We start from the raw sequence: 57470 nt of genomic DNA on the forward strand, positions 1-57470 counted from the left end.
CGGACGCTTGCGACGGAAGATCCCATCGATCCTGCCGCTTCCTGTAAGCCATTTTCCAAAAACCGGACGGGAATGGTATTAGGCGAAGGGGCGGCCATTTTGGTGCTTGAAGAGTTGGACAGGGCGCTCAAACGCCAGGTGCCTGTTTATGGGGAGCTGATCGGCTATGGATTAAGCACCGATGCGCAGCATCTGACTCGTCCGAGCGTCGAAGGCCAGGCGCAGGCCATGCGTCTGGCGCTGGAGTCGTCTGGCTTGCCGGCTTCTTCAATCGATTATCTGAATGCCCACGGTACCGGTACTTTTGCCAATGACCGGGTTGAAACAGCCGCCATCAAAGCCGTGTTCGGCCCTCACGGGGCCAGACTGCCCATCAGTTCCACCAAGGCGATGCATGGCCATCTGCTTGGCGCGTCGGCCGCGCTGGAGTTTGCCATTGCCTTGCTTGCGATGGGCGCGAATATCATTCCACCGACCATCAACCTCGATGAACCCGACCCGGAATGCGACCTGGATTACGTTCCCGGCCGAGCCCGGACGGATTGCGATATCAATGCCGTCATGTCGAACTCATTTGCGTTTGGCGGAACCAATGCGGTGTTGATAGCTAGAAGGATGAACAATCTGCGGTAGGCCGGACTACAAGCACCATCGTCGGTATTTGTCGTAGCCGAATTCAGTTCCGACCAGCACGTTGTGCTTGATTGAGCCAGGATCGCCTAAGGGAAGGGTGCTTCCAGGCGTTTGCTGCTGATAGAGCATGGAATCCGCCGCCATCGTCGGTGCCTAGCGTGTTCGACGCGGTTTCCCTAGCGTTGGTATTGGTATGCACCGAATTGTATTGAGTCTGATTGCGCAGCGACACGCCATAATCGGGCATACCGATGTTGTGCTGAACCAGTATGGACGAGGTGATTTCGGTGGGTGTGCCAATACCCATTTTGTACGACGGTGCAAAGCCGAAATCCCGGAGGCTCATCTCATCGCAGGTCCCCGGCCGGCCATCTTGCGCCATGGCATTAAGCCGGAAAGCGGAGGTAGCGCAGGCGGCTCTTTGGGCGGTAACAGTCGGCAGGGTTGAAATAGGGGTCGGCGGCTGATTGGCGGATGGTTGCTGCGCCATGGCGATAGGTGACGCAAACAAGGCAAACAACGTGGTGCCGACAGGGGCGTAGCGATTCATGAGGGCAGCCCTCTCCAGGTAGCGTCAGGTTGTATCATGCGGCCAGTTTATTAAATACTAATGCAAATGATAATAGTTATTATTATAATAACCTATTTTTTCGATAGATTGCTACATCGGAACTGGGTTTTGTTATTGTTTTTCCACGAAGATGAGCGCAATTTGGCCAAGCCGAAGGCCTGGAAATCAACCGTTCGGAACGTTTTCAACGAGGCCGGGTAAAGCTCGTATGCGGAAGACACCACCAAAACACGCCGGCGGCTACGAAGCCGAACAGTCCGGTGACGACCACCGCGCTGGCCAGTGAAACTGCGGCGGTAATGGCTGAGAGCACGACCGGTGCGCCGCTGGCACCTATATCGGCAATCAGTCGCCAAATACCCAGAAATTCGGTGCGCCCAACGCGGGGCGACGCATCGGCGCCCAAGGTCATGATAAGCCCCGATCCAATACCGTTGCCCAAACCCATCAACATCGAAACGATCAGAAAACTGATCAAACCCGCCGTCAGTGGCATCAATACCAGGGAAGCCCCCATGATGACGACCGAGGGCAATGCCACCCAAAGCCTGCCGCGTTGATCCATTGCCTTGCCGGCGGGATAAAAGGCCAGCATATCGATAGCGGCCACCAGCCCATAAATAATCGACGTTGTTGTCGGGCTGATGGATAGATTATCCGCCCATAGCGGTATGACAATCTGGCGGGAAGATCGCAGCGCGCTAACCAGTAAAATACCGAAGCCCAAGGTTAGAAAAACCTTCAGGTGGCTGCGCGCGATGTGGATCAATTTGGGCGCCGTGTTGGGGCTCGTGCTTAATGGCTGGCGAGCTTCCAGTTCGGGTATCATAAATGAGAGCAGTCCGGTAGCAAGCATCGCTACCATCGCGACCCAATAGGCGCCAGGCAATCCCATGAAATGGATTAGCGCGGCGCCCAGAAATGGACCGATGAATACGCCAATGCGCATGGTGCCGCCCAGCGACGACATGGCTCGCGCACGCATGTAGACGGGTACCACCTCTATCAGGTAAGTTAGTCTGGCCAGCATGAACACGGACGACGACATACCGATCATCAGTACGCCCAGGGCCAGGAACCATATCTGGCCCGGTATCAGGCAAAGAATCAGTGCAAGCACACTGAACACCGCGGCGCCCACCATCGAGAGCCTTTCGCCATAGCGGCCGATAATCAACGCGGCCGGAATATTACTGCAAAGCGATCCGATGCCGATCAGGCCCACGATAAGTCCGGATAAGGCCATGGATGCATCGAGATCACGGGCACTCAGAGCGATAACCGGCAATATCGCTCCTTCGCCAATACCGAAAAGCAATGATGGACCAAAAGCCGGGATGGCTATTTTTTTAAAACTGAAGGGGGTATCGCTTGTTGGGACATCAGACACGTGAAAGCATGCTCTTAGTGTGTTGGCCAGGAAGGCCCCGATTCGAGAAGCCTGTTTGGAAGGGCTCTCATTTTGGCACTTGCGCGGATTTGTGGCAATCGCGCAAGTTAGAAGCCCAGCCTCTGGAAGTATCCGGTCAGTTCCAGATAGCCGCGCCCGACCCGGTTCGCACCATGCAGCGCGGTGACCGCGCCTTCCCAATAAATCGCACCGGTACTGGCCCGGCTGTCGAGTTCCTGATCGTCCATCAATGGAACAAGGTCGAGCGTGAGATCGCTCGCGTGTATGTGCATCGACACCGGATATTCAGTGCCGGTGCGAGGTGAACGCCAAAGACGACGTGGCGAGAAGTCCACCGCTGAAGCAGGCAGGGCGACCACGCTGCCATCGGCGCGCCGCAGGGTGCCGCCCGCCCAGAATTTGCCGCCGGCTTTATTGCGAATCTGGAAGGCCATCAGTGCGCCGCCATCATCGAAGTTGATGCCTATCCAATCCCAGCCGACTGCATGCTCGTCCAGCATGGCAGATGACCATTCGTGATCGAGCCACGCCGTCCCTTTGATGACTTCTCGTTTGCCATGGCGGGTGAGGGCGCCGCTCACCTTGAGTTGCGGTTGGCTGTAGTAATAGCTGGCTTGCGGCGCAAGAGGCCCCTTTCGGCTATAGCCCCGTTCGCCCTCCAATAACAGCGGTTGGGTGGGTACAAGCGTCAGTTCCAGCGTAAATTCGCGCGCTTGAACCACGCTGCGGTAAGTGCCGCCGGAGTCTCGTTGCAACGACCACGCGCCGATATGTACGTTGGTATCATTACCGGCCACCTCGGCCAGCCCAAAGCCGGCGCGCGCCGCGCGTTGCTCATCCTGCAGCTTGCCAAGCACTGGGTCGGACACCGCGGCATGGGCAAACAATAGTTCCTTCGGCGCGAAGCGGCTGGGGTTGGTTTGGTCCAGCGGCGGGCGTGAACGGAAAAAGGTCACCTGAAATCCAAGCGGCGTTCCATCCGCGGTTTGCAGCCATCCGGTGACATACCACCACTCCGTGCGGAAATCCGGGTGGGCGCCATGGTCGCTCGGAAAGTGCAGCGCTTGGCCGGGCACCACGGGTGGATAGTCGGGCAGGCGGCTCTGTGAGTAGGTCACGGCCGCCATGAAGGGTGCGCAAAACAACCACAGGATTGCCAGCCAGCGCATTGTCACCAGTCCTCCCTGACTGCACGCACCGCGCCGGCCGACATGGCTTGCCTTCCACTGGCCAGGGCAGCCAGCGACGCGCTCGCCACCAGTGCCGGCGCGACCGCGGCCAGGAGGATCCAGGGCATATGCAGACTCATTGTCCAATGGAACGATTGCGGGTTGACCACGTAGATCAGGATCAGCGCTATACCCAATCCGAGTACCAGGCCTGCCGCTACGCCAAGCAGCCCCAACCATGCGCCTTCGAGCGCCAGCATCGCGCCGATTTGCCGGCGCGTTGCGCCTAGGTACCGCAACACGCCAAATTCACGTGAGCGCGCCGACGCCTGCATGCTGAAGCTCGCGCCGACGCCAAACAGGCCAATGGCGATGGCAATGCCTTCCAACAGGTAGGTCACGGCAAAGCTGCGGTCAAAAACGCGCAAGGCGGTGCTGCGTATTTCGCCCGAGTCCTTGATCTCGATATGGCTGGGGCCGGGCAAGCGCTGACGCAGGCTTTGCACAAGCTGTGCGGTATGGACCTGCGGTGCGAGCCATAGCGCTGCATCGGTAATGCGGCGATCGTTGCTCAAGCGGCGGTAATCGTCGAGATCGATCGCAATCGCTCCGTATTGACGGGCGTAGTCGCGCCAGATGCCTGCGACCGTAAATGGAACCAAGTGCCCTGCAAGCGGCAAGCTGACATGTTGGCCGGGATGCATTCTATACAGATCCTTCATTGCTTCGCTCACCCATATCGGTGGCGGATCGTTCGCGCGCGGCGTAATGGAAGCGCCGACCAGTGCCAGACGCGCCTCGGGATGGCGCCTGTCGATGGGTTTGGCTATCCACGCCACCGGCGGCAGCCGCGGGTCGAGCAAGATCTGGTTGGTGCGCATGAATTCAGCCCGGGCGATGCCGGGTGTGGCGGCGATTATTTGCTGGTCGGCGTCGGAAAAATAACCCGTGTCTCCGCTGTCTGACGCGCGCACGTAAAGCTGCGCCGGCAATACCGTGTCCAGCCATTGTTCAAAAGAGACGCGAAAGCTTGTCACCATAATCGCCATGGCAGCCATCAGGCTGAAGCTCGCCAGGATGCCGGCTAGGCCCATAGCGGCGCGCCCAGGCGCACGGGCAAGTTGCGCGAGGGCGAGATGGGAGACGGCTCCGCGCCCCGGCGGCAAAACGCCCAAGGCCCAGTACGCGAGGCGCGGCATCCACAAAATGGCGCCGACCAGCAACAAACCGACCGCCGCGTAACCGAAGATCGGCAGGCCGGCCACCGGCCCGGCCTGGGTCAGTGCCATGCCAGCAGCCATGGCCGCCAACGCCGGCCAGGGGGAGCGCAAGCGTGCGAGAGGCGTTTCCTCGTCGCCCGCCTTGAGCGCTTGCGCCGGTTGCGCGCGCGAGGCTTCCCATGCAGGCACCACGCTGCCAAGCAGCGCGGCCACCACACCCAGCGAGGCGAAGGCCAGAGCGATTACGGCGTCGAAATGCACCGTCGGACGAATCCCGGGGAAATATCCGCCGCCCAGGTCGCCTCCCGCATAACGCAACAGCCCGGCCGCGATGACCCAACCCAGTGCGATACCAAGAAGAGCGCCTGCCAGGCCCTGTGCAACGCCTTCAGCGAGCACCAGGCGCAGCAGGCTGCCGCGGGTCATGCCCAGTGCCCGCAGCAGCGCCAGTTGCGCGCGCCTGCGGATAACCGACAGCGCCTGCGTGGAAAACACCAGGAAAGCGCCAGTGAGCAGTGCTACCAATGCCAACACATCCAGGTTGACGCGATAGGCCCGCGACAGGTTGGAGGTAATGCGCTGGCTGTCTTCGGGCGTTACCGCCACGACTCCGGCGGGCAACATCGACAGCAGTATTTGCCGAAATGCCTTCATATCGACGCCGGGCTGCAGTTTAAGGTTGATACTTTGCAGCAAACCAAGGCGTCCGAAACGCCATTGCGCCGCTGCAATATCCATGACGCCCAGCCGTAATGCTTCATGCGTCACAGGCAGCGTGCCGACGATTCGCAGGGCCAGCGTAGCCAGCCCGACTTGTACCGTGAGTGTGTCGCCGGGCTTGAGTTTGAGCCATGCCAACGCCGCCGGGGAGAGAAACACAGCGGAGGGATCCAGGTAGACCAGGTTGTCCCGCTGTCCCGGAGCCGGACGCCCGATCAGGCCGGGGTTGACCGCCGAGGCACGGAATGCGTCGATGCCAAGCAGCTTGAGCGCCTCATGGCGTGCGGGCAGATGCGCCTCGACCTCAACCACGGGGCTGGCCGCTGCCACTTGCGGCAAACGCGCCAGGCGAGGGTAAAGCGCTTCGTCAAAGCCGCTGCTCGGTCCGCGAATTTCCAGGTCGCCCTGGCCTGTGAGCGAGCGTGTCGCCTGCGAGAACTCGGTCAGAGCAGCCCGGTTGGTCAGGTATACGGCATATCCCATCGCCACACCGATGGCGACCGCCACAACGTTGACGAGCACACGGCCAACATGGGCGCGCAGTTCCCCCGCGAGCAACACCTGCAAGAGGGGGGGAAAGGTCCTCATCGTTCAAGCCTCGGCCTGAGGTATGGGAGTGGCGGCTGCAGGGTGGTACGGCGTCAACCCCTCGGCGGTAAGCAATAAAATGCGGTCGGCGGTTGTTGCCGCGAGCGCCGAGTGCGTAACCAGCAGCCCTGCCGCCGCCGCAGGGCTCGCCTTGACCCGCTCGCGTAGCAGGCGTAGGACCTGCAACGCGGTGTCGGCATCGAGATTGCCGGTTGGCTCGTCGGCCAACAGTAGCTTGGGCTTGTGCACCAAGGCCCGCGCGATAGCAACCCGCTGCATCTCGCCGCCCGACAATTCACGCGGCAGACTCTCGTCTCGCCCTGCTAGCCCGACCTCGGCAAGCATGGCGTGGGCGCCTGCCTGCGCCTCGCGCCGACCCGCGCCGTTGAGCAAAAGGGGGAGCGCAACATTCTGTACGACGCTTAAATGCGGCAGCACGTGGAAGGCCTGGAATACGAAGCCCATCGCACGCCGCCGCAGCCGCGTCGCCTGGTCATCGTTGAGCGCACCCAACTCCTGGCCGTCGAACACAACCCGGCCGCCGTCCGGTCGATCGAGACCGGCGATTAAATTCAGCAGCGTCGACTTGCCGACGCCCGACTCCCCCATGATGGCGACATACTCGCCGGGCTGGATCGTGAGGCTGATCGCGCGCAATACGACGTGTGGATGCGCGCCGCCAAAGGCTTTGGTAACCGAGTTGAGCGCCAGCACGTTTCTTCCAGAGAGTCGCAAGCGGCATTACGAACAATGTAGCCCAAATGGCATCGGCGAGCCAGTATTGCCCTGGGGCGGGTGTCAAAAATAAATGGATTTCCATTCGAACGAACCAAGAAAAATTAGTCGTCGCGTATTGCGTTTGATCTGTTTTAGGAGTTCACTCAAAGGCGTCGGGTAAGTTTAAGGGAGCGGGCGCCATGGAACTCATCGCTGTGAAAATCGACAAGCCGGAAACGATCAATTTCATTCTGGGCCAGACGCACTTCATCAAGTCCGTCGAAGACATCCACGAAGCGTTGGTGGCCACCGTGCCAGGCGTCAAGTTTGGGCTGGCCTTTTGCGAAGCCTCCGGCAAATGCCTGGTGCGATGGTCAGGCACCGATCCGGTGCTGATCGAACTTGCCCAGAAAAACGCCATGAGCATTGCGGCTGGCCATTGCTTCATTATTTTCCTGGGGGATGGCTATTACCCACTGAACGTGTTGAACACGGTCAAGATGGTGCCGGAGGTGTGCCGTATTTTCTGTGCCACCGCCAATCCGACCGAAGTCATTGTCACCCAGACGCAGCAGGGCCGAGGAATTCTGGGTGTGGTGGACGGCTATCCACCCAAGAGTATCGAAACCGAAGATGACATCCAGTGGCGCAAAGCGCTGCTGCGGACGATCGGCTACAAGCTCTGATGTAACAGGTTTTTTGCGCCCTCAGCGAGGCAAGGCATCGGCCCCTCAGGTCATGATAAGCCCCGACCCGATGCCGTTGCCAAAGCCCAGCCTCTACGACCAATGTAGCCCCTATGGCATCGGCGAACCAGAAACGATCAATTTCCGGCCAGGCGAATCCGGGTTATCTCCGAACGCGCGCCAAGACGCATTGGGGGGCCCCAGTAACCCGTACCCCGGCTCACGTATACAGCCATGCGACCGTGGCGATGCAGGCCATCCACAAAGGGCTGCTGCAGGGGGACCAAATATTTCCAAGGCCAGAATTGCCCGCCGTGGGTATGCCCCGATAGCTGCAGATCGAAGCCCGCAGCGGCGGCCGCCGGCGCGGTGCGCGGCTGGTGCGCCAACAATATCTTGACGGCCGCACCCGCTGGCGCGCCGGACAGGGCTGTCGCGGGGTCGCTGGCCTGCGAGGCGTCGAAGCCCCGGGCACCGAAATCCGTGACGCCCGCCACGACAAGCATGGCGCCCTGGTATGACAGGATCCGATGCTGATTCATGAGTACGTCGAGCCCAAGCCGCCGGAACTCGGCCACCCATTGCTCCGCTCCGGAATAGTATTCGTGATTACCTGTAACGGCATATATACCGTGCCGCGCCTTGAGCCTGGCTAGCGGGCTGATATCTTTGGCGAGGCGGGCTACGCCACCGTCCACCAGATCTCCGGTCAAGGCAATGATGTCGGGCGAAAGCCTGTTAACGGCATCGACTACCGCATCCACATAGCGCTGCTTGATAGTAGGGCCGATGTGCAGGTCCGACACCTGCACGATGGTAAATCCCTGCAAGGCCTCGGGAAGAGCGGGCAGGCGCACCTCGACATCCACAACCCGCGCCAACCGCCGGGCATTCAACAGGCCCAGAAAAACCGCCGTCAGGCTTAAAACCGGCACGGCCATGGCGCTGGTGGTGTGTATCAGGTGGAATAGGGGATCACTAATAACTTCACTGCGAACAGCTATTGCAATCGTCACCAGCAACAGCAGCACATCACGCAGAAAAGTTAAAACAAGCAGCCACGAAAACAGCCCAAGCGATAAAAAGCCTGCCCACGCAATCGCATCGCCGAGAGCGCTTCCTACCGATCGACGCGTAAAGAACCCGGCCAGAATCAGTAAATAGACCAGCAGCAATGCCGCGACAGTGATCCATCGGGCAGCCCCGGCAGGGGCAGCCGCCGCCAGCCGCAGCGCCGCATAGACATGCGCCAGGAATAAAATAATAGGCAGGCGGAGAAAAAAGGAAAAACGGCGCGTCATGGCTATTTTGTCGGTGGCAACATTGGCATTGTAGGCGCCAGGGGATGAGCAGCCGAGCGGAATGATCACGAATTGTTTAATTTTACGTAACGACTTCGCGACCACTATCGCAGTATGCTGAGGCCATCGTCGTCATGTGTTTTTCTGGAGAATACGATGGCTACAACACGACAATTTGGCCCTTTACGGATTGCTGCTGCGATACCTGGTGCCGTAGAGCCTGCCTTGGCTGTCCGCGATTTTGGCAGCCACAAGGGCTGCCGCTACAAAAACGTACCGGCCGCTCCTGTAGCGGCACCCCTTGTGGGTGCCACCGTGCTACGCACCCTAATAAAATTCGCCGCAATCGTCGCGGGCGCACTGGCCTTGCAATGCTCTGCCTATGCATTTGGCAACTCGGAAAATGCCGTCGTCATTCCACCCCCTGCCCAGGACGAACCGGCCGGCAACGCGCATACCGAAACTGCCGTCTTTGCCGGCGGCTGCTTCTGGGGCGTGCAGGGCGTATTTCAACATGTACAGGGCGTACAGAGCGCCGTATCGGGCTATGCCGGAGGCCTCGCAAGTACAGCCCACTATGACATCGTCAGCGGCGGCAATACAGGCCACGCCGAGTCCGTCCAGGTCATTTTCGACCCGACCAAGGTGTCCTATGGCGCGCTTTTGCAAATCTTCTTTTCGGTTGCGCACAACCCGACAGAGTTGAATCGCCAGGGCCCCGATACCGGCACGCAATATCGCTCGGCGATCTTTCCGACAAGCGCCGAGCAGCAAAAGGTCGCGCAGGCATATATCGGGCAGCTTGACGCTGAACATTCATTTCATCAACCGATTGCCACACGCATTGAGAAGTACGCAGGCTTTTATCCGGCCGAAAGCTATCACCAAAACTTTCTGACAGTGCATCCCAATTATCCGTATATCGTTATTAACGACCTGCCGAAGATTGCGCAACTCAAGCGCCTGTTTCCAGAGCGCTACCGCGATGATCCGGTGCTGGTGGCAACGTCGTAGCGAGATCGGAATAGAATGGAAGTTTTATAAGTCTATGTGCCGTGGCTACGAGTTCTGCCCGTCTCAGTAATGCGCCCGCCCGCGTTAATAAGCAGCGGTCGACACCTGCCTTTTTATTTCCTTCCGAAACACTGTGCCGCACCGTCCACATGGCCGATCGCTGCGCCTCGCTGGCCGCCAAGGCGGCAGCGATATCCGTAATCAGCCTTTCATGAGCGGCCATTTTCGCAACTCCAAACTTTCTGGTTCGACGTAAATCCTTAGCTTTTGCCAAAGCATATGCGAAACAAAATCGCATTGAAATTTGATTAATTGCACTTCAATTGAATCAAGGGTATTTACCGATGGATAGATAGATGTGAACGTCGACATTGCTTTAGCCTGTGTCGTGAAATTGTGCCAAATTCTGCAATGGCAAGCCGGAACGATTCCGTGAAACAGACTGGCCTGAATCTGCAATAGTTATTGCATTAATAAAAAACATATGATAATTTTGTTGCAGATCAATAGGAACGAATTCTCGCCGCTGCTCGATGCAACGCAGTGCTTATGTAACGCCGATATATGTGTAGCCAGGGCGTATAGCTCGATAGAAATCGGCTGTGTACAGGTTTACTCTCAAGGAGACAAGGATGAAAATCCGGCCTGGAGTCTTAAGAGCTTGGCTAGCTGTCGCATTGCTCACCTTTGCGCCGTACGTCGCAGCGCAAGGTTGGCCTTCCCAATCCATCCACCTGATTGTGCCTTTTGCGCCTGGCGGCGGCACCGATATCCTTGCACGTCTTATGGCGCCAAAGCTTTCGGCCTTGCTGGGTAAACAAATCATTGTCGAGGATAAGCCTGGCGCGTCCAGTATGATTGGCTCGCAGATGGTGGCACGGGCTACGCCTGATGGCTATACGCTCCTTATGGTTGATTCAACGTTTTTGATCAACCCAAGCTTGCGGTCCAACATGCCTTACGACACCGTGAAAGATTTCGAGCCCGTCATCCATTTGGCGGTAGGCCCCGTTATTCTTGTCGTCAACCCGTCGGTGCCGGCTAAAAATCTACGAGAATTGGTGGCAGAGGCAAAAGCGCACCCTGGCGGCCTATTTTTTGGTTCCGGGGGCAATGGTGCGTCGACCCATCTCGCAGGCGAACTGTTCAACCTGGCCGCGGGTGTGAAAATTACTCATGTCCCTTATAAGGGCACGGGTGAAGCCTTTGCGGCAGTCCTCGCGAACCAGGTGCCGATGACTTATACGGGAATCAGCTCGGCTCGGCCTGCAATAGAAAGTGAGAGGCTGCGAGCTTTGGCTGTAACTGGCGAGCATCGCAACGTTGCGATGCCCAACGTCCCTACTTTTGCTGAAGCGGGGGTGCCTGGCGTAGACAGCAGCACGCATTGGCAAATTCTGGCTCCAGCTGGCACTCCACGTAGCGTGGTGCTTCGCTTGAACAGCGACATAAATAAAGTATTGGCCGACCCTCAAATCAAAACGCGCGTTCGCGCCTTGGGATACGAGGTAGTGGGAGGAACCCCGGAGGCACTTGCCGCTCTTAATAAAGAGGAGATAGCAAAGTGGGCGAAAGTCATACACGCGGCCCACATCTCGATCCAATAAGCGGGCGTTTGCAGGGTAGGGCTGCCTTGATTACAGGCGGCGGATCTGGCATTGGACGAGCAGCGGCCGAACTATTTGCGCGGCAAGGTGCACAGGTTGCTGTGGCGGAAATCAGGCCTGAACTCGGCCGATCAGCCGTGGATGCAATTGAGGCGCAAGGTGGGACTGCATTTTTTGTGCAAACCGACGTGACGCAAGAGGCGAGCGTGCAAGAGGCCGTTAATGCAACGGTGAGCCGTTTTGGCAAACTCGACCTACTCTTTAATTGCGCAGGTGGATCGTCGCCCCAGGATGCCCTTGTGACCGATGTGTCCATGTCGGTATGGGACGCAACAATCAGTCTGGACTTAAAGGGCACCTTTTTGTGTTGTCGTTACGCTCTTCCTCATATGATCGAGGCGGGTGGAGGCGCAGTTGTCAATATGTCTTCGGGCGCTGCGTTGCGCGGATCCAGTCCGGCGCATGTTTATACCGCTGCCAAGGGAGCGATCGTATCGCTCACACGTGCGCTTGCCGGCGCTTACGCCAGACATAACATACGGGTCAATGCAATTTGCTCTGGACGTGTGAACACCGAGAGAGTAAGAACGAGTTACGGCATCCCTGGTCAAGCCGGGAACGTTCCGGATCCCATGAACGTCGACGAGCAGGTCAAGGCCTATCCGTTCTGGTTTGGCGAACCGGAAGATATGGCAAATATCGCTTTATTTCTTGCCTCGGACGACGCCCGCATGATCACGGGCGCGGCGATCCCGGCCGATGGTGGGCGCTCCTCCTATTAATAGGTAATGGTGGATGGGCTCGTGGTGTTTGGTGGTATTACTGAAAGGATAAACATGGAAACCCTGATAACCCGTGACGTAATGCGAGTTGCCTACTACGTGGATGATTTCACCGATCCGTGGTCACAGCCAGAAACGATTCTCTTATTGCATCCGGCCATGGGTAACTCTCAACGCTGGTTTCGATGGGTCCCCTCCCTTGCCAGGCAATATCGGATTGTGCGTATGGATCTGCGTGGGCACGGCGCCTCTCAGATCCCCAAGCCCGAACAAGAGTTTTCGCTTGACCAACTGGTCGACGATGTCGTGGAACTGCTGGATCACCTGGGGCTTGACGACGCGCACATCGTCGGAAACTCTGCGGGTGGCTATGTCGCGCAACAGTTGGCCATTCAGCATCCTTCCCGGGTGAAAACATTGGCATTGTTCGGCTCTACGCCGGGACTAAAGAATAGCCATGCGCCAGATTGGATTCCGAAGATCCAGGAGATTGGCCTTAAACAATTTCTGACCGATACGATTTACGAACGCTTCGATGCGAGCGCCGACCCCCGGCTGGTTAAGTGGTTCATCGAGCAGGCAGGTTCCAACGACCCCAATTTTATTGCGCGCTTCGTATTGCATATGTGTTCGCACTATTTCATGAACGAACTCTCCAAGATTCGGTGCCCGACCCTGATCGTCGCAGCAGGCAAAGAGTCGATTGGCCATGCAAGTGCGTACGAAGAAATGCACGAAATCATTACGGATTCACGGCTAGTTTATTACGATACCGCAGGCCACAATATCTGTGATGGTTATCCCGACCGTGGCGCCGGAGATTTGTTGAAGTTCCTTGCAGAAGCAACGATTCACGCGCGCACTTCCAGCCATGCTGTCTTGGATTCTCGAGTGGAATCAATATGTAGTTATCAGCACATCAGTCGCCTTTCTTCTCGATGAAAACGTCGAAGTGATTCCAGAGCTTCTCGCCGCGTTTGAGCAGCGCTTCAGTTTCTTTTTTGCGGCGCCAGGCAACCGCGGACACCAGAGCATTGCACAGGCTGAACGCGGCTGTGTAAGAATCAAAGGGAGAGGCGCTGGCAGTTTGGAAAAGGATGCGGTGATCTGACAAGCCGGCGATAGGGGCCAACGGGCTGTCGGTGATGCACATCACGCTGGCGCCCAATTGTTGGAAGTGTTGGGCTGTTTGTGTGATGACTTTTGAGTAGCGCCGTATCGTGATGGCGAGCAATATGTCATGGCTGGATACCCACAGCAAATTGTCGGCCAACAAGGTATCGTCGGCGCCCAACAGGTGCACATTAGGGATGCACATGTTCAAGTGCGTATGCAAATAATGGGCCACCGCATAGCTGTTCTTGGAGCCCACAATGTATACCCGGCCGACAATTGGCTTGCTAAGAATATCGACGATAGCCTGAAAATCGTGAATGTTGATGGCTTCGCGGGTGGCGTTGAGGTTTTCCTTGTCGAGGGTAAAGGCATTGTCAAGAACGGAATCCAGCGAATGGGCATTCTTGATGGTGAGGTTTGCGCGCTGTGAGGGCGATGCCAGCTTCGAGGAGATTTCCAGGCGGGCCTCCCGTTGGGCTTCGGCAAATGAGCCATAACCCAGTTTCGAGAAAAAACGGACAACCGTTGAAGGGCTGATATCAACGCTTTTTGCAATGGACGTTGCAGAATCAAGGATTCCCTGCGGGTAGCAGGAAATTATGTAATTGACTAACGCCGTTTCATTCTGAGTCAGCTTCCTGGGATTTTTAGCTATTCTGTCAAAAAATTTCATTGGTTTGGCCGTGTTCTTTGTGCATTATTTTACGCCGTGTGGGTATTGCAGGCTGGCATATCGATTCCGTGCTATGCGGGATTTACTGATTTATGCAACGCTTATTGCATAATTTATAAAATAATGGTTTTATATCGTCATTATAGATTGATAAGAATCGGCTGGCGAATGCCGGTTGGCGAGTTCGGCATCCGGCCAGTCTTGCCAAAATGCATGCTTGTGGCTCTCGCTTTCATTATCTTTCCGTGTTTGGGTGAGATCAGTGCAAAGGGACGGATGGCCGCTGGGGGAGGGGTATGGAACAACAGGCGGTTCGTGAGGCCATATTGGAATGGCTGCAGGCGCGTGAACAGGAAATGTTCGATCTGCTTGAAGAGGTCGTCAGCATTGAAAGCGGCAGCTACAACAAGAGAGGGGTTGACAAAGTAGGTGCCGTGTTCAGGGCCTGGTTCGAAACGGCCGGTATCGCGACGAAAGCATTTCCGTTATCTAGTCACGGAGATTGCTTACTCGCCAAGGTACCCGGCAGTGCGGGTGCGGATGCGCCTCATGTCTTGTTATTGGGCCATATGGACACGGTTTTCCCGGACGGCACTTTGGCCCAAAGGCCGTACCGCGTCGAGAATGGCATTGCCTATGGTCCGGGTGTTGCCGACATGAAAGCCGGGTTGGTCATGAACGCTTTCGTAGCGCGTGCATTTGCCGAGGTTGGAGGCAACAGGGCGCCGATTCACGTTTTCTTTACCGGTGATGAAGAGATCGCCTCTCCTGCATCGCGCGATCTGACGCTAAAAATTGCGAAGGGAGCTGCGACAGTCCTGAATGCCGAGCCAGGGCGGCCCAGCGGAAATGTCGTGGTCGAACGCAAGGGCGCGTTCTTTATCGATTTTGAAGTGGACGGTGTGGCAGCCCATGCAGGCGTGGCCCATGACAAAGGCGCTAGCGCGATCGAAGCCCTGGCCCGAAAAATCGTTGACCTCCATACCCTCACCGATAAAAGCACGGGCGTGACTGCCAATGTAGGCACCATTCGGGGTGGTGTTTCTGTGAATACCGTCGCGCCGCACGCAAAAGGCCAACTGGATGTGCGTTTTCCCAAAGGCGTGGATGAAAACCAGTTGCGCAGTCGGATCTTGCACATTATCGAAGGTCAATCACTAGCCTGTACCTGCGGCCGGGTGACGCACGAAGGCCGGTTCCTGCCCTTGTTCCAGACCGATGCCAGCCGGGATCTGATGGAGGATTACGCGCAGGCCGCGCAAGAGTTGGGCTTGTCTGTAGTGGGGGAGTCCACTGGAGGCTCGGCCGACAGCGGTTTCACAGCGGCGGCCGGTGCGCCTACGTTATGCGCCACAGGCCCTGTCGGCGGCCATGCTCATACGCCGCAGGAGTATTGCCGGCTGGACACAATAGTGCCCCGGGCGCAGACGGTGGCTCTGACGGTACTGGCGCGCGACCGGCTTTGAATCGGGGTACAGGCATAAACCAATTCAATGACCCTCGATTCCATTTCTAGCGAGAGGAATAGCATGAAACAACTAATGGCCTGTCTAACATTCGACTTCGACGCAATGTCGGGGCTGGTGGCGCGAGGCATGATGACGCCCACTCCGATATCTCGCGGAGAGTTCGGAGCTGTGGCCGTTCCCCGCATACTTCAGTTGCTCAAGCGTTACGACATCAAATCGTCGTTTTTTGTGCCGGGCGTTGTGATTGGAACGTATCCACAGTTGTGCGAGCGCATCGTGGCCGAGGGGCACGAACTGGGCAATCACGGCTGGACGCATGTGCCGCCGGCCAGTCTTTCACCCGAGCTGGAAGAAGAGGGCCTGGTTCGGGGCAACGAGGCGATTTTCAAGCTGACGGGCAGAAATCCGGCGGGCTATCGTTCGCCGTCGTGGGATCTGAGCAACCATACGGTGGATTTCCTTTTGCGTCATGACTTCCTGTACGAGAGCAGCATGATGGCGCATGACCATGAACCCTACCGGGTTCGTCAGGGCGACGTAGTGCACGCTGACGAACCCATGGAGTTCGGCAAAGAGACCTCGTTGGTGGAGATGCCCATCAGTTGGTCACTAGACGATTTCCCGCATTTCGAATTCCTGCGCACTTCCACTAGTCTGATGCCTGGCCTGATGAATGCCAGCGGTGTGCTGGAAAACTGGCTGAACGATTTCGAGTATATGCGGCGCAACTGTGATTGGGGTGTGCTGACCTACACCTGCCATCCCTATGTCATAGGGCGTGGTCACCGAATGCTTATGCTCGAACGTCTGATCGAGGGCCTGGTGGAGAAGGGGGCCCATTTTGTGACCCTGGAGGCGGCGGCACGCGCCTATCTCGAACGCGCTTGAGGCAACTGAAAATTGAGGTGTGCAAATGTTTTTGCTTTCAATTGAATGGAGAGGAAATGACTCGCTTGGATCCTGTTGACGAGAAGAAAAGCCCCGAATTTGCGGCCGTTCTAGCCGAGCTTACGCAAAGCCGCGGCAAGGCATCCAATGCCTTGCGTTCCATGGGGCATGCTCCAGAAGGTTTGCGTCGGTTGGCCGCGGTTGGGGATTACGCCCGCTACCATTCCTCACTTTCCGCACGAATCAGGGAGATCGTCATCGTCGTTACGGGACGCGAATCGTCATACGCCATGGGGCATCACGGGCCGCTCGCCATGCAGGCCGGAGTGACGCAGGATGAAGTCAGTGCCTTGTGTCAGGGTACGGTTCCCGTTTCATTCCAAGGTGTGGATGCGGCGGTGGCCCGTTACGTGCTGGAGTTCACTTCTAAAAACTCCGTCAGCGATGCCAGCTTTGAGGCGTTGAAAGCGCTGATGACACCTCGTGAAATTACAGACATTTCGATAACTTCCGCGTATTACGCCGCCTTTGCAATGATTGCCACGGCCATGGGAGTCCCGGGCGACTCCGAGGACTACGTCAAGGCAGAGCTGGATTGGCAGCGCAGGAAAGATCAGAGTTAGCAGAGCCTTTTAATACACCATTAAAGAGAAGCCATCATGAGAATCGTTCAATCTGCCTTTCATATTTGCCTTGGCCTTTCCGCATTATTTGCGAGCAACATCGTATCCGCAGCAGATGCTTACCCTTCGAAAGCCATCAAGATCATCGTGAGTTATCCTGCAGGTGGGGCAAACGACATTGTCGCGCGCAGCGTCGGTGCGGGCCTGTCTAAAGAACTGGGCCAATCTGTGATTATCGACAACATTACCGGGGCAGGCGGGTCCATAGGCGCGGGGTCGGCAGCCCGGGCGCGTCCCGACGGCTACACCTTGTTCATGGGGGCCGGAGCCCATGCGTTGGCCCCCAGCGTGCGCAAGAACCTTCCTTACGACATGGTCAAAAGTTTCGAACCCATCAGCTTGGCAGCAATAGGCACCTACGTGCTGGTCGTGAATCCCTCGGTCAAAGCCACGTCTGTTGCCGAGCTGGTCGCATTGGCCAGAGCCAATCCGGGCAAACTGGATTTCGCTTCCTCAGGAGTGGGCGCGCCTTTGTACCTGGCAGGCGTTATGTTTCAGGAAAAAACACATACCAAATTGACCCACATTCCCTATCGAGGCGATGCAGATGCCAACACCGCGGTGGTCGCCGGCCAAGTCGATATGATCTTTGGATCACTCGGCCCGTTATTTCCGCTTATACAGTCAGGAAAGGTTCGCGCCCTTGCCGTGACCAGCAATAAACGCAGCAAGGTGGTCCCAAATCTGCCCACATTGGATGAGGCCGGCCTAAAGGGCTACAACATCGGAACCTGGTGGGGACTACTGGCGCCGGCCGGTACGCCAAAACCTATCGTTGATCGCCTGGCTGCAGCGGTGGCCAAAGTAATTGCGGATCCGGCGCTAAAAGACCGTTTCGAAAAAATGGGGATTGAAGCCGCCAGCGATACCCCGAGCCAATTCCAGGCATTCATCGCAGACGAGCTGGCTCGTTATGCGAGCTTGACGAAGGCGGCTGGTATTGAGCCCCAGTAATCTTCCCCGGCGTATCGCTGTTGTCGGCGCCGGGGCCGTAGGCGGTTGGGTCGGAGGCCAATTGGCACGGGCAGGTTTTGATATGACCTTGATCGATGCGTGGCCCGAGCACGTCTTGGCAATGCAGGAGCGGGGGATTATTCTGACAGAGCCGGGGAGGGAGGCCCGAATTCCCTTACGCGCCTTGCATATCGGCCAGGTCCAGTCTTTGTACAAAGACCCGATTGACCTGGCATTCGTTTGTGTCAAGCTTTACGACACCGACTGGGCAACCGCCTTGATTGCACCGTACCTGTCACCTTCGGGCTATATCGTCACTTTGCAAAATGGTTTGGCCGAGGAACGCATTGCTGCCGTAGCGGGATGGGAACGCACTGTGGGTTGTGTAGGTGGGGGCATGTACGTGAAGCTGGACGGACCCGGATGTGTCACCAGGGCGCGGCACCCGGGAAGGAGCATCTCGAAAATTTTTTATGTCGGAGAGGTACATGGCTGTGTGACACCGCGTGTTAGGCAGCTAGCCGAGATGCTGGACCACGTGGATGCGACAGGATGCACCACTAATCTTTGGGGCTTGCGCTGGTCCAAGCTAGTGGCCAACACGATGACGTCCGCGCTGTGTGCGGCTGGCGGTTTGAGTCTTAAGAGGCTCTTTTCAGAGCCTGGAAGCCAGCAACTGATGTTGCGGCTGGCTGGCGAGGCGATTGGAGTGGGAACGGCTTTGGGCTATGCGGTCGAGCCGATATTTGGCGTAGAGGCGGGCCGTTGGATGGCTGCCGCTGCGGGAGATAGTCACTGTCTTGTCGATGTAGGAGCGGCCTTTCATGCCCAGTGCGAGGTATTGACCGAGGCGTCTCTGTCAGGCACAGCTCAGGATATTGCAAAGGGCCGTCGCACCGAAATCGACTATATGAATGGATATGTTGTTGCCCGTGCAACCGAGGCCGGGCTGAGTGCACCTCTGCATGCAGCGCTGACGGCGCTTATAAAGAAGATGGAGCTTGGGCAACTCAGTCCGGGCAGGGAATCCGTGAGCGCGCTTGCGACGGTGTAGAGAGCCAGGAGCAAGTCAGTGACCCGACGACTTTGTTGGCGAGCGATCGATGGCTTCCAGATTAAGCATTGCGCGCGAGCAGACCTATGCGATGGAAAATGGAACCATTGCCGAGGATATAAAGATCGAGCAAGCCAAGTTGGCCCGAACAGACTTGTTGATCCTTCAGTTTCTCATTTGGTGGTTTAGTCCTCCGGCCATTCTCAAAGGCTGGTTCGGCCGAGGCTTCGCCTATCACACGGGGCGGAAATACGATACAGGAATGTTCAAGGGCAAATTCGCCATGGTTGCAGCCACCACCGGAACGTCGGAGGACACCTATGCACCGGATGAAATAGATGGCAGCATACTGGCTGTTCTTTGGCCGGCTCACAATGGCCTGTTTCGCTACTCCGGGTTTGACGTATTGTCGCCATTCGTTGCTTATATGCCCGGCCGACAAGACGAGACGGGTAGAGCGCTGCAGCTCAATTCATACCGTCAAAGGCTTGAAACTCTCGAATCTACGCCGAAATTGTTTTTTCATCCGGCTGAGGATTACTGCCCTAATGAAAGATTAAAGCCATATGTAATCGCCAGGCGTCCGCGGATGTCAGATCATGAAGGGCGAAAGATGGGCAACGGATATTTTCGTACGGACTCAGGATCGTCCGCGAGTTCGACGTTCATGCCTGTATGTATATGTTCCGTTAGCACACGGGCCAGCATACTGGTTCCTTCTTCCAGCTTAATTTCTGCCAGTATCACAGGAACTTCATCGGTGAAGGATGGATGGTTGGGGCGATGAATCAAACTATAAGAAACGACAGTGCCGCGCCCACTGGCTTTGATCCAGGCCAGTGAGTCGCTCCAGCAATGGGGGCACATGGACCGAGGATAAAATATCACTTCTTTGCAGCTATTGCACTGTTGCAGCAACAGGCTGCCATGACGCCACCCTTCTAAGTATTCAGTGTTATCTGTATCTTCAACGGGTTGAGGATAAGATTTATGCTCGGTAACGCTCATTGTGTTTTCTCCAGAATGATGGAACTGCTGGATAAGCCGTGGCCGAAGCCAACCATGCCATAACCGGAAACTAGCCCGCACCGCGCCTTCGACACCTGGAAATCGCCCGCCTCATGACGCAATTGGCGTACAGCCTCTACCAACCCTATCATGCCCCCGGCTGCTCCGGCCTGGCCGCAAGACAGCTGCCCTCCGTTGGTGTTAAGCGGGAAGCTTCCATCAAACGAGAATTCATGTTCGGCTAAAAATGGACCGACCTCCCCTTTGGAGCAAAATCCCAGGTCTTCCAACTGAATGGCCACCATAATCGGATAGTCATCGTAGGCCTGAACAAAGTCCATCTGTGAATGATCCCGTCCAGCATCGTGAAAAAGCTTTTTCTGAAAGCACTCCCAACCACCACTCAACGGCGCGATTTCATCGACTGGATGATTATGCTGTTCATAGCCAGATAGAATGGCGACACGCCTGTGTGGCTCCACCCGGTCTAGCGCCGTCACAATGACAGCCTCGGCACCGGAGCAGGGCAAAACGCAGTCATAGAGGCGGATGGGGTCTGCTATAACGCGTGCTGTCATATAGTCGTCTAGGGTCAGTGGACCGCGTAGAAGCGCATTGACATTACGCTGTGCACTGCGTCGTTGGCCAACGGAGATACGGCCTAACTGTTCACGAGTTGTACCGTAAGTTTCCATATGTTTGCGCTGCACTATGCCAAAGAGTCCATTGGCTCCGCCAAAACCGTTCGGCGTTGCGTAGTTCCGCAGCGCAACGTGAAATTGATCCATCAGCTTGTAATGGCCTTCAATATCATAATTGTCGCCCGCTAGGCATAAAACAGTAGTTGCGTGTCCTGCTTCGATGGCCCGCACGGCATTTAGAACGGCGGCAATCGGTCCGGCCCCTCCGGCGGTGCCGTAATAGGCCCAGCTGACAGGAAGACCAAATTGTTCCGCCAGTGTTACCGCATTGTCGGGTGGGAGGACAAAGGAACAGACGGATATTCCATCGATATCTGATTTTTTCAGCCCTGAGCTTTTCAAGGCTGCTCGGGCAGAATCGGCCAATAACGAAATCAGTGTCCGATCCGTTTTTTTTCGGTAAACAGATTGGCCAAACCCGACAATTCCGATTTCACGCGAAGGCGCCGTAGGCATTGCTTGATCCTGCTTCATTATATGACTCCAATTTTTCTGAGATGTGTCAGATGATCTGGCTCCAGTCCCGCCAACTGGCTGAAGATTTCTTCGTTGTCGGCGCCCATTTTTTTTCCCGTCCAGCGTATGTCTCCCGGTGTGGCGCTTAACTTGGGAACAGGGGCTGGCATGCGCAACAAGCCGAGATCCGGATCCGGCACCGAGGAAATCGCCTGACGCGCAGCGTAATGTGCATTGTTGAAAATGGCCTCTATGTCCATGATTGGTCCCGCAACAACGCCATGTGTCTCAAAGGCCTGCAAGACGTCATTCAGAGTGCGCATTGCTATCCAATCGGCCACCTCTTTGTCTATTGCATCCCGATTTTTTACGCGTAGGGTCATGGTGGCATAACGGGGATCGTGTACCAGGTCTGGGCGGTTCATTGCCGCCAACAAATTCTCGAAGATACGCTGCGATCCGCAACTGACTGCGACATGAGACGAGTCCACCGTGCGATAGACATTTCGCGGCACGTCCTCTTCCATCTGATTACCTAATAGCGGCTTTTTCTGATTGGTTTGGTCATAGCGCAGTGCGACGGATTCGACAATACGGAAGAGCGGCTCAAAAAGGCTGACATCGACCACCTGGCCTTCGCCTGTGCGCGTGCGGTGATGAAAAGCGGCCAGCGCGCCAAAGGCGCCAAAAATACCGGCCAGATAATCCCCCAAGGGAAACGCAGAAACCGCAGGGCCCATCTGCGGAAATCCGGAGAAGGAGGCTAGACCGCTAAATCCTTCGGCGATAGTCGCGTAGCCTCCCTGCTGGGAAAGTGGTCCGGTCTGGCCGTAGCCGCTGACCCGCACCCAGATAATGTGTGGAAATTGCGCCGACAATTCGGTTGGCCCAAGGCCCCACCGCTCTAACGTTCCCGGTTTGAAATTTTCGATGACAATATCGGTGCTTGCCAGGAGCTTCAACACAATTTCTCTCCCCTCCGCACGCGAAATGTCTAGTGTGACCAGATTCTTGTTGCGTGCCATGCTTTTCCACCACAGAGGTATATCCTCTTTATGTGGGGGCCATTCGCGTAACGCGTCCGGTTTGCCAGGCTTTTCCAATTTGATCACGGTAGCGCCGAAATCGGCGAGCATAGTCCCGACAAACGGCCCGGCCAGCATCGATCCCAGTTCCAGGACCTTAATGTCCTTCAACGGGCCAGTAGCCTGTGCTGGAGTGGTGTTGCCTTGCATATCTGAGCTCCTTTCCTGTGAAAATAATTGGACGATATCCACCGTAGCGCGGCGATTTCGCGTGTTGATGAACCACTACCGGTATTGTTGGACGCACTCGTTCGAGCAACGTGAGCTTGTCGGTGCTGCTAGCCAGAATTGACTCTATCGATACCTATCACCCAGTCGATCACCAGCACTATCACAATCGCGACATAAATTGTCGAAGCGGACACTGCTGCGATCATCGGATCAATGGAGTATTGGACATAGTTGAAGAGTTTGACTGGAAGAGGAAGCAGTGCGGCGGTCGAGTTGAAGATACTGAGTTCCACATTAACCCAGGAGATAATCAGCCCAAAGAGTGCCCCGGCAATGACGCCTGATTTCACCAACGGAAAGGTCACCAGAAAGAACGTTTGAAAGCGGCTTGCTCCCAGATCCATGGCGGCCTGCTCAAGGCTGATATTAAAACCACTCAATGATGCGAGTGTGGTGCGTACGATATAAGGGATTACCAATATAGTGTGACCGATATACAGCGCAGTCCACGTTCGAGCAATACCAATCTGCGAAGTAAACTGAAGCAAAGACGCTCCAATTACGATGGTAGGCAGTACTAGCGGAGATAAAAACAAGCCGGCAATGACGCTATTAATTTTCGCGTTGGTGCGCGCAAGCACTAGGGCGACGGGAACGCCCAATACCAGCGCAGTAACTGTGGCACTTAAAGACAGGCCCGCGCTCAGCAAAATGGAGTCTATATATGAGGAATCGAGCAAAAACTGTTGATACCACCGAAAAGTAAAGCCTTGCGGCGGGAACGCCAGATATGCGGTAGTGCTAAACGAAACGGCCACGATGACGAACAACGGCATGATCAGAAAAATCGCTGCCAATATGCAGAACCCGTGAAGAAACCAGCGGCCCGGCGCGATTGTTATGTTCATGTCGCTATTCCTTGTTCCGGTTTGCGAGCGCATGGCTTGCCAGCCAGTCGGTACAAGGTGATCAACAACAACGTTGTAATCAGCAACGTGACAGACAGTGTGGCGCCGAAGCGGAAATCAAAAATTGAAGCGTACTGCTGAAAGATCAGCATCGACATCACCGTCTTTTTGCCGCCACTAAGAATACTAGGCGTCACATAAGCGCTCACGGTAAGGGTAAAGACAATGAGTGTGCCAGCCACGACGCCCGGAAGACTCAAAGGAAATGTGACTTTAGTGAAGGTCGTCAGCCAGTTCGCGCCCAGGTCGCGCGCTGCGACTTCCAGAGTCGTGTCGATATTTTGCAGGACTGCGGTGATAGTCAAGACCATGAATGGGGTCATGATGTAGGTCATACCGATGATAATGCTCAACTCATTGCTTAACAGTTGCAACGGCTGGTCTATCAGACCGGTTGCCAGAAGGGTGTCGTTGACCAGGCCGCGCCTGCCGAGCAATATCATCCAACCGAAAGAACGTACGATATTGCTGGTGAACAAGGGAGTAATGACAATAATGTATAGCAATCGACGCAGCCAGCGGCTTGTGACTATCCTGGTCATGTAGTAGGCGAGGGGATAGCCGATCAGAAAAGAAGCGACAGTGACCCACAGCGCAATCTTGAATGTGAACCACAAGGTTTCCAAATAAAACCAACTAGAGAACAGTTTTACATACTGGCTCATGCCCCAGGCACCGCCAGAGGTATGTAAACTTTCCAAGACAACTACGCCGAACGGCACGGCAAAAAAAGCCAAGATAAATAGCACCGGCGCGGCCAGTAGCATCAATGCCAAGCGACGGTCAATATTCATGGCTTTCTACGCCTTTTTCAAGCTGACTTGAAAGTCCAAAAGTGGCGCATGTTGTTGGCACCCGTACATATCGCTTTCGCCTATGCTGCCTTGCGCTCGTGGCCGACGTAGTGTCAGCTTGATCGCCTGCCCGCGCGGCACGGCAAAGATAGACGTGACAACATCTGGCGAAACGCCAAACAGGCTGGCAACCTTTTCACGCGTAAAGTCGCCGCCTTCCCACACTTGCCGATACGCTTCATAGGTGCTGAAAAGGACATCGAAAGTCAGTAAAAAAGGCCCCGCATTTTTGCTGCGTATCACCGTAGCAATGGACGACAGTTTGGTAGTTTCCATTAGCTCAGACCTCTTCGAAGTGAGTTTTGAAGTTCTCCGTCGCTGACTTGACCTTCATCAGGTGGTAGACGGAAAACGCATAGACCGGCCCGGCATCAATTTCAGACGGCGAATAGGGGAAGGCGAGATTTCCGGCCGTATTGAATTGGCCCGGAAAACTGCAATGCAGCAGGGTGCCGCTCAAGAAGTGGACGGCTGCGTGCGCGGCCTCCTGATTCTGATCCACGGCTTCAATCAAAAGGCCAAGTTCTTTGCCTAATGAAGCTGGCTCTGGCTCCAGCTCTCGCATGACGCCATCACGCCCGTAAACGTGAAACTCGATTTTCAATGTGGGAGAATCGAAATAACTCAGCGCCTGTGCTTTGGCATCAGCCAGTAAACTGTCGATGCAGGCAATCATGCTCGGGCAGCGGATCCCTGCAATGCATATGGAGCGATACCCTACGACAGACGCACCTTCCAGTTTCACCCAGTAATCATCTGTGCCAATAAACTTTGAGCCGCCAACACGTACTTCTCTTTCGGAAACTTGATCGAAGGTGCAATGCAAAAGGTCTAGCTCATGGCCTGGGCCAGCTTGACGAAACGGGTTTTCACGCTCATACAAAGTATGTGCCGCTACAGAGATCAGTGACGCGCGCCTTTGTTCGCTGCCGGGCTCGAGGACGAAACCCGACTCGTCGATCGTACCAAGCATTACGTCGGCCCCGTGGGGTTCGGCTGAAAATGCACCGCACTCCAGGATCTTGCCCATATGGATGGCGAGACCGGGGTCGGCCCCTTTCCAGATCGGGTATGCGGCGATAACGCAGTCGTCGCAAGAGCGCCCGGCGATAATCACATCGGCACCATGCGCTAGAGCGTCGACAATGGGTTCATGTCCCATTTGAGCCACAATGGCGGAACTATCCAGGGCAGAGGCGGCACTCAATTCAAATCCTGCTTCAAAGTCACGCACTTCGCCACGCTCGATAGCACCGCTGACTGTCTGGCCGGGGATGTCTGAATAAATCCAGGCTAATCGGAAACTCAGGTGACACTCTTGCGCGACCTCCCGAACTAACTCGACCGTAATGTCCACATGCCGGCGTGCGCCCGCACCGCCAGCACTACCTACAATAAGCGGGATGTCTGCCCCGCGGGCTGCCTGGATCAGTAGCTTCAATTCACGCTTGATCCCAAAATTTGAAACCAAAGTCTCACCGGAACCCAGATAGTGAGGGCCAGGATCGGTAGAGCCTGCGTCGACGGCAATAACATCCGGGCCCCAGTCCATGCCCCGCTTGAGTGCCTCGATGCCGAACCCATAGCCCAATGTGCAGGTAGGTGTCAGGACTTTGATTTGTGGCATTATTATTCCTTTACTAATGAGAAAGTATTCGCGCGTCTTCATGTCGCCAACATATGTTGACCCGCTCGCCAAGTGTCAGCGGCCGAACTAATTGGGAGGTATTCTGCGTGATGACAATCTCATCGTCGATATCACAGCAAAGATAAATCCGACTAATGGGGCCCGCATAGATAATTTCACGCACCTGGCCCGACGTAGTGACATAACCAGGTCTGGCCTCCTCGCTATTCAGGCAAAGGCATTCTGGGCGCAGCATCATGGTGGCCTTGGACGGACCCGAACTGGGCAACGAATACGGCAGCGATATGTCGGACTTCGCAGAACGCAAGTTTCCCTGAGCATCGACAAGACAATCGATCAAGTTAGCTTCACCAACGAAACCTGCCACGAATCGGCTGACAGGATTGGCGTAGATTTCTTCGCCCGTCCCGACTTGCTCGATACGACCGTTAGACATGACAGCAATCCGATTCGCCATAACCAATGCTTCTTCTTGGTCATGGGTGACGATGATGAAAGTAATGCCCAACCGCTCCTGTAGGCGCTTGAGCTCGATTTGCATGCGCTTGCGTAGCTTCAAATCCAACGCCGCCATAGGCTCGTCGAGCAGCAGAACTTTTGGCTCGTTGATAATGGCACGTGCCAGTGCGACACGTTGTTGTTGCCCACCCGACAGTTCAGACGGATAACGCTCAGCCATGGCTTCCATACCCACCAGGCTTAGCGACTCCTGCACCCTATTAGCGATTTCCTTCTTGACGGCGCCGTGGCGCCGTGGTCCAAAGGCGACGTTCTCGTGCACCGTTAGATGTGGGAATAGGGCGTAATTCTGAAACACGGTATTGACTGGTCGACGATTGGGCGGATCGTTTAATACGGATCGGCCATCTATCGTCAAGGAACCGTGGGTAGGCTGCAGAAAACCACCGATCGCTCCCAATAGAGATGTCTTTCCACAACCGCTCGGGCCCAACAAGGCAAGGAATTCACCTTCGTATACCGTGAGCGAAACCCTGTCCAAGACGGTCAGTTCACCGTAGCGCTTGACGATGTTATCAAGTTTGATCAGTTCGCGATTGACGGCCATGGCTTGGGTCTCGTTGTTGAACGTTGTTTATCTGGCCAGCGTCTTGTTCCATTGATCGTTAATGGCGCTGCGTTTGGCATTGACGTTCTGCCAGTCAGTGATCACCAAGTTCTTTATCGATCCGGACGCACCCCATGGCATGCGTTTTTGTGCTTCTACGCTCAGGCTAACTCCGGACGTCGCCGGTCCGATATACAAACGATTGCTCATGCAGGCCGCCTGTTTCGGCGCAATCGCAAAGTTTATGAAATCCTGGGCTGCCTTTAGATGCTTAGTGCCTTTGACGAGGTGTAATCGTATGTCTCCACCAAGTGCACCTTCTTTAGGCACCACATAGGCTATGGGTAAGCCCTTGTCCGTCATGGCCCACGCGGACGAGGCATAGTGCGCGCCAATAATGACTTCGCTTGCCTGAAAGCTGTTGGTAGCATTTCCAGCAGACGGGAAATAGCTAAAAACATTGAGCTTCTTCAGTTTGTCAAAACCTGGTTTAAAGTCGGCCGAAGTACCACCCTGCATTTTATTGACCGCATACAGGAGTGGAATTCCCATGGAATTGTCCGGGCTGGGGATGGTAACCAAGCCTGCATATTTTGGATTCCATAGATCTTCCCACGACGTTGGAGCTACCTGGACTGTCTTTGTGTTGTAAACCAAGCCTAGGGCATAGAAGCCAGTACTCACAGCATAGATGCTGCCATTGGGAAGCTTATATAGCCCTTCTGGAATTACTTTGCTCAGATTTGGGATCTGTGCCGGCTCCAGTGAATCGAGAACGCCGGCGGCGGCGGCCAACTCTGATACGCCACCATCTATCCAGGCTACGTCGATTGAGGGGCTACCAGCCTGTTGTTTGAGCTTTGCCAGCGTTACTCCGGCGACGCCGGGATCCGGAACGACTCCATTACCAGTCGCTTTGGTATAGGGCTGTGTAATGCAATCGCGTATAGCGTCCCCCCATTCACCACCATAAGTCGCTACGGTAATCGTAGCTGCATGGCTTAAAGTTGTTCCGCCTACAGTTAACGCGACAATGGATGCGCTAAAGGCAATGCGCTGCTTTATTTTCATGATGTCTCGCTCCTTTGAACTTCGTTTGTATGGGTAGGTTTTTTCGTCCCTACTTTTGTTGATTGAATTAAATCAGAACGCTCCCTATACTTCAATTGAGAATACTTTGGTCTTTCATTCTGTGAGGTTATGATGTGGCAAATTCGGCAGATTGAAGCATTTCAGGCTGTCATGCTAAACGGCAGCATCACGCGTGCCGCAACTACGCTGCATGTTTCCCAGCCAGCAATCAGCAAGCTGATCGCGGAATTGGAGCGTAAGTGCGGGTTCAAGCTATTTCAGCGCCAAGGAAATCGCTTGACGGTAACAGCAGAAGGGCAGTTGCTTTATAACGAAGTACAACGAATGATGGTCAGTTCCGAGAATATTCAGCTGAAAGTACGGGAAATACGTGAGCAGCGTTTTGGCACTTTAAATATAGCGGCGTTTCCTGCACTATCCACACGCCTATTGCCTGGAATCATCACTCGGTTCGTAAGCGAACGCCCGAATGTGCGTCCTTTGTTGACCAGCAGCAGTTCGCGGTTCTTGAACGAGTGGGTGGCTGCTCAGCGCAGTGACTTAGGCATTGGCTTGCTTGCCAAAGGTCGGCCCGATATACGGTTGGTGAAAATGATGCAGGTCGAAGGTGTTTGCGCTCTTCCGCCAGGCCATTTCCTGCAGGCGAAAGAAATAATTACGCCCAGCGACTTTGATGAGCAGCCATTTATTGCCTTGACCACAGAGGACCGCACACAGTTTTTAGTGGAAGAGTTTTTTCGCGGACGGGAACGCAACCGCACGATCGTGGCAGAGGCGCAAATGTCTGAGGCGGCTTGTCAGTTCGTCGTTGAGAGGGCAGGCATATCTATTGTCGATCCGTTTAGTGCCATGGGATTTTCTCCTGATGAGCTTATCACCAAGAAAATTGACCCTCCAGTGTTATTCGATATGTGGCTCATTTTCCCGACATTTCAACCAATATCACTGATGACTCGTTCGTTCACTGCGTTCTTTAACACTGAAATACAGCGAGAACTGACAAAGCGCCAAATGATCTTTATCCCTTATGACTACGACATTCCCGATTAGTCAAAGAACCGATCATAAGGATGAACAATACACCGTTTGGTGCATCTGCTGGCAGGAACGGACACGATGCGACAATTTTAGCGGGTTAATCTCGTGCAGCTCGCCGAACTAAATTGACGAATTTTACGATATAAAATAGATTATTTTCATTAAGTTATGGGTGAATATTAATGTTAATTATTAATTTATTTGCCAAATTTAATCCCATTTCCCATAGACAAATTCGGCCACTAGGGCGCCCCGCGAACGGTCAATGCGAACACGATCTGCCGTGCTCTTGAACCGGCGGGCATGGCACGGAACCGTAAGAGCAATACACACAGCAATCGCCGGGTTTTGGCCGTAGCACGGTGTGGCATTGCTCGCACTCGTATAGCCACTGGCAGGCGTCGGTCGGCATGGTTTCTGTTTTGGCATGCCCGCATTCAGGACAGGTCAGCGTTGACTGCGTAGAAATTTTTAATGGCATGGCGTAAGCTCATCTCGGTGCCTAAGTATAAAGTCCAGCAGTGGAGACAACATTAAATCGCCCCTCTATCTCGATTTAAAATACGCATAATGTGTATTATGTAAAGTTAATAAAACACCCGCACCTATGGCTATATCTGCGCCAGGCTTCGTCGCAGTGGGTGCCATCCCCGCCCTGTTCTTCCCGCCGCCGCCGGGGTGCGTCATTGATGCCATCGCCTGCCATGGCGACGAACTTAGTCGATGACGATAAAGGCTGCTGTTGTTTATGCTTGGAGCTACCGGCTGTACCGGGAAATATGCATTGTCAAACGCGGATCGCCGTGCAAAGCCGCTATACTGCAATCGATGGCTCCGCGATTTTCCCACGATTCACTACCTCGCCTGTTAGCATGCCCGTTGCGTCAACTGCACCCATTCAATTCGAGTATCGTTCAATGAGGGTATTGATTATTGAAGATGACTCGGACATCGCAACCAACCTCTACGACTACCTGGAAAGCGCAGGCTATGAGGTCGACGCGGCATCCAACGGCGTAATGGGCCTGCACCTGGCCACTACCCAACGCTGGGACGCGATCCTGCTGGATCTGTCGTTGCCGGGCATGGACGGTTTGACAATCTGCCGCAAGCTCCGAAGCGAGGCGCGCCAAGATACGCCCATCCTGATGCTGACCGCGAAAGACACTTTGGACGACAAGCTTGAAGGTTTTCTGCAAGGAGCCGACGATTACCTGGTCAAACCGTTTTCGCTCAAAGAGGTGGGAGCACGGCTCGGCGCACTCATCAAACGCTATAAAGGCAAGGTCGCACAAGCCGCTCTGTGCTGTGCCGATGTGCGCTTCGATCTGGCCGCGCTAAGTGTTGAGCGAGCCGGCCGCCCCATCAAACTGCCACCGAAATGCTTGCACCTCTTACGCGTTTTGATGCAGGCCCCCAATCGGGTGTTTGGCCGCGCGGAGCTTGAAACCGAGATATGGGGCGAGCATCTGCGCGACAGCGACACCCTGCGCTCGCATATTTATACGTTGCGCCACGCCCTGACCATCAACGGTGAAGATAATCTTATCGAAACCGTACACGGCCTGGGCTATCGATTTGTGACGAGCAGTGCGTCCTAACCACAGCCTGCGCTTCAAGGTAGCGCTCGTCTTTTCCGCATTGACGATACTATTGCTTGTCTCTCAAGCACTGGGTGTGAAGACGCTCGCCGAAGTGCAGGAAGAGAAGTTCATCACGGCGCTGATTGCCGATGATATGGCAACTCTGATCCAAAGCTACCGGATGGATCCGACGCTCGTACCCCCGCTCGATCAGCGGCTCGGCGGGCACGTATCGCAAGAAAGCCGAACGCACATTACTCTGCCCGATTCAGTTAAAGAGCTGCAAAACGGGATACACGAAATAAGAGTGGGCGGCCAGGAAATTCACGTCGCCATCGCCTCCTTCGACCAGGCGCGAGTGTATCGGATCTACGACTTCAGCGCTTACGAGAAGCATTTCAAAAAAACGATCAATGCGCTGATGGCTGGAACAGGCTTATTCGCACTGCTGACTATCTGGCTGGCGTTTGGGTTGTCCGGCATCCTGGTGCGCCAAGTCGCCGGACTCGCACGCCAGGTGAAGGCGGCCAGGCTGGGCGCGTCGACCCCACTGAATCCTGGAAAATACGATGAAGCCGAGGTGGCCGACCTGGTCGAGGCATTCAACGACTACCACCATCGAATGGGCCAAATGATCCAACGAGAGAAAGAATTCACAAGCAACGTCAGCCACGAATTTCGCACGCCGCTTACCGCGATCAAGACCAGTTGCGAGCTCCTCGCCCAGAATACGGCCATGGACACAAAGTCCGCGGCGCGCCTGCGGCAGATTGATCACGCGGCCGACAATATGATCGAGCTGATCAATGTCTTGCTTTTGCTTGCGCGGGAAGAGTCGTCGGCCAATGTCGAACCGACAAACCTCATGGGCGCGATCAAGGATGCGCTGGACCCTTTTGCCGACCGTCTGACCACCAGGGGTATCACGCTCTCAATCGACATCGATAGCGGCCTGCGCGTCGAGGTCAACCGCTCGGCGCTGGCTATCGTATTGTCCAATCTCATCGACAATGCGGTCAGGCACACCGAGCGCGGCCGCATCAGCTTCAGCTACGCAGACGGCTGGTTGCGGATCGCCGACACGGGCCGCGGCATACCACAGCACGACCTGGCGCATGTATTCGAGCGCTTCTACCAGGCAAGGCCTGCACAGGAAGCCGGCCGTACGTTCGGCATCGGCCTGGCGATTGTGAAGAAGATCAGCGACCGGTACAAATGGTCCATCAAGCTAGATAGCACGCCCGGCACAGGCACTTGCGTAGCCCTGCTCCTGCCTGCAGCGTCCAGTTAATCGTCATCATCATCCTCATGCCAATGCCCCTGGGGGGTAACCACAACATAAGGATTGTAGGAATACCCGTCACTGTAACCAGTATCGCCATACGGCACAGCGACGCATCCTGACAGGAGAGCTAAAACGGTTACAAGCAATGCGAGGAGCGCTGGTTTCATATTATGTGCTTGGCGGGATGATGGGCGATAATCCGCCTCCAGCAGGCTATTTTGCAAGACCAAGAGCCTTGTGCTTGCCGGAGTTTGCGGTGGCGCGCGAAGCTCGAGCATGCTGATGGCTACGGTCTCCGGCGCGTTGCAAACCCTTATCTCTGTCAAGTGAATGGACACTGTTGGTATTGGCTATCCCGTGGCTGCTCATGTGCGAACCGGACACACCCCCGGCTTCGCTACCTATGCCGCCATGACCACCGCCGTGACCGCCCCCAACACCGGCACCGCCGCCAACACCGCCGCCACCTCCACCACCCCCTCCACGCGCCTGCGCGCCAAGCGCAAAACACGACATGACAGCAACAGAAGCGACAATCAAACAGAATTTCGTTTTCAACATGGCAACTCCTTTCCGAGAGTATCAAACCGACATCGGGTGAGTGGGTATCGTTGATATTGGCGAAAGTCTACTGGTTAACCTGAGAAAACTGTGAAACTGCCGCGTGAGATTTGCAACTATTTATAATTTGCCACCCGGATTCAAACGCTATCCCGATAAAAACAAAAGATGGATATTCGTGCAGCAAGAAGCCGCGCAAAAGGCTCGATCGCCCAGACTTCACAAAAAATTGACATCCTCTTGACATAAGCTTCACGGACACCCGATTAGTATCCATGTCTGCCATCGCGTCAGTTTGGCGCGACGCCCAAAACACGCCCGAACAAGGCGCCCAGACACGAATGAATGCCTATCTGTTCCGATCGTTGATGCTCACCTGTGCCGTCCTGACGGGATGCGCCAGTTATCAGCCAAAGCCCATCACACCAACGCAGCTTGCCAAACACTTTGAACAACGCACGCTTGCCAACAACGCTTTGCGAGCCTATCTTGCGCGACGGCTCGGACACCCCATCAAGCCCTGGCCACTGCCGCGCTGGAACCGCGAAATGCTCACGCTCGCCGCCTACTATTACAGCCCGGCGCTGGATATTGCGCGGGCGCAGTGGGACACGTCCAGGGCGGGCATCGAGGTCGCGGGCGCCATCCCGAATCCTGTGCTGCAACTGCCCTTCCAATACTCCACGGTCAATCCAGGACCGGGCCGCCCCTACACTACCGGCCTGGGCCTCGACATCCCGATCGAGACCGCGCACAAACGCGGTTACCGCATCGATCAGGCATCGCACCTGTCCGAAGCGGCGCGCCTGAACATCAGGAACGAAGCGTGGAAGATATCCAGCGAGGTTCGCAATACCTTGCTTGATCTGTTTGCGGCACGCAAACAGATTGCATTTTTGACGCAGAAGATCGCAGCGCAGCAACAAATCGCCGACATGGCGAAAAAGCGAGAAGCAGTCGGAGATACGGCCGGGCCGGACGTCAACCTGGCCGTGCTGGCCCTGACACGGGCGCAGGCCGATCTCACCACCGCAAGAGGCGCATCGCAAGATGCGCGCGCCCGACTTGCAAGCGTCATGGGCCTTCCAATCGGCGCGCTCGAATCGGTTCAGCTCAATCTCGATGAGTTCGAATGCACCGGCGCGGCCCCGCCGCCCGCCGAGGCGCGCCGCGCGGCGATCTTCAATCGTGCCGATCTGCTGGGTTCGCTGGCCAAGTACGAAGCGGCCGAAGGCGCACTGCAACTGGAAATCGCCAAGCAATACCCGGATATCCATATCGGCCTGGGCTACACCTACGACACGGGAACCAACAAGATCGGGTTTGGGCTGGCCGGGATCACACTGCCGATTTTCGACCGGAACGAAGGCGGAATCGCCCAAGCGGAAGCGAAAAGATCTGAGGCAGCCGCCAATACGGCCGCATTGCAGGACAAGATCATCAATGATCTCGATCACGCGCTCGATCATTACCGGACAAGCCTCGATGTATTGCGTTTGTCCGCTTTGCGCCTGTCCACCGCGCACAAGCAATTAAGGAGCCAGGCCGCGAGCTTTGCCGCCGGCGCGATCGATCGCCCGGCGCTCGCCCAGGCGAAAGCAGATTACCAAACCAGCGCCATCGCCCACCTGAACGATGTCGTGGCGGCGCAGCGGGCGGCGGGCGCACTCGAAGACGCGATGCAGCGACCTCTATCGCCGAGCGTGCCGAACTGGACTATGACGCAAAAAGAGATACTACGATGAAACGCAAAACGGCCCTCTCGCTTATCGCTTCGGCTGTACTGGCGGCCGCCGGCGGCGGGTACATCTATTACACAATGAGCGCCGCGCCAACCGCCTCCACCCCACCCACTGTTGCGCAGGCGCCGCGCGTGCAAACTGTGAACGGAGAAACCGTGGTGCTGGCCTCTGTCGACGAGCAGCGCGCAAGCCATATTAGCGTGGCTCCTCTCGCGGCGTCGACGGTCCGGCCAGAAACCACCGCCTACACGACCGTAGTCGACTTGCAGCCGCTCTTCGATTTGCACAACCGCGTGGCGGCGGCGCGCTCCAATCGCCAAAGCGCGCATGCACAAGCCGATGCGTCGCGCACCCAGTACCAGCGCGATTACGTGCTGTTCAAGGACGATCGGAACGTTTCGCAAAAGAACCTGCAGGACGCCAGGGCAGTCATGCTCACGGATCAGGCCAAGCTGCAGGCGGCCGAGGCCGCGCAAAACGTTCTTGATGCAACCCTGAGGCAGCAATTTGGCGCAGCGCTGGCCGGTGCTGCGATGGCGCCGGCATCCGATCTCCTTCAACAATTGATGAGCGGCCACACCGAGGTGTTGCGTGTCACGCTGCCGGCGAAAGACGGCGCATCGGCACCCGCACAGATCTCCATCGACGGCCTGGATGGCCGGCTCATTGCCGCCCGCAAGCTGTCGGCTTCGCCGCAAATCGACCCATTGATCCAGGGCAGTCCCTATTTCTATGCGGCCGACAGCACCCTGCCTGCCGGCACACGCACCACGGCGCACATACCGCTGGAAGGCAAGAGCGCACAAGGCCTACTGATTCCCGAGAGCGCTGTCATATGGTACGGCGGACAACAATGGGCCTATGTAAAAACGGCTGCCGATCGATTTACCCGACGCTACATGCCATCGGGGCTGGCTGTCGATGGCGGATTCGTCGTGACGAGCGGGTTTCATGCCGGCGACGAAGTAGTCATCCGCGGCGCCCAACTGCTGCTATCTGAAGAACTGCGCCCGCAGGGCATTACAACCCAGTGCAAAGATCCGCCGGAATGCGATGGTTGACCAGAGTATTCATCCACGAGCGCGATAACTTCTCATGCTAAACCTCATCATCCGTTTTTCGCTGCGGTTTCGCGGCGTCATTTACGCACTCGCCGTCCTGGCGAGTGCCTATGGCCTGTATACCCTGACGCACGTGAAGCTGGGCGTCTTCCCCGAATTCGCGCCACCCATGACTGTGATCCAGACTGAGGCGCCGGGCCTATCGAGCGAACAGGTCGAGACGCTGGTGACCCATCCGATCGAAGCCGCATTGGGCGGGACGGTGGGCGTACAGTCCATGAGATCCAAGTCCTTGCAAGGCTTATCCGCCATCACCATGGTGTTTGGCGGCCATTCGAACGTCTTGCAAGCCCGGCAACTGGTGTCCGAGCGCATGAACGCTGTCGCCGCAACCTTGCCGGCCGGTGTGCTGCCGCCCAAGCTGCTCCCACTCACGACCGCGACGAGCGTCGTCCTGACCATCGGCCTGACATCGAAGACACAGTCCTTGATGGACCTGCATGATATTGCAGAATGGATGGTGAAGCCACAATTGTTGAGCGTGCCGGGCGTCGCCGATGCGATCGTATTCGGCGGCCATACACGGCAACTGCAGATTCAGGTCGATCCGGATAAACTGGCGCACTATGGCCTCTCGATCCAGGAGGTCATCGCTGCGGCGAGAACATCGACGGGCGTACGCGGCGCGGGTTTTATCGAGAATGCGAACCAGCGCATCACGATCAGTACCGACGGCCAGATCACGACACCCAAGGCGCTGGCCGGAGTCGTGCTGCGCTGGAGCCACGGCGCAGGCATCCGGCTGGGCGACGTCGCCACGGTGGCGTACGCGCCTGCGCCCGCGGCGGGTGCCGCATCCATCATGGGCAAACCCGGGGTCATGATCGTGCTGGAAAGCCAGTATGGAACCAACACGCTGACCGTCACGAACGGGCTGGAACGCACCCTTGCCACGCTCAAGCCCGTGCTCGCCAGGCAAGGCGTCGACCTGGAGCCGAACGTCTTTCGCCCGGCGAACTTCATCGTGGAAGCAACCAACCATTTACGCACGGCCCTGCTGATCGGCGGCCTACTCGTTATAGCAATCCTGTTTCTTTTCCTGCTCAATGTCAGGACCGCCGTCATTTCCGCCGTTGCCATTCCGCTTTCGCTGCTGGTTGCCGTGATTGTTCTCAATGCCTTTGGCGTCACGCTCAACACGATGACCCTTGGCGGTCTGGCGATCGCCTTGGGTGAAGTGGTTGACGACGCCATTATCGATGTCGAGAACATTTATCGGCGGCTGCGGGAAAACCGCAAATTACCCAAGCCCCTTCCCGCTTTCCGGGTCGTGTTGCGCGCCTCGCTGGAAGTGCGCAGCGCGGTCGTGTTTGCGACATTCATTGTCATCCTGATCTTCTTGCCGGTCTTGTCGCTCTCGGGTGTGGCCGGCAAACTGTTCGCACCGCTGGGCATCGCCTATATTCTTGCGGTGCTGGCCTCCCTTTCGGTGGCACTGACTCTCACCCCTGCGATGGCGCTCGCACTACTGGCCAAGAAACCACCTCCGCCCCACGAGCCGCGGTTGTTGGCGTGGCTGAAGACACACTACAGCGCCCTGTTGACAAAAGTGGAACGGCACGCTCGGGCCATCGTGATTCTTGTCGCCATCCTATGCCTCGCGTCGTTGTCGATACTGCCATTTTTGCGTGGCAACTTCATTCCGGAACTCCGGGAAGGACACTACATCGTTCATATGGGTCTTGCCCCGGGCTCATCGTTGGCCGAATCCATGCGCATCGGCGCCGGGATCTCACGAGCGCTGATGCAGATCCCGGGCGTGCGCCTGGTAGCGCAGCGTGCAGGCCGCGCCGACGAAGTGGTCGATCCGGTGGGCGTACAGCTCAGTGAATTCGAGGTCGATCTAAAACCGATGAATGCCAGCGAGCAAAGCGTCGCCCTGCAGCGCATCCGCGACGAACTTGCGAGCTTCCCGGGCATCTCCACCTCGGTCAATACTTTCCTCGTCGAACGCATCGACGAGACGATTTCCGGCTCGACCGCGCCCGTCGTGGTCAATGTCTTTGGCTACAATCTCGATGTCATCGATCGCAAGGCGCTGGAAATTGCACAGTTGATGGGCAAGATCGACGGGGCGGCGAGCGTTCGCGTCGAGTCCCCTCCCGGTATTCCGGAACTGGCCATCCGACTCAAACCGGATCAATTGAGCCGCTGGGGCTTCAGACCTGTCGATGTCCTCAACACGATCCAGGACGCCTATCGGGGGACGACCGTCGCACAGGCCTATCAGGGCAATCGCAGCTACGATATCGCTGTGGTCCTGTCGCCGGCGGCCCGCACGGACATCGGCCAGATCGGCTCGCTTATACTGCGCAATCCCGACGGCCTCGCCGTGCCGTTGCGGGACCTCGCGAACCTGCGCCAAGTATCGGGCCGCTACCAGATCACGCACGATGGAGGCCGGCGCATGCAGACGGTATCGGTCAGTGTCGGCGGACGCGCCGTGAGTGATTTCGTTCGCGAAGCGCAGGCGCGCGTGAACCGCGAAATCACCATGCCCAAGGGAACCTATGCGGTATTTGCGGGAGAAAGCGAAGCGCGCAGCCAATCGCTGCACGATTTGCTGGTCTATGGCGCCATGGCCGGCGTCGGCATCGTGCTGCTGCTCTTTCTGGCATTGAAAAACCGCCGCAGCGTCGCGCTGGTAATGGCCAACCTGCCGTTTGCGCTGGTGGGTGGAGTCTTGAGCGTAGCGCTGACCGGTGGCGACCTTTCGCTGGGTGGCATGGTGGGTTTTGTGACGCTGTTCGGTATTTCCCTGCGAAACTCGATCATGCTGATAAGCCACTATGAACACCTCGTGCACGTCGACCGGATGCCCTGGTGCATGCAGACGGCCGTGCGAGGCGCGGCCGAACGCCTGATACCCATTTTGATGACAGCGCTCGTGACCGCATTCGCGCTGCTGCCGCTGGCGCTTACGAGCGGTGCGGCCGGCAATGAAATCGAAGGGCCTATGGCCATTGTGATTCTCGGCGGGCTTGCCACCTCTACGCTGCTGAACCTGATCGTGCTGCCCATACTTGCGCTGCGTTATGGTCGTTTTGAACAGGACGCATTGGCTGAACCGAATCGGTATGTCGTCGAGTAGATCAGCCACGTATCAATGGCCTAGCTTCTACGATGGCGGCGTCATTTGTTGTTTTGAAAGCTGGTCGAACGCGCCAAGAATATCAACAGCAGCAGCGCCACAGTACCGCAGGTCACAAACCCCACCCGTACGCCGAAGAACTGAGTGATCAGGCCGACCAGGAGGGGGCCGGCCATGTCGCCGAATTCCTTGAATGATTGCGCAGCCCCCATGCTGGCTCCAAGCGCACGCTGATCCACCATGGTACTGATCAGCGTATCGGCATTGGTCCACACCGTGCCTACACCCACCCCCGCAATGACGATGACAAGTATCAGCAGAATGCCCGACGTAAAGGCCACGACGCTGATTGCCAGCGCAGCCATCAGCAAGCCGGCCAGCACAGTCTTGCGGATGGACACCTTGTCGGCGAGGTAGCCCGCCAGCGGTTGAACCAGCAAATAGCTGGCTGTCGCGACAGTGACCAGGATGCCGGACTGCAGCGGGGTATAACCGATCGAATACAAATAGACCGGCAGAAAGCCGAACAGGATGCCGACCATGAACATATTGATCACTATGACCGCGTAGACCGGCAACAGATGCGGCTCCTTGAAAATCAGAAAGAACTCTTTCAGAGACATGTCATCGTCATCATCCTCCAGGGCATCCGCCTTGGTCCGGTCTTTGGGTAAAAAAAGGCTGAGCAACAAGGCGACGATACCGACAGCCGCCGAGACGATAAAAATCATCGAGAAGCCGTAACCTTGAACGAGGAATCCGCCTAGCGCCGGTGCAATAACATAGCCGGCTCCCTTGATGGCGTTATAAATGCCAAATGCGGTGCCTCGGCCTGTCGCAAAATATTTAGCCACCAGCGTAATGGAGACCGTTGACAGGGCGGCAGCGCCAAGACCCTGTATGAACCGCACACCCAACAGAAATTTTGGGTCGATGACCAGAAATAGCAGCGAACCGGCAATGAACACCATGATGCCGGTCAGCAGCATCGCCTTCATGCCACGCCGGTCCGCGATGAAGCCAGCCGCCGGTTTGGCAAACAATTCCGCGAAGTCATAAACGGCAATGAGCAGGCCGATCATGAATGCGCCCACACCGACCACCTGGGCATAAGCGGGAAGATTGGTCACCACAATATGGGCGCCAAATGAGGTCACAAAGCCGCACAGGGCCAGGATGACAAGGTACCAATACCGTCGTGATGGCGGCACGGTGGTTTCCACCCTACTCGCGCGATTCATTTTTGCCCCATGAGAATGACACCGGGACTAACACCGATGTCCCCATATGAGCACCTCAAGTTTCTATATTGCAGCCACTGCGTTGCGCCAATTCCCCAATTTTCATGATGCACTCCTAAACTGCGCCTGACCCTGTAGTAGGTACAGGCCGTTAAATGATGACATACCATTGTGCTCGCGTTAAGCGCCAATGCGACCTTATGGATGGCCGTGCTAGCTTATTGGTGGTGTTCAACGGTTTGCGCTTGATCAGTCACTTCTCGAAGAGGATACCTTAATTGGCGGTCGCGACAGCCAACCCAAGCTTGTCCCGATTCAAATGTTTTTTTATTGACAATGCGAATTGTTCGTATTAGCATGCATTCCTTATTCAATTTCAGAAAACTCCAACTACTGGGTGATTCAATAATGCGCATACGATCTCTCCTAATTTCTTTTGCAAGTGCCCTGACCCTCGGCACCTTGGTGGCAACCGGCGCTTTTGCGGCCGAACCCGAAACCCTGCTGGTTATAAAAAATCATCGGTTTGAGCCTGCCGAGGTGAAAGTGCCTGCCGGTAAGCGCGTAAAACTGGTAGTACACAATCAGGACAGCACTGCAGAAGAGTTTGAAAGTCATGACCTGAATCGTGAAAAAATCGTGCCTCCGGGCGCAAAGGCCAGCATTTTTATCGGGCCGTTGAAGCCGGGACGCTACAACTTCGCCGGTGAGTACAACGAGGCCACAGCCAAAGGCGTTGTAATTGCAGAATGAGATGGTCTAAATAAACCTCACTACTGAATCCCCATCTATGTTTGCTACCGCCATCATCGTCTTTCGTGAAACCCTGGAAGCCGCTTTATTCGTCGGGATCATGGCCTCGGCCACTCGTGGTTTGGCCGGCCGTAACCGCTGGCTGATTGCGGGTGTGCTGGCCGGCTGCGCTGGAGCCCTGGCGCTTGCCGCAGGTGCAGAATACATCAGCGAACTGGCCAACGGCGTTGGGCAAGATCTGGTCAATGCCGGAATTTTGCTGGCGGCTTTCGCCATGCTGACATGGCATTGCGTCTGGATATCCAACCAGGGAGCACAGGCTGCCGCCGATGCGCGTGCATTGGGTAGCTCTTTCAGGCAAGGCCGGCGCACTCCATGGGCTCTCGTTATTGTGGTGGCGCTGTCGGTGCTGCGCGAAGGCGCCGAAATGGTGCTGTTCGTGGCGGGTTATGCCGCAGGGCCGGGAGGTGCCACCGGCACCTTGGTTGGCGCTCTTGCCGGGGTGCTGTGCGGCAGTGCCGTAGGGGGTGTTATTTACCTGGGTTTGTCGCGTGTGCCTGTACAGCGCATGTTTGCCGTCACCAATGCACTGATCCTGCTACTGGCGGCCTCCATTGCCAGTCAACTGGCCCGTGCATTGTCGCAAGCAGGCTTAATCAACTTGTGGGGGCAGCCTTTGTGGGACACGTCGTCTTTGCTGCGCATAGATTCCCCCGTCGGGACGCTGGCCCATGCCCTGGCGGGCTATGAAGCTCAACCAACAGGCATACAACTGGCTTTTTACATTATGGCTTTGTTGGTCATCATCGGCGGTAGCCGCTGGGTGCGGCGTTCTCAGGCACGCCGACGTGCCGCGATACCAATCGGCGTGCCTGCTGGCTGATAGTCGTCAACAGCAATACCGCTCGCAATACCTTTCGGCTCCAGGCTGAGTACGAGTTTTAAACAATACAACCCGGGTTCCAGGTTCAAGGCTTGTTAAATCTTTGCCTCATACCATCGTTGCGAGCGATGACACCCACTGTTTCTCGCCTACTCTGGTCCAGAGCCGAAAATTGCCTACCCCCCTTGGAGCGACGCAATCAGGGGGCAGGAAACATTGCCCTCGCGCGCATGGCAGGCATGCACAAGCCCGGACAGAACTGTTTCCATACGAGCCAGGTCGGCTATCTTTTCGCGTACGTCCTGAAGTTTGCTCTCGGCCAGGCGGCTGGCTTCGTCGCAATGGGCGCCGTCGTCCAATTTAAGTAGCTCGGCAATTTCATCCAGACTAAAGCCCAATCGCTGAGCCGATTTCACAAACCGCACCCGTGTCACATCCGCCGCGCCATACCGGCGGATACTGCCGTAAGGCTTGTCCGGCTCCGGCAACAAGCCCTTGCGTTGGTAAAACCGGATGGTCTCCACATTGACTCCGGAGGCCTTGGCGAAAGCGCCGATGGTCAGTTTTTCAAAACTGGTTTGCATACCGATTGACTCCGTACACAAGTACGGAGGTAAGGTTACGCCATTCACCCCGGAATCGAAAGGACAAACACATGTCGAACCCCAAAAATGGGCGTGGCGCCCTCTTCACTGGCGGGCTGGCTGCCCTCCTCGCCTCCACGTGCTGTTTAGGTCCTCTGGTTCTGGTCGCCCTGGGGTTCAGTGGGGCCTGGATCGGAAATTTAACCGTGCTGGAACCCTACCGCCCAATTTTCATTGGCGCGGCGCTAATAGCGATGTTTTTCGCCTGGCGACGCATTTTCCGGCCGGCGCGAACGTGCGAGCCAAGTGAGGTTTGCGCGATCCCGCAGGCCCGATCAGCTTACAAACTCATCTTCTGGATCGTGGTCGTGCTGATCATGGTCGCGGTCGGTTTTCCCTATGTCGTGCCATTTTTCTATTAATCAGGAGCTCATGATGAAAAAGCTGTTGACATTGTTCACATTGGCCACGCTCGTCGCCGCCCCGACCTGGGCGGCCACGAAGACCGTTACCCTGTCGGTGCCGGGCATGACCTGCGTCGCGTGCCCGCTCACCGTCAAGACGGCGCTCTCCAAAGTCGAAGGCGTGAGCAAGATCAACGTCATTTTCGACAAACGTGAAGCTGTCGTCACCTTCGATGATGCCATGACTAGCGTGCAGACGCTGACCAAGGCGACCGAGAACGCGGGCTATCCGTCCAGCGCCAAACAGTGAATCTCCAAACCAAGCCAAGGAACACTATCATGGGCGTTGCCGCACTTGCGCCACCGCGCGCCAAATCAGGCGGCGTTGAAGGCGAGCTGCATATCGCCGTCATCGGCACGGGAGGGGCAGCGATGGCGGCGGCGCTGAAGGCGGCTGAGCTCGGTGCCTACGTTACGGTCATCGAGCGGGGAACCATCGGCGGCACCTGCGTCAATACCGGCTGCGTACCGTCCAAGATCATGATTCGAGCCGCCCACATCGCCCATCTGCGCCGCAAAAGCCCGTTCGATGGAGGCATTGCGGCGACGACGCCTGCAATTAACCACGGCAAACTGCTGACCCAGCAGCAGGCCCGCGTCGACGAACTGCGCCACGCCAAGTATGAGGGCATTCTCGACACCAGTGCGAACATCCGGTTGCTGCGGGGCGAGGCCAGCTTCAAGAACGATCGCAGCCTGGCCGTACGCCTGGCCGAAGGCGGAGAGTGCGTGGTGACATTCGACCACTGCCTGATCGCCACAGGCGCCAGTCCATCGCTTCCGCCCATCGCCGGCTTGAAAGACACGCCCTACTGGACGTCGACCGAGGCGTTGGCGAGCGACACCATCCCCGAGCGCCTGGCTGTCATCGGCTCATCGGTGGTGGCGGTCGAGCTGGCGCAAGCGTTCGCCCGGCTGGGCAGCCGGGTCACGATCCTGGCGCGCAACACCCTGTTCTTCCGCGAAGACCCCGCCATCGGCGAGGCCATCACGGCAGCCTTCGGCATAGAGGGCATCGAAGTGCTGAATCAGACCCAGGCCAGCCAGGTCGTCTATGCAGACGGTGAATTTATCCTGACCACGTGCCACGGAGAAGTCCGCGCCGACAAGCTGCTGATCGCCACAGGCCGTGTGCCCAACACACGGGGCCTGGACCTCGAAGCGGCGCGTGTCGCCGCCAACGCGCGAGGGGCCATCGTCATAGACAAAGGCATGCGCACCAGCACCCCACGCATTTATGCCGCCGGCGACTGCACCGACCAGCCGCAATTCGTTTATGTGGCTGCGGCCGCCGGCACCCGCGCGGCGATCAACATGACCGGCGGCGACGCCACGCTCGATCTGACCGCAATGCCAGCGGTCGTATTCACTGACCCGCAGATTGCCACCGTAGGCGTCAGCGAGGCGCAAGCGCATCGCGACGGGATCGAGACCGACAGCCGCCTACTGACACTGGATAACGTCCCGCGCGCGCTCGCCAACTTCGACACTCGCGGCTTCATCAAGCTGGTCGTCGAGGCACGTTCAGGCCGCCTGATCGGGGTGCAGGCGGTAGCCCCGGAAGCGGGCGAACTGATCCAGACCGCGGTGCTCGCTATACGCAATCGCATGACGGTGCAGGAACTCGCCGACCAATTGTTCCCCTATTTGACGATGGTCGAGGGGCTAAAACTTGCGGCACAAACCTTTACCAAGAATGTGAAGCAGCTTTCGTGTTGCGCGGGATGAGGAAAAGTATTTTCGACAACATGTTTGACAACGCTTGACATTCCCGCCGTTGGATGGTTTAGAGTGCAGCATTCGACCCACGCTTAATGCACACAATCCGTTTCCGGCCAACCATGTATTTCTTGCGCCCCAGTGCCCATCGATCGTTGATTTTAGTGTTGCTCATAACACTCTTGTTTTCGCGCCTGGCGCTGGCAAGCTACGTCTGCCCATTGCCGCAATTACAGGCGGCAGCCTCGGCGCCAATGGAAGGCACCGACTGCGTTCAATCAAATGATCATTCGAAAATGATCGATGCCGCGCAGCCGAATCTTTGCGCACAACATTTTTCGGATCAACGGCAAGTCACCAACGCCGTGGCGCAATCGCTCGCGTCCGAACCCGTTCTTTTCTTTGCCTACGCCCTTCCTCCCCCTCCCCCCTCGCCCATGTGGCAACCGGCCGCTCCCGACTCTTCCCCAGACTCGGGCGGCAGCGACGACACGCTCTTTCTCTTGACGCTCAGACTGCGCATTTGACCTGACTCCGATTCCCGTTGCCAAGGTTGCGGCTACCGCCACGCCTTGTTTTCGTTCGATTATCCGGAGTGAATCATGTTTCAATCACTACGCGCGCTCGCATCGCAGCGCGCCCTGACGCGCACCCGTGTTCTATGCGTGTTATTAACGCTCGCCAGCGCAACCGCTTATGGCCAGGATGTTGGCCTGACGCTGGAGACGGCACTTTACCAGGCCACGAATCGCTCGGCCGCCCTACAAGCGAGTCAATCGTCGGTGCTGGCCAGCTCCAATGCCGCCGTCAAGGCGGATCAATTACCCGACCCTGTCCTTAAAGCCGGCATCGACAACCTGCCGATCAATGGGCCGCAGCGCTACTCACTCACCCAGGATTTCATGACCACGCGCTACGTTGGCATCGAACAGGAATGGGTGTCTTCGGACAAACGCGAGCGTCGATCCAACCTTGCAAGCCGTGTAGTCGACAAGGAGCGGGCGGCCTATTTGGTGCAAGTGGCGAACACGCGACAGCAGACGGCGATCGCGTGGCTCGATGCGGCGTATGCACAACGCGCGCTCAAGCTCTCGAAAGCCTTGGTGAACCACATGACCCATGAGCTTGCCGCGACCCGTGCCTCTTACCGTGGCGCGAGGGCCAGCGCGGGTGAAGTGACGCAAGCGCAAATCATGCGGTCTCAGGCTGAAGACCAGATGCTTAAGGCGCAGCAGACCTTGCACTCCGCGCTGATTGTGCTCGGCCGATGGGTCGCCTCGCCGGTGACCGACGTCGCCGGCGATATACCAGCGCTTGAATCCCATGTTTCATCCCTTTCGCTCGAAGAGCTCTACCAGGTTCAACCTGAGCTTATCGTCGCCAGGCGCGACATTTCCATGGCGGATGCGGACACGGCCGTGGCCAGCAGCAACCGAACGCCGAACTGGACGTGGGGAGTGACCTATCAGCAGCGGGGTAGCCAATACTCAAACATGGTGTCCATAGGGGTGAGCATTCCCCTGCCCATTTCCCGGGCCAATCGACAGGACCGGGATGTGGCTGAAAAAGCGGCCCTGGGCAACAAGGCGCGTTTTATGTACCGGGACGCCATACGCCAAATTCAGGCGAATATTCAAAACTTATCCACCTCGCTGGTCAATGGGCGAGAACGGATTGCTCAGTTCAAGCGCACCCTCTTGCCGGCAACCGACCAGCAAGTCCGGCTGGCTACCGCCGCCTACAAAGCAGGCACGGGCTCACTGAGCAATGTGTTTAATGCAAGGCGCACACAGCTCGATGCCCAACTTCAGATCGTAGATCTTGAACGCGACGTGGCACAGATTTGGGCCCGGCTTGAATACCAAGTCATCCCGAAAAATAGCCAGTTCGGCCAATAAGGAAAAGACATGCGACAAACTAACTGGATGCGCGCATTGGTCGCGCTCTTTGTGACGGCAGTGTTGGCCGGCGCCGGCTACGCGGTGGGGTCTCGACATACCCGTAGCGCCCTGCTGCAGGAGTCCGCAATGGCTGCCACCATTGATGGCAAGGAAGCCTCCAAAACGGATCGAAAAATTCTGTACTGGCACGACCCAATGGTTCCGAGCCAGCATTTCGACAAGCCCGGAAAATCGCCCTTCATGGATATGCCGCTCCAGCCCGTCTATGCGGACGAAGGCGGGGCCAGCGGCATCAAAGTCGATCCGTCGCTCCAGCAGAATTTGGGCATCCGTTACGCGACGGCAAAACGACAAGAAACGAAAGAAGGGTTCGATGCCGTGGGCACGACTCAGTTAGACGAGTCGCAAGCCGATGTGATCCAGTCCCGGGTAACGGGCTACATCGACCGCTTGTACGCTAACGCCCCGATGCAGCGGGTCGCCAAGGGCGCTCCGATTGCCTCCTTGTTTGTTCCCGACTGGCTTGCGCCGCAAGAGGAGTATCTCGCCCTCAAGCATGGCCACGCCGGCCAAGACTTGCTGTCGGCATCCCGCTCGCGCATGCGGGCCATGTCGATCCCCGAGGACATCATCAAAGCGCTCGATCGAACGAACAAGGCGCAAAGCCACCTTATTCTGCGCGCGCCGGAAACGGGCGTGCTCACCGAGCTCAATGTGCGCAACGGCGCCATGGTGACGCCGGGCCAGACGCTGGCCAAGGTAGCGGGTTTGAGCAAACTGTGGCTCGTGGTCGAAGTCCCCGAATCGATGGCTTTGCAGGTTCGCCCCGGCATGGGCGTCAATGCGGTATTTGCGGGCGACTCGACCCAGCACTTTACCGGACATATCCGCGAAATCCTGCCGGGAATCAGCGCGACCAGCCGCACGCTCCAGGCCCGCCTCGAAATCGACAATCCCGGCTTCAGAATGACACCGGGAATGCTGATGCGAGCCCATATCAGCGCGGAGAAAGCCGTTTCACGCCTGCTCGTCCCCTCCGAGGCAGTGATCACGACAGGCAAACGATCTGTGGTGATCGTCAAGAACAGCGATGGCCGGCTACAGCCCGTTCAGGTCACGATCGGCGACGATGTCGGTAACGGCACCGAAATATTGGGCGGATTGACAGAAGGACAGCAGGTCGTGGCCTCCGGCCAGTTCTTGATCGACTCGGAAGCCAGCCTGAAATCCGTCTTCCCCAAGCTGGAAGGCAATGCGCCTGGTGGTGTAAGCGCTCCAGCCGCCTCGCCTCCGGCAGCTTCGGCCCCAAGCTACCAGACAACCGGTATAGTGAAGCAAATCACACCGAATGACATGACCTTCTCGCATCGGCCCGTCCCCGCTCTGCACTGGCCCGCGATGACCATGACGTTCGGCAAGCCCTCCCCGGCTTCGTTCCCGGATGTGAAAGTTGGCCAGACGGTTCGCTTTATCTTTAAATCGTCGGGCAATGGATACCAACTGACCACCGTCGAGCCCATCGCGGGAGGCGCACAATGATTGCGCGCCTCATTCGCTGGTCTATCTATAACCGGTTCCTGGTGCTGTTGGCGACCGCCTTCATGGCCGCTTGGGGTGTCATCTCTCTTCTTCACACACCCGTCGACGCATTGCCGGATCTATCCGACACCCAAGTCATCATCAAGGCGTCCTACCCGGGCAGGGCCCCGCAAGTGGTCGAAGACCAGGTCACGTATCCCCTGACCACCACCTTGCTTGGCGTGCCCGGCGCCAAAACCATCCGGGCGTATTCCTCATTTGGAGACGCGTTCGTTTACGTCCTTTTCGACGACAATACCGACCAATACTGGGCTCGCTCCAGGGTGCTCGAGTACCTCAATCAAGTACAAAGCCGGCTTCCCCAGGGAGCCACAGTTTCTCTTGGGCCGGACGCCACCGGAGTAGGCTGGATCTACGAATACGCGCTCGTGGACCGCACGGGCAAACACGATCTGGGGCAGCTCAGGGCGCTTAACGACTGGTTCCTGAAGTTCGAGCTCAAAGCGGTGCCGGACGTCTCGGAGGTCGCTTCCATTGGCGGCATGGTGCGTCAGTACCAGGTAGTGGTGGATCCGGACAAGCTGCGCGCCTATGGGATCACCCTGGCGACCGTCCGTGAGGCGCTGGGCAAAGCCAACCAGGAATCCGGCGGCTCTGTGGTCGAATTGGCCGAGTCAGAGTATATGGTGCGCTCTTCGGGGTACCTGCATTCCCTGGAGGACTTCAGAAACGTCGTACTTCGTACGGACAAGACGGGAACACCCGTCTTGCTGGGCGATGTGGCCCGCATACAGATTGGGCCGGAGATGCGCCGGGGCGTGGCCGAGCTCAACGGCGAAGGCGAAGTCGCCGGCGGCGTGATTGTGATGCGTTCCGGAAAAAATGCGCTAACCACCATCAACGCGGTGAAAGCCAAGCTCGCCGACTTGAAAAAGTCCCTGCCTCCCGGCGTTGAAGTGGTCACGACCTACGACCGCTCGCAGTTGATCAAACGGGCGGTGAACAATCTCACGGACAAGCTGATCGAAGAATTCATTATTGTTGGGCTTATCTGCGCCCTATTTCTATTTCACCTGCGAAGCGCCCTGGTGGCCATTTTCTCGCTGCCGCTGGGAATATTGGCCGCGTTCATTGTAATGCGCTATCAAGGCATCAACGCCAACATCATGTCGCTGAGCGGGATTGCCATTGCAATTGGCGCGATGATAGACGCCGTCATCGTAATGATAGAAAACGCCCATAAACATCTGGAAGCGTATGAGCACGAGCACCCCGATGCGCCGATTACGGCGGCCCAACGATGGGAACTCATGGCCAAGTCAACGGCCGAGGTGGGGCCGGCTCTTTTCTTTTCGCTACTCATTATTGCGCTATCGTTCATCCCTGTATTTTCGCTCGAAGGGCAAGAAGGCAAGCTGTTCGCACCGCTCGCCTTCACGAAAACCTACTCGATTGCGGCCGCGGCGGGGATTTCAGTCACGCTCGTGCCCGTGCTCATGGGCTATTTCATTCGCGGCCATATTCCCAGCGAAATGTCCAACCCCATCAGCCGCGTACTGATCTGGCTATACCGGCCCTTGCTCGAGATCACGCTTCGGCGCCCCTGGGCGGTCATCGGGCTGGCGCTGGTCGCATTGATAGTGACTTTGGTTCCCGTATCGCGCCTGGGTAGTGAATTCATGCCCGCGATGGATGAAGGCGACCTTTTGTATATGCCCACGGCGCTGCCCGGGATCTCTGTACAAAAGGCCACCGAACTCTTGCAGCAGACAGACCGTCTAATCAAGACTGTCCCGGAAGTGGCAACCGTATTTGGCAAGTCCGGCCGTGCGGACACCGCGACGGACCCGGCGCCGCTCGAAATGTTCGAGACCACCATTCAGTTCAAGCCGCGCGACCAGTGGCGCCCCGGCATGACGCCCAAAAAGCTGATTGCCGAACTGGACCGAACCGTCAAAGTGCCAGGTTTGACGAACGTTTGGGTGCCTCCTATTCGGAACCGCCTGGACATGCTATCGACCGGGATTAAAACACCGGTCGGCGTCAAGATTTCTGGAGGCGATTTGACGCAAATCGATAAAATCGCGACACAAGTCGAGGCGGCGGTAAAACACGTGCCGGGCGTCACCTCGGCGTTGGCTGAACGCCTGAATGGCGGCCACTACATCGACGTCGACATCAACCGCCTTTCAGCGGCTCGCTACGGGCTGGCTATTACGGACATCCAATCGGTCGTGTCCTCCGCGGTGGGCGGCGAGAACGTGGGCGAGGTAATCGACGGCCGTGAACGCTTCCCCATCAACGTCCGATACCCGCGCGAAATACGAGACTCGCTGGAAAAGTTGCGCCAGATTCCCATTGTCACCGACAAAGGAGCCCAAATCCTGCTTGGCGACGTTGCGGATCTGAAGATTTCCGATGGCCCCCCCATGATACGCAGCGAAAATGCCCGACTGACCGGGTACGTTTACGTTGATATCCACAACACCGACCTCTCGACGGCGGTCAAAGCCATGCAGCAAGCCGTCGCCGAGAAAGTGGTATTGCCGGCTGGCTATTCGATTGCCTGGTCCGGCCAGTTCGAGTATTTGCAACGGGCCGAAGCGAAGCTGCGAACGGTCATTCCCATGACGCTCGGCCTCATCTTTGTCCTTCTGTTTCTGACCTTCAACTCGGCAGCCGATGCGCTGCTATTGATGCTCACCGTGCCGTTCGCGTTGGTCGGAGGCTTCTGGCTGATTTGGATTCTTGGCCAAGCCATCTCGGTGGCTACCGCAGTAGGGTTTATAGCGCTCGTGGGTGTTTCAGCCGAGTTCGGCGTCGTGATGCTGCTCTATCTGAAAAACGCACTAGACAGTCGGCTACAAGCTGGCAAACCATTCACCGAATCACTCCTTCTGGAAGCAATTCGTGAAGGAGCCGTGCTTCGCGTTCGCCCCAAAGCCATGACCGTGGCGGTCGTTCTGGGTGGGCTCTTTCCCATCATGTTAGGTCAAGGCACCGGATCCGAAGTCATGCAACGGATCGCCGCGCCCATGATAGGCGGCATGGTGACGGCACCCATCCTCTCGATGGTCGTGATTCCAGCCGCCTGGTATTTGTTGCAGCGACGGCGTATCGAACACCCTCGATCAATTCGTCAATAACACGACGCATCCCCGGCACGCAAATGCCGACACTTTTACTTTGGAGAAGCTTTATGAATAAATTGATGACTCTTTCAATCGCAGCAGGCCTGGCATTCGGACTAGGAACCGCGGCCTATGCGGCTGGCGGCATGAAGATGGATATGAGTGGGAATGCCGGCAACATGAGCATGGGCAAGGACATGAATATGGGTATGAATATGGGTTCAACAAAACCGGCCGGACCCACGGACGCCGCTCTGGCCGATGGGGTGGTCCAAAAGGTAGATCGACAAGCCGGGATGGTAACGATTCAGCATGGCGAGCTCAAAAACATCGGGATGCCGCCGATGACCATGGCCTACAAAGCCAAAGACGCCGCGATGGTCGATCGGGCCAAAGAGGGAGAAAAAATCAGGTTTCGGCTGGAAGACATCAATGGCACCTATACCATCACGAGGCTGGAAAAGCAGCCATAAACTCGGCCAGGGTTGTGTAAAACCCGTTCCAGGATGATACGGCCCCTTGGAACGCGTGACCACAAAGGGGCGGTTCATCGCGAGAAGCCGTGCCGTTCAGGGACAAGTCGCGAAAGAGCAGGTGTAAAGTGTAAGAATTCGGGGGCACGCAACGACAGAGACAGCAGCGTATCGAGTTATTCGAAAAAGAAATATAGCGAGGAAAATAGATGGGTAAAACATTAAAGCCGAATAATTCGGAACCCGATCCAAAAAACGCCTCGCTCCTGTCGGACGCCGAATTTCTGAAAAGCTTGCGCCGGCAAATGCTCAAATTCGCCGCCTTGCAATTTTCGGACAGTAATCTGGCCGAAGACGCTGTGCAGGAAGCACTGCTCGGAGCACTCAAAAATGCCGATTCATTTCGCGGACGAGCCGCACTGAAAACGTGGGTATTCGCGATCCTCAAAAACAAAATCGCCGACGCACTGCGGCAAAAGCAGCGCCTGGCCCACACCAGCAGCCTCTTGCTCGAAGACGACGGCGAAGATGGCCTTGCCGCACTATTTAACGCCAAAGGCTTCTGGCAAAGGAGTCAACGTCCCGCCGCCTGGACCAACCCCGAGGAATCGTTTCGAGAAAGCCAATTCTGGCGAGTCTTTGAAGCTTGCCTGGACCACTTGCCTGGCAATCAGGCACGCGTATTCATGATGCGCGAGTTTATTGAACTCGATTCACACGAGATCTGCGCAACGGTCGGCATTACGACGAGCAACCTGAATGTCATGTTGCACCGAGCTCGTTTGCGCCTGCGCGAGTGCCTGGAGAATCATTGGTTTATTGAGGGAGAACAATCATGCTGAATTGCCGCAAAGCGACGCGTCCGCTCTCGCAATCGCAAGAGCGTGCGCTATCATTAAAGGAAGGTATGTCGTTGAAAATCCATGTAACAATGTGCTCCGGATGCCGGAATTTCGGCCGGCAATTGGATGTACTTCGGCAGATAGCGCGCACTTACGCCAAAAGCGAAAAGTAAGGAAGATCGCGTGGGACATCAAGACCAGGACGATTCGCGTTGGGCGTTGCTGATGACGGCGGCCCAAAATGGCGATCAAAATAGCTATACGCGGCTATTGCGCGAGATTACGCCTTTGTTGCGCCGAGCGGCCCGGCGAGGCTGGCCATCGGGCAGTTCAGCAGATATAGAAGACATCGTCCAGGAAACGCTGCTGACGGTTCACGCCGTTCGACATACCTATGACCCGGGTCGCGCGTTCCACCCATGGCTGCTGACCTTGTTGCAGCGTCGAACCGTCGATGCCGTCAGGAGGCGCACTCGAACAAATCGCCGGGAAATTGCCATGGACACGCTGGATGTAACTTTCACCGCAGAAGCGACGAATAACCTATATGATTCGGCGGACCATGAGACTTTACATAAGGCAATCGCAATGCTCCCACCGGGCCAGCAGCAAGCGATTGAACTGCTCAAACAAAAGGAAATGTCGCTAAAGGAAGCGTCGGCGGCAACCGGGACAAGCATCGCAGCGCTCAAGGTCGCAACGCATCGAGCGCTGAAAACCTTGCGAGCGCGGTTAACCGCGGCAAAGTGATATGAACACTGAAGAACTTATCGAGACGATCACGTTGGACCTGAAACCGGTTCGACGTCTTTTGCCGCCGATTTGGCGTCTTGCCGGATGGCTCATGCTGTCGATCCCGACTGCGGCCCTCATCGTCGCCATGATGGGGGTCCGCCCTGATATCGGGACCAAAATGGCCGACCCCTTGTTCCTGAGGCAAGAACTGGCTTCCTTGGCGGTAGCGCTTGTCGCTGCCTGGGCCGCATTGGTGGCGGGCATTCCCGGCGAGCCGCGTTGGAAGCGCTGGGCGCCCATTGTCCCCGTATTGCTGTGGATATCAATGCTGGGACGTCAATGCTGGAGTGAATGGATGCATTCAGGCGCCAGCGGAATGGAATTTCGTGCGGATTGGATGTGTCTGCCAGGAATCGCAATGATTAGCGCAGTCCCTGCGCTGGCGATGGTGGTGGCAATTCGGCGAGGCGCCCGCTTGCACTCCTTTCAAGCACTCTTGTGGGGCAGCCTGGCAGCGGCCGCACTCGCCAATGCGGCCCTGCGGCTCTTTCACATGGAGGACGCCGCATTAATGGTTATTGTGTGGCAATTCGGCAGCGTGCTATTGCTTACGGCGATTTTGACAGTGTTTCGAAATGCTCTGATCCCTGCCCGAACTGCGCGCCCTTATCGCTGATTCTTCTTGAATCGCCCTGCGAAATACGCACCCTGTCGCGGTGTAACCTTTTGCGTTCGCCAGCGAATAGTTAATACCGGTCTCATCGAGAGGCCATATTACGTCAGGAGGCTTCACCATGAACAATCATATTCTCGCCAGCACCGCCCTTTCCGCCGCAATGGGGTTGGCGTCGTTTGCCTTATCGGGCACTACGGTAAGCGCCCAGGGCATGAAGGACATGTCCAAAATGCCGCCCATCGTCAAGGAAAACATGCAAAGGATGGCAAAAAACCATCTGGAAAAATGCTATGGCATTAACGCCGTGGCCAAGAACGACTGCGCGGAAGGGGCGCACTCGTGCGCTGGGCAGGCGACTCAGGCGCGAGACAGCAAGTCGTTTGTACTCTTGCCGGCAGGGGTTTGCGGCAAGATCGCCGGCGGCAGCGTAAAACCAGCCTGATCATCCATCGCCGCGGATATGAGCCAGCCTTGCACCAACATTCGTGTAACGCCCAGCCCCCTGCCTCCTGTCGCAGGGGTTGGGCTGCGTTTCCCGCACCACCAGGAGTTTGTGGATACACGTCCCTCGATCGGGTGGCTGGAAGTGCACGCCGAAAATTACATGGGAGGCGGAACCCCGCTGCGTTATCTGGAAGCCTTGCGCCGCGACTATCCGATCTCATTTCACGGTGTGGGGCTGTCGCTGGGCAGCGCCGACGAACTCGATCGCGCGCATCTTGATCGGCTCGATCGCATCGTCGAGCGCTTCGAGCCGGCTCTAGTCTCTGAACACCTCTCGTGGAGCGTAATCGGACAAACGTATCTTGCCGACCTCTTGCCCTTGCCCATGACCCAGGAAGCGCTTGACGTTGTTTGCCGCCATATCGACCAAGCGCAGACACACCTTGGCCGAAAAATACTGATCGAAAATCCATCGACCTATCTGCAATTCAGCCATTCGATCATCCCTGAATGGGAGTTCATGGCCAATGTCGCGGCGCGCACCGGCTGCGGGATCCTCTGCGACGTCAATAACATTTTCGTCAGCGCCCAAAACCACGGTTGGGATGCATCGGCTTATCTGCGTGCCTTGCCGCCCGCCGCCATCGGCGAGATCCACCTGGCGGGCCACTCCATTGCAACGTTGAGTTCCGGGGCTACGCTTCGCATCGACGACCATGGTTCACGCGTGTGCCCTGCCGTATGGGACTTATACGAGGAAGCACTGGCTCGTTTTGGCCCCGTCCCGACGCTGATCGAGTGGGATACCCATATACCGCCGCTGGACGAACTGCTCGGCGAAGCCGGCCAGGCGAACCGCTATCTGTCCCGGTTGCCGGAAAACAGGACCGATCATGCCATCCCTGCGTGAACTGCAATGCGCCATGCGACGCAGCGTCGTCGAACGCGACGACGCCAACACTGTTGCGCACATCGTCGCCAACGGGATTCCTGCGCAAGAACGGCTGTCCGTCTATCGGAACACCTTCACCCAAACCTTGACTCGTGCCTTGCGCCTATCCTATCCCGCCGTTGATCGGCTGGTGGGTCAAGAGTTCTTCGACGCTTCCGCACACGAATTCATCGTCCGGCGGCCACCCCAAAGCAGCTACCTGGACGAGTTCGGAGGCGATTTCGCGGACTTTCTCGAAGGGTTTGCGCCCGCCGCTTCCGTACCCTATTTGGCCGACGTTGCGCGGCTCGAGTGGGCCGTCTGCCAAGCCCTCCATGCTCCCGACGCAGAATCGCTCGCCATGGCTCGCCTGAGCTCGGTGGACGCTACCGATCACGCGCACATCCGTTTCGTGCCGCACCCATCCGTTGGCCTGGTCCACACGGCCTTTCCCGCCGACGTGATCTGGCGCGCAGTGCTCGACGGTGGCGACGCGGCCCTGGCGGCCATCGACCTTGCGACGGGTCCCGCCTGGCTTATCATTCAGCGCGGTTCGTCGGGCGTGGATGTGCTTCGCCTGGACGAAGCCCCCTGGCATTTCGTCGACGCATTGTGCTCTGGATGTCCACTCGGCCTTGCGCTTGATGATCACCCCGGAATCGACGCGCCGACGATATTGGCCAATATGCTCACGCAGGGGTGCTTTGTGAGTTTCGACCTGGCTCATCACCCCGGCTCGTCCCAACCGTCAATGAGGTTGCCATGAACGATCAAATTATTTCCCCCAAATGCGGATGGGCCGTTGCTTTATTCACGCGTGCCCTGGGCTGGCTGGAGTGCATCCCGTATACCTTCCTTGCGATTCCGTTGCGGCTGGCCATGGCCACGGTATTCTGGAACTCGGCCATGACCAAGCTCGCCAGTTGGGACACGGCGATAGCTCTGTTCACCGACGAATACCGGGTGCCGATCCTGCCCCCGGAGCTCGCGGCTTACCTGGCCGTATCAATCGAACTGACAACGCCCATCTTGCTGGTGCTTGGCCTGGCGACACGGCCGGCGGCCGCTGTCATGCTCGGGATGACAGCGATCATCGAGGTGTTTGTTTACCCGCAGGCCTGGCCGACCCACATTCAATGGGCGGCCATGTTACTGGTGCTCCTGGCGCGGGGGCCAGGTAAGCTGTCTATCGATTGGCTGATTCGCCAGCGCATGCTCGGCAACGGTAGATAGGGTTCTAGACGCCCCTTTACCCTTGCTTAAAACGTACTCAGATTTTTACTACTGGACTAAAAAGCCCAATTTACATTTACCACGTCATCAGGAATTCATTATGGAAAATGTCGCAACACTCAGCCTACCCGCGCAATCTCTGGAAACGTCCGAAGGCAGAGCCAAAGAAGCGCTCAATACGGCTTTCAAGCAAACAGGCATGATCCCCAATATGTATGCCAAGATGGCAAATTCCGCTGGCTTGCTGGAGACTTACCTATTTGGCTACAACCTGTTTCGCAAAGAATCTGGCTTTACACCTGCGGAACAGGAAGTGGTGCTGCTCACGATCAGTCGCGTGAACGAATGTACTTATTGTATGGCCGCACACAGCATGATTGCCGAAGTCGTCTCTAAAACACCAGCACAAATCATCGCTGCGTTACGCGCAGGCCAACCTCTCGAAGATCAAAAATTGGGGACCTTATCCCGCTTCACCCAGTTGATGGTCGAATCGCGTGGACGTCCTACCGACGAGGACCTGCAGGCATTTATCGCCGCCGGCTATGCCGAACGGCACGTGCTCGAGATTATTCTGGCGATTGCAGTTAAAACGATCAGTAACTATGGGAATCATCTTTTTCACACGGAGTTGGACCAACGCTTCGAAAAATACGCATGGAACTCCGTGAGCGAATGAGCCCGATGTGAAGCGAGCCGTTAAATTGTCTGCGCAGATGCTTCCTAGGTTAACTCGATCGCCCGCTGTGGCAAGCAGAATGGTTAAGGGCAGAATGTCCAAGCCAGTAGTCCAGAGGAAGGTCCACCACGAAACAGGGCGTTACTCCCGCCCTGCCTTTGCCAAATTACAACGAATTGACCAATACCGCCTTGCTCGCATCGGCCGGAGCGTTTCCCTCCATCACGACGATGCGATTCGTCGGAGCAGCAGCATCCGAGCCTGGCTTAGCCAGATCTCTCAGCGGCCCGATCATGGTGCCATTGGCCATGCCTTTTTCGTTGGTTTTGAAACTAGCGACAGCCACCTTTTGGTCATTCAGATAAACACTGTAGACGGTCTGCGGCTTCAGCTTGAAGAGTGAAACCTCGAGAGCATCGACCACACCGAGGTTGCGTGACACAACAAAACCGCGAGCGTCACCGGCAACAGGTTTCAGACGAATATTGACGGGATCGTTGTTCACCCGTGGAACCA

At 56.7% G+C, this 57470-nt stretch carries 56 protein-coding genes and 2 pseudogenes (2 of these 58 running past the window's edge); 37 read left to right on the forward strand and 21 right to left on the reverse strand.

Annotated features, from left to right (window positions below):
- Positions 1-633 carry the 3' portion of a beta-ketoacyl-[acyl-carrier-protein] synthase family protein gene (locus EDC26_RS03130; RefSeq protein ID WP_132579804.1) on the forward strand. The gene continues 609 nt to the left of window position 1, outside the view, so 633 of the gene's 1242 nt are visible here — the last part of the coding sequence; its start codon lies off the left edge, out of view; the stop codon is at positions 631-633.
- 43 nt (positions 634-676) lie between these two features.
- On the opposite strand, the gene EDC26_RS03135 is transcribed toward EDC26_RS03130, so the two are convergent.
- The 5 genes from EDC26_RS03135 to EDC26_RS03155 form a co-directional block, all read right to left on the reverse strand.
- Complete coding sequence (locus tag EDC26_RS03135) at positions 677-1183, reverse strand: hypothetical protein (RefSeq protein ID WP_132579805.1); 507 nt, start codon at positions 1181-1183, stop codon at positions 677-679.
- Between the two features lie 205 nt (positions 1184-1388).
- Positions 1389-2594 (reverse strand): MFS transporter, encoded by a 1206-nt coding sequence (locus tag EDC26_RS03140; protein WP_132579806.1) that lies wholly within the window; start codon positions 2592-2594, stop codon positions 1389-1391.
- A gap of 107 nt (positions 2595-2701) precedes the next feature.
- On the reverse strand, positions 2702-3784 hold the full coding sequence (locus tag EDC26_RS03145) for a lipocalin-like domain-containing protein (protein WP_132580091.1): 1083 nt from the start codon (positions 3782-3784) through the stop codon (positions 2702-2704).
- Positions 3785-3786: 2 nt separating this feature from the next.
- Positions 3787-6312, reverse strand: a complete 2526-nt coding sequence (locus EDC26_RS03150; protein WP_132579807.1) for an FtsX-like permease family protein — start codon at positions 6310-6312, stop codon at positions 3787-3789.
- 3 nt (positions 6313-6315) lie between these two features.
- Entirely contained in the window at positions 6316-7026 is a 711-nt protein-coding gene (locus EDC26_RS03155; protein WP_132580092.1) for an ABC transporter ATP-binding protein, read from the reverse strand.
- Between the two features lie 203 nt (positions 7027-7229).
- Here EDC26_RS03155 and EDC26_RS03160 point away from each other — a divergent pair, with 203 nt between their 5' ends.
- Positions 7230-7715, forward strand: coding sequence for an adenosine-specific kinase (locus EDC26_RS03160; RefSeq protein ID WP_132579808.1), 486 nt, complete (start codon positions 7230-7232; stop codon positions 7713-7715).
- Between the two features lie 137 nt (positions 7716-7852).
- Here the strand turns inward: EDC26_RS03160 and EDC26_RS03165 are convergent, their stop codons facing one another.
- A complete protein-coding gene (locus tag EDC26_RS03165; protein ID WP_132580093.1) occupies positions 7853-9016 on the reverse strand; it encodes a metallophosphoesterase in 1164 nt (387 codons plus the stop codon).
- Between the two features lie 156 nt (positions 9017-9172).
- Here EDC26_RS03165 and msrA point away from each other — a divergent pair, with 156 nt between their 5' ends.
- The 4 genes from msrA (at position 9173) to EDC26_RS03190 (ending at position 13361) form a co-directional block, all read left to right on the forward strand.
- Positions 9173-10030: a peptide-methionine (S)-S-oxide reductase MsrA gene (gene msrA / locus EDC26_RS03170; protein WP_132579809.1), complete on the forward strand. Its 858-nt coding sequence runs from the start codon at positions 9173-9175 to the stop codon at positions 10028-10030.
- A 785-nt stretch (positions 10031-10815) separates the two neighbouring features.
- Complete coding sequence (locus EDC26_RS03180; RefSeq protein WP_243700779.1) at positions 10816-11637, forward strand: tripartite tricarboxylate transporter substrate binding protein; 822 nt, start codon at positions 10816-10818, stop codon at positions 11635-11637.
- On the forward strand, positions 11595-12419 hold the full coding sequence (locus tag EDC26_RS03185; protein ID WP_207915043.1) for an SDR family NAD(P)-dependent oxidoreductase: 825 nt from the start codon (positions 11595-11597) through the stop codon (positions 12417-12419). Before EDC26_RS03180 ends, EDC26_RS03185 begins: the two co-directional genes overlap by 43 nt.
- A gap of 54 nt (positions 12420-12473) precedes the next feature.
- The gene (locus EDC26_RS03190; RefSeq protein WP_165930893.1) at positions 12474-13361 is read left to right on the forward strand and encodes an alpha/beta fold hydrolase; all 888 of its coding nucleotides are present in this window, start codon (positions 12474-12476) and stop codon (positions 13359-13361) included.
- On the opposite strand, the gene EDC26_RS03195 is transcribed toward EDC26_RS03190, so the two are convergent.
- Positions 13339-14208, reverse strand: coding sequence for a MurR/RpiR family transcriptional regulator (locus EDC26_RS03195; RefSeq protein WP_132579813.1), 870 nt, complete (start codon positions 14206-14208; stop codon positions 13339-13341). The genes EDC26_RS03190 and EDC26_RS03195 overlap by 23 nt on opposite strands.
- Positions 14209-14504: 296 nt before the next feature.
- Between EDC26_RS03195 and EDC26_RS03200 the strand changes: the two genes are divergently transcribed.
- From EDC26_RS03200 to EDC26_RS20280, 6 genes are all read left to right on the forward strand, one after another.
- Positions 14505-15674 carry a M20 family metallopeptidase gene (locus EDC26_RS03200; RefSeq protein WP_132579814.1) on the forward strand — a complete coding sequence of 390 codons (1170 nt, stop codon included), beginning with the start codon at positions 14505-14507 and terminating at the stop codon, positions 15672-15674.
- A gap of 63 nt (positions 15675-15737) precedes the next feature.
- Complete coding sequence (locus EDC26_RS03205; RefSeq protein WP_132579815.1) at positions 15738-16565, forward strand: polysaccharide deacetylase family protein; 828 nt, start codon at positions 15738-15740, stop codon at positions 16563-16565.
- A gap of 56 nt (positions 16566-16621) precedes the next feature.
- On the forward strand, positions 16622-17188 hold the full coding sequence (locus EDC26_RS03210; RefSeq protein WP_132579816.1) for a carboxymuconolactone decarboxylase family protein: 567 nt from the start codon (positions 16622-16624) through the stop codon (positions 17186-17188).
- 147 nt (positions 17189-17335) lie between these two features.
- Positions 17336-18202, forward strand: coding sequence for a tripartite tricarboxylate transporter substrate binding protein (locus tag EDC26_RS03215; RefSeq protein WP_165930894.1), 867 nt, complete (start codon positions 17336-17338; stop codon positions 18200-18202).
- A complete protein-coding gene (locus tag EDC26_RS03220) occupies positions 18189-19256 on the forward strand; it encodes a ketopantoate reductase family protein (protein ID WP_165930895.1) in 1068 nt (355 codons plus the stop codon). Before EDC26_RS03215 ends, EDC26_RS03220 begins: the two co-directional genes overlap by 14 nt.
- A 91-nt stretch (positions 19257-19347) precedes the next feature.
- On the forward strand, positions 19348-20043 hold the full coding sequence (locus EDC26_RS20280; RefSeq protein WP_425012280.1) for an NAD(P)H-dependent oxidoreductase: 696 nt from the start codon (positions 19348-19350) through the stop codon (positions 20041-20043).
- Here EDC26_RS20280 and EDC26_RS20540 read toward each other — a convergent pair.
- From EDC26_RS20540 to EDC26_RS03270, 9 genes and pseudogenes are all read right to left on the reverse strand, one after another.
- A pseudogene (locus tag EDC26_RS20540) lies at positions 19971-20264 on the reverse strand (Zn-ribbon domain-containing OB-fold protein); the annotation flags it as partial. The gene EDC26_RS20280 and the pseudogene EDC26_RS20540 overlap by 73 nt on opposite strands.
- Positions 20261-21439: a thiolase family protein gene (locus EDC26_RS03235; protein ID WP_132579820.1), complete on the reverse strand. Its 1179-nt coding sequence runs from the start codon at positions 21437-21439 to the stop codon at positions 20261-20263. The gene EDC26_RS03235 and the pseudogene EDC26_RS20540, both read right to left, overlap by 4 nt.
- On the reverse strand, positions 21439-22656 hold the full coding sequence (locus tag EDC26_RS03240; protein ID WP_132579821.1) for a CaiB/BaiF CoA transferase family protein: 1218 nt from the start codon (positions 22654-22656) through the stop codon (positions 21439-21441). Before EDC26_RS03240 ends, EDC26_RS03235 begins: the two co-directional genes overlap by 1 nt.
- 128 nt (positions 22657-22784) lie before the next feature.
- Positions 22785-23585: an ABC transporter permease gene (locus EDC26_RS03245; RefSeq protein WP_132579822.1), complete on the reverse strand. Its 801-nt coding sequence runs from the start codon at positions 23583-23585 to the stop codon at positions 22785-22787.
- On the reverse strand, positions 23582-24439 hold the full coding sequence (locus EDC26_RS03250; protein WP_132579823.1) for an ABC transporter permease: 858 nt from the start codon (positions 24437-24439) through the stop codon (positions 23582-23584). The genes EDC26_RS03245 and EDC26_RS03250 overlap by 4 nt, the downstream gene beginning before the upstream one ends.
- A gap of 6 nt (positions 24440-24445) precedes the next feature.
- Positions 24446-24775 (reverse strand): DUF4387 domain-containing protein, encoded by a 330-nt coding sequence (locus EDC26_RS03255; protein WP_132579824.1) that lies wholly within the window; start codon positions 24773-24775, stop codon positions 24446-24448.
- A 4-nt stretch (positions 24776-24779) separates the two neighbouring features.
- Positions 24780-26126: an acyclic terpene utilization AtuA family protein gene (locus tag EDC26_RS03260; protein WP_243700765.1), complete on the reverse strand. Its 1347-nt coding sequence runs from the start codon at positions 26124-26126 to the stop codon at positions 24780-24782.
- Between the two features lie 13 nt (positions 26127-26139).
- Positions 26140-27213, reverse strand: a complete 1074-nt coding sequence (locus tag EDC26_RS03265) for an ABC transporter ATP-binding protein (protein WP_132579825.1) — start codon at positions 27211-27213, stop codon at positions 26140-26142.
- Positions 27214-27240: 27 nt separating this feature from the next.
- Complete coding sequence (locus EDC26_RS03270) at positions 27241-28284, reverse strand: ABC transporter substrate-binding protein (protein ID WP_132579826.1); 1044 nt, start codon at positions 28282-28284, stop codon at positions 27241-27243.
- 129 nt (positions 28285-28413) lie between these two features.
- Here EDC26_RS03270 and EDC26_RS03275 point away from each other — a divergent pair, with 129 nt between their 5' ends.
- Positions 28414-29355 (forward strand): LysR substrate-binding domain-containing protein, encoded by a 942-nt coding sequence (locus tag EDC26_RS03275; RefSeq protein ID WP_132579827.1) that lies wholly within the window; start codon positions 28414-28416, stop codon positions 29353-29355.
- A 250-nt stretch (positions 29356-29605) separates the two neighbouring features.
- Here EDC26_RS03275 and EDC26_RS20285 read toward each other — a convergent pair whose 3' ends face one another.
- Positions 29606-29824 carry a GDCCVxC domain-containing (seleno)protein gene (locus EDC26_RS20285; RefSeq protein ID WP_132579828.1) on the reverse strand — a complete coding sequence of 73 codons (219 nt, stop codon included), beginning with the start codon at positions 29822-29824 and terminating at the stop codon, positions 29606-29608.
- Positions 29825-30260: 436 nt separating this feature from the next.
- On the opposite strand from EDC26_RS20285, the gene EDC26_RS03285 reads away from it, so the two are divergent.
- Together EDC26_RS03285 and EDC26_RS03290 are read left to right on the forward strand one after the other, a co-directional pair.
- Positions 30261-30944: a response regulator transcription factor gene (locus EDC26_RS03285; RefSeq protein WP_132579829.1), complete on the forward strand. Its 684-nt coding sequence runs from the start codon at positions 30261-30263 to the stop codon at positions 30942-30944.
- Positions 30934-32217, forward strand: a complete 1284-nt coding sequence (locus EDC26_RS03290; RefSeq protein WP_132579830.1) for a sensor histidine kinase — start codon at positions 30934-30936, stop codon at positions 32215-32217. The genes EDC26_RS03285 and EDC26_RS03290 overlap by 11 nt, the downstream gene beginning before the upstream one ends.
- A 207-nt stretch (positions 32218-32424) precedes the next feature.
- On the opposite strand, the gene EDC26_RS20060 is transcribed toward EDC26_RS03290, so the two are convergent.
- Positions 32425-32772, reverse strand: a complete 348-nt coding sequence (locus EDC26_RS20060; protein ID WP_165930880.1) for a hypothetical protein — start codon at positions 32770-32772, stop codon at positions 32425-32427.
- A gap of 353 nt (positions 32773-33125) precedes the next feature.
- On the opposite strand from EDC26_RS20060, the gene EDC26_RS03295 reads away from it, so the two are divergent.
- From EDC26_RS03295 to EDC26_RS03305, 3 genes are read left to right on the forward strand one after another with little or no spacing between them, the layout of a single operon-like run.
- On the forward strand, positions 33126-34517 hold the full coding sequence (locus tag EDC26_RS03295; RefSeq protein WP_132580096.1) for a TolC family protein: 1392 nt from the start codon (positions 33126-33128) through the stop codon (positions 34515-34517).
- Complete coding sequence (locus tag EDC26_RS03300; RefSeq protein WP_165930896.1) at positions 34514-35575, forward strand: efflux RND transporter periplasmic adaptor subunit; 1062 nt, start codon at positions 34514-34516, stop codon at positions 35573-35575. Before EDC26_RS03295 ends, EDC26_RS03300 begins: the two co-directional genes overlap by 4 nt.
- 34 nt (positions 35576-35609) lie before the next feature.
- Positions 35610-38726, forward strand: a complete 3117-nt coding sequence (locus tag EDC26_RS03305) for an efflux RND transporter permease subunit (RefSeq protein ID WP_132579831.1) — start codon at positions 35610-35612, stop codon at positions 38724-38726.
- Positions 38727-38767: 41 nt separating this feature from the next.
- Here the strand turns inward: EDC26_RS03305 and EDC26_RS03310 are convergent, their stop codons facing one another.
- A complete protein-coding gene (locus EDC26_RS03310; protein WP_132579832.1) occupies positions 38768-39967 on the reverse strand; it encodes an MFS transporter in 1200 nt (399 codons plus the stop codon).
- Positions 39968-40375: 408 nt separating this feature from the next.
- On the opposite strand from EDC26_RS03310, the gene EDC26_RS03315 reads away from it, so the two are divergent.
- Positions 40376-40720: a cupredoxin domain-containing protein gene (locus EDC26_RS03315; RefSeq protein WP_132579833.1), complete on the forward strand. Its 345-nt coding sequence runs from the start codon at positions 40376-40378 to the stop codon at positions 40718-40720.
- 37 nt (positions 40721-40757) lie between these two features.
- A complete protein-coding gene (locus EDC26_RS03320) occupies positions 40758-41603 on the forward strand; it encodes an FTR1 family iron permease (RefSeq protein WP_132579834.1) in 846 nt (281 codons plus the stop codon).
- A gap of 176 nt (positions 41604-41779) precedes the next feature.
- Here EDC26_RS03320 and merR read toward each other — a convergent pair whose 3' ends face one another.
- Positions 41780-42187 (reverse strand): Hg(II)-responsive transcriptional regulator, encoded by a 408-nt coding sequence (merR, locus tag EDC26_RS03325; RefSeq protein ID WP_132579835.1) that lies wholly within the window; start codon positions 42185-42187, stop codon positions 41780-41782.
- A gap of 71 nt (positions 42188-42258) precedes the next feature.
- Between merR and merT the strand changes: the two genes are divergently transcribed.
- From merT to EDC26_RS03410, 17 genes and pseudogenes are all read left to right on the forward strand, one after another.
- Positions 42259-42609 carry a mercuric ion transporter MerT gene (merT, locus tag EDC26_RS03330; protein WP_132579836.1) on the forward strand — a complete coding sequence of 117 codons (351 nt, stop codon included), beginning with the start codon at positions 42259-42261 and terminating at the stop codon, positions 42607-42609.
- Between the two features lie 13 nt (positions 42610-42622).
- Entirely contained in the window at positions 42623-42901 is a 279-nt protein-coding gene (gene merP, locus EDC26_RS03335) for a mercury resistance system periplasmic binding protein MerP (protein ID WP_132580099.1), read from the forward strand.
- A gap of 86 nt (positions 42902-42987) precedes the next feature.
- Positions 42988-44379 (forward strand): annotated as a pseudogene (gene merA, locus EDC26_RS03340) (mercury(II) reductase); the annotation flags it as partial.
- Positions 44380-44534: 155 nt separating this feature from the next.
- Positions 44535-44897, forward strand: a complete 363-nt coding sequence (locus EDC26_RS03345; protein ID WP_165930897.1) for a hypothetical protein — start codon at positions 44535-44537, stop codon at positions 44895-44897.
- A gap of 75 nt (positions 44898-44972) precedes the next feature.
- Positions 44973-46268, forward strand: coding sequence for a TolC family protein (locus EDC26_RS03350; RefSeq protein WP_132579838.1), 1296 nt, complete (start codon positions 44973-44975; stop codon positions 46266-46268).
- Positions 46269-46277: 9 nt separating this feature from the next.
- Entirely contained in the window at positions 46278-47810 is a 1533-nt protein-coding gene (locus EDC26_RS03355; protein WP_132579839.1) for an efflux RND transporter periplasmic adaptor subunit, read from the forward strand.
- On the forward strand, positions 47807-50956 hold the full coding sequence (locus EDC26_RS03360; protein ID WP_132579840.1) for an efflux RND transporter permease subunit: 3150 nt from the start codon (positions 47807-47809) through the stop codon (positions 50954-50956). Before EDC26_RS03355 ends, EDC26_RS03360 begins: the two co-directional genes overlap by 4 nt.
- 53 nt (positions 50957-51009) lie before the next feature.
- The gene (locus EDC26_RS03365; protein WP_132579841.1) at positions 51010-51414 is read left to right on the forward strand and encodes a copper-binding protein; all 405 of its coding nucleotides are present in this window, start codon (positions 51010-51012) and stop codon (positions 51412-51414) included.
- Between the two features lie 209 nt (positions 51415-51623).
- Positions 51624-52256: an RNA polymerase factor sigma-70 gene (locus EDC26_RS03370; protein WP_132579842.1), complete on the forward strand. Its 633-nt coding sequence runs from the start codon at positions 51624-51626 to the stop codon at positions 52254-52256.
- A complete protein-coding gene (locus EDC26_RS20620; RefSeq protein WP_132579843.1) occupies positions 52250-52429 on the forward strand; it encodes an anti-sigma factor family protein in 180 nt (59 codons plus the stop codon). Before EDC26_RS03370 ends, EDC26_RS20620 begins: the two co-directional genes overlap by 7 nt.
- A 10-nt stretch (positions 52430-52439) precedes the next feature.
- Positions 52440-53006 (forward strand): sigma-70 family RNA polymerase sigma factor, encoded by a 567-nt coding sequence (locus EDC26_RS03380; protein ID WP_132579844.1) that lies wholly within the window; start codon positions 52440-52442, stop codon positions 53004-53006.
- 1 nt (position 53007) lies between these two features.
- A complete protein-coding gene (locus tag EDC26_RS03385) occupies positions 53008-53667 on the forward strand; it encodes an NrsF family protein (RefSeq protein ID WP_132579845.1) in 660 nt (219 codons plus the stop codon).
- 118 nt (positions 53668-53785) lie between these two features.
- Positions 53786-54109, forward strand: coding sequence for a BufA1 family periplasmic bufferin-type metallophore (locus tag EDC26_RS03390; protein ID WP_132579846.1), 324 nt, complete (start codon positions 53786-53788; stop codon positions 54107-54109).
- 18 nt (positions 54110-54127) lie between these two features.
- Positions 54128-55021, forward strand: coding sequence for an MNIO family bufferin maturase (gene bufB, locus EDC26_RS03395; protein WP_132579847.1), 894 nt, complete (start codon positions 54128-54130; stop codon positions 55019-55021).
- Complete coding sequence (locus EDC26_RS03400) at positions 55005-55808, forward strand: HvfC/BufC N-terminal domain-containing protein (protein ID WP_132579848.1); 804 nt, start codon at positions 55005-55007, stop codon at positions 55806-55808. Before bufB ends, EDC26_RS03400 begins: the two co-directional genes overlap by 17 nt.
- Positions 55805-56275 carry a DoxX family protein gene (locus EDC26_RS03405; RefSeq protein ID WP_132579849.1) on the forward strand — a complete coding sequence of 157 codons (471 nt, stop codon included), beginning with the start codon at positions 55805-55807 and terminating at the stop codon, positions 56273-56275. Before EDC26_RS03400 ends, EDC26_RS03405 begins: the two co-directional genes overlap by 4 nt.
- Positions 56276-56375: 100 nt before the next feature.
- Positions 56376-56954, forward strand: a complete 579-nt coding sequence (locus tag EDC26_RS03410; RefSeq protein ID WP_132579850.1) for a carboxymuconolactone decarboxylase family protein — start codon at positions 56376-56378, stop codon at positions 56952-56954.
- Between the two features lie 166 nt (positions 56955-57120).
- Here EDC26_RS03410 and EDC26_RS03415 read toward each other — a convergent pair whose 3' ends face one another.
- Positions 57121-57470, reverse strand: partial view of a YncE family protein gene (locus tag EDC26_RS03415; RefSeq protein WP_132579851.1) — the 3' portion only. It continues 1045 nt past the right edge of the window; only the last 350 of its 1395 coding nucleotides appear in the window; its start codon lies beyond the right edge, outside the window — the gene reads right to left on this strand; it ends in the stop codon at positions 57121-57123.

It is taken from the genome of Paralcaligenes ureilyticus (assembly GCF_004346225.1).
Classification (GTDB): domain Bacteria; phylum Pseudomonadota; class Gammaproteobacteria; order Burkholderiales; family Burkholderiaceae_B; genus Paralcaligenes; species Paralcaligenes ureilyticus.

Bases quoted from the DNA above. Each gene is read 5' to 3' on its own strand.
- EDC26_RS03360 (WP_132579840.1), top strand. From the start codon at position 47,807: ATGATTGCGCGCCTCATTCGCTGGTCTATCTATAACCGGTTCCTGGTG.
- EDC26_RS03405 (WP_132579849.1), top strand. From the start codon at position 55,805: ATGAACGATCAAATTATTTCCCCCAAATGCGGATGGGCCGTTGCTTTA.
- EDC26_RS03200 (WP_132579814.1), top strand. From the start codon at position 14,505: ATGGAACAACAGGCGGTTCGTGAGGCCATATTGGAATGGCTGCAGGCG.
- EDC26_RS03390 (WP_132579846.1), top strand. From the start codon at position 53,786: ATGAACAATCATATTCTCGCCAGCACCGCCCTTTCCGCCGCAATGGGG.
- EDC26_RS03255 (WP_132579824.1), bottom strand. From the start codon at position 24,775: ATGGAAACTACCAAACTGTCGTCCATTGCTACGGTGATACGCAGCAAA.
- EDC26_RS03385 (WP_132579845.1), top strand. From the start codon at position 53,008: ATGAACACTGAAGAACTTATCGAGACGATCACGTTGGACCTGAAACCG.
- EDC26_RS03195 (WP_132579813.1), bottom strand. From the start codon at position 14,208: ATGAAATTTTTTGACAGAATAGCTAAAAATCCCAGGAAGCTGACTCAG.
- EDC26_RS20620 (WP_132579843.1), top strand. From the start codon at position 52,250: ATGCTGAATTGCCGCAAAGCGACGCGTCCGCTCTCGCAATCGCAAGAG.
- EDC26_RS03370 (WP_132579842.1), top strand. From the start codon at position 51,624: ATGGGTAAAACATTAAAGCCGAATAATTCGGAACCCGATCCAAAAAAC.
- merP (WP_132580099.1), top strand. From the start codon at position 42,623: ATGAAAAAGCTGTTGACATTGTTCACATTGGCCACGCTCGTCGCCGCC.
- EDC26_RS03305 (WP_132579831.1), top strand. From the start codon at position 35,610: ATGCTAAACCTCATCATCCGTTTTTCGCTGCGGTTTCGCGGCGTCATT.
- EDC26_RS03285 (WP_132579829.1), top strand. From the start codon at position 30,261: ATGAGGGTATTGATTATTGAAGATGACTCGGACATCGCAACCAACCTC.
- EDC26_RS20285 (WP_132579828.1), bottom strand. From the start codon at position 29,824: ATGCCATTAAAAATTTCTACGCAGTCAACGCTGACCTGTCCTGAATGC.
- EDC26_RS03410 (WP_132579850.1), top strand. From the start codon at position 56,376: ATGGAAAATGTCGCAACACTCAGCCTACCCGCGCAATCTCTGGAAACG.
- EDC26_RS03190 (WP_165930893.1), top strand. From the start codon at position 12,474: ATGGAAACCCTGATAACCCGTGACGTAATGCGAGTTGCCTACTACGTG.
- EDC26_RS03235 (WP_132579820.1), bottom strand. From the start codon at position 21,439: ATGAAGCAGGATCAAGCAATGCCTACGGCGCCTTCGCGTGAAATCGGA.
- EDC26_RS03250 (WP_132579823.1), bottom strand. From the start codon at position 24,439: ATGAATATTGACCGTCGCTTGGCATTGATGCTACTGGCCGCGCCGGTG.
- EDC26_RS03150 (WP_132579807.1), bottom strand. From the start codon at position 6,312: ATGAGGACCTTTCCCCCCCTCTTGCAGGTGTTGCTCGCGGGGGAACTG.
- EDC26_RS03365 (WP_132579841.1), top strand. From the start codon at position 51,010: ATGAATAAATTGATGACTCTTTCAATCGCAGCAGGCCTGGCATTCGGA.
- EDC26_RS03165 (WP_132580093.1), bottom strand. From the start codon at position 9,016: ATGACGCGCCGTTTTTCCTTTTTTCTCCGCCTGCCTATTATTTTATTC.
- EDC26_RS03265 (WP_132579825.1), bottom strand. From the start codon at position 27,213: ATGGCCGTCAATCGCGAACTGATCAAACTTGATAACATCGTCAAGCGC.
- EDC26_RS03315 (WP_132579833.1), top strand. From the start codon at position 40,376: ATGCGCATACGATCTCTCCTAATTTCTTTTGCAAGTGCCCTGACCCTC.
- EDC26_RS03135 (WP_132579805.1), bottom strand. From the start codon at position 1,183: ATGAATCGCTACGCCCCTGTCGGCACCACGTTGTTTGCCTTGTTTGCG.
- EDC26_RS03320 (WP_132579834.1), top strand. From the start codon at position 40,758: ATGTTTGCTACCGCCATCATCGTCTTTCGTGAAACCCTGGAAGCCGCT.
- EDC26_RS03160 (WP_132579808.1), top strand. From the start codon at position 7,230: ATGGAACTCATCGCTGTGAAAATCGACAAGCCGGAAACGATCAATTTC.
- EDC26_RS03180 (WP_243700779.1), top strand. From the start codon at position 10,816: ATGGCGCCAAAGCTTTCGGCCTTGCTGGGTAAACAAATCATTGTCGAG.
- EDC26_RS03310 (WP_132579832.1), bottom strand. From the start codon at position 39,967: ATGAATCGCGCGAGTAGGGTGGAAACCACCGTGCCGCCATCACGACGG.
- EDC26_RS03245 (WP_132579822.1), bottom strand. From the start codon at position 23,585: ATGAACATAACAATCGCGCCGGGCCGCTGGTTTCTTCACGGGTTCTGC.
- EDC26_RS03270 (WP_132579826.1), bottom strand. From the start codon at position 28,284: ATGAAAATAAAGCAGCGCATTGCCTTTAGCGCATCCATTGTCGCGTTA.
- EDC26_RS03400 (WP_132579848.1), top strand. From the start codon at position 55,005: ATGCCATCCCTGCGTGAACTGCAATGCGCCATGCGACGCAGCGTCGTC.
- msrA (WP_132579809.1), top strand. From the start codon at position 9,173: ATGGCTACAACACGACAATTTGGCCCTTTACGGATTGCTGCTGCGATA.
- EDC26_RS20060 (WP_165930880.1), bottom strand. From the start codon at position 32,772: ATGTTGAAAACGAAATTCTGTTTGATTGTCGCTTCTGTTGCTGTCATG.
- merT (WP_132579836.1), top strand. From the start codon at position 42,259: ATGTCGAACCCCAAAAATGGGCGTGGCGCCCTCTTCACTGGCGGGCTG.
- EDC26_RS03145 (WP_132580091.1), bottom strand. From the start codon at position 3,784: ATGCGCTGGCTGGCAATCCTGTGGTTGTTTTGCGCACCCTTCATGGCG.
- bufB (WP_132579847.1), top strand. From the start codon at position 54,128: ATGAGCCAGCCTTGCACCAACATTCGTGTAACGCCCAGCCCCCTGCCT.
- merR (WP_132579835.1), bottom strand. From the start codon at position 42,187: ATGCAAACCAGTTTTGAAAAACTGACCATCGGCGCTTTCGCCAAGGCC.
- EDC26_RS03210 (WP_132579816.1), top strand. From the start codon at position 16,622: ATGACTCGCTTGGATCCTGTTGACGAGAAGAAAAGCCCCGAATTTGCG.
- EDC26_RS03300 (WP_165930896.1), top strand. From the start codon at position 34,514: ATGAAACGCAAAACGGCCCTCTCGCTTATCGCTTCGGCTGTACTGGCG.
- EDC26_RS03275 (WP_132579827.1), top strand. From the start codon at position 28,414: ATGATGTGGCAAATTCGGCAGATTGAAGCATTTCAGGCTGTCATGCTA.
- EDC26_RS20280 (WP_425012280.1), top strand. From the start codon at position 19,348: ATGGAAAATGGAACCATTGCCGAGGATATAAAGATCGAGCAAGCCAAG.
- EDC26_RS03260 (WP_243700765.1), bottom strand. From the start codon at position 26,126: ATGCCACAAATCAAAGTCCTGACACCTACCTGCACATTGGGCTATGGG.
- EDC26_RS03205 (WP_132579815.1), top strand. From the start codon at position 15,738: ATGAAACAACTAATGGCCTGTCTAACATTCGACTTCGACGCAATGTCG.
- EDC26_RS03355 (WP_132579839.1), top strand. From the start codon at position 46,278: ATGCGACAAACTAACTGGATGCGCGCATTGGTCGCGCTCTTTGTGACG.
- EDC26_RS03350 (WP_132579838.1), top strand. From the start codon at position 44,973: ATGTTTCAATCACTACGCGCGCTCGCATCGCAGCGCGCCCTGACGCGC.
- EDC26_RS03240 (WP_132579821.1), bottom strand. From the start codon at position 22,656: ATGCAAGGCAACACCACTCCAGCACAGGCTACTGGCCCGTTGAAGGAC.